The sequence below is a fragment of the Planococcus sp. PAMC 21323 genome (genome assembly GCF_000785555.1).
GTDB lineage: Bacteria > Bacillota > Bacilli > Bacillales_A > Planococcaceae > Planococcus.
The window spans coordinates 1,384,117-1,441,787 of record NZ_CP009129.1; the positions used below are offsets into that span (position 1 = coordinate 1,384,117).

The 57,671-nt window shown below is 39.1% G+C and carries 56 protein-coding genes (2 of these 56 only partly in view); 45 read left to right on the forward strand and 11 right to left on the reverse strand.

The genetic code is table 11. The features are described from left to right. From dxs to PLANO_RS07060, 6 genes are all read left to right on the forward strand, one after another. Window positions 1-549 carry the end of a 1-deoxy-D-xylulose-5-phosphate synthase gene (dxs, locus tag PLANO_RS07035; RefSeq protein ID WP_038705400.1) on the forward strand. It extends 1,356 nt beyond the left edge of the window, so only the last 549 of its 1,905 coding nucleotides appear in the window; the start codon falls outside the window, past its left edge; its stop codon occupies window positions 547-549. Beyond that, complete coding sequence (locus PLANO_RS07040; RefSeq protein ID WP_038703753.1) at window positions 546-1,367, forward strand: TlyA family RNA methyltransferase; 822 nt, start codon at window positions 546-548, stop codon at window positions 1,365-1,367. Before dxs ends, PLANO_RS07040 begins: the two co-directional genes overlap by 4 nt. Window positions 1,368-1,556: 189 nt before the next feature. Next, window positions 1,557-2,006, forward strand: coding sequence for a transcriptional regulator AhrC/ArgR (gene ahrC, locus PLANO_RS07045; protein ID WP_038703754.1), 450 nt, complete (start codon window positions 1,557-1,559; stop codon window positions 2,004-2,006). A gap of 17 nt (window positions 2,007-2,023) precedes the next feature. Then, window positions 2,024-3,721, forward strand: coding sequence for a DNA repair protein RecN (gene recN / locus PLANO_RS07050; RefSeq protein ID WP_038703755.1), 1,698 nt, complete (start codon window positions 2,024-2,026; stop codon window positions 3,719-3,721). A 57-nt stretch (window positions 3,722-3,778) separates the two neighbouring features. Beyond that, entirely contained in the window at window positions 3,779-4,549 is a 771-nt protein-coding gene (gene spo0A, locus PLANO_RS07055; RefSeq protein WP_038703756.1) for a sporulation transcription factor Spo0A, read from the forward strand. Between the two features lie 637 nt (window positions 4,550-5,186). Further along, window positions 5,187-5,921 carry a glycerophosphodiester phosphodiesterase gene (locus tag PLANO_RS07060; RefSeq protein ID WP_231554760.1) on the forward strand — a complete coding sequence of 245 codons (735 nt, stop codon included), beginning with the start codon at window positions 5,187-5,189 and terminating at the stop codon, window positions 5,919-5,921. Between the two features lie 10 nt (window positions 5,922-5,931). On the opposite strand, the gene PLANO_RS07065 is transcribed toward PLANO_RS07060, so the two are convergent. Continuing rightward, window positions 5,932-6,165: a DUF2627 domain-containing protein gene (locus PLANO_RS07065; RefSeq protein ID WP_038705401.1), complete on the reverse strand. Its 234-nt coding sequence runs from the start codon at window positions 6,163-6,165 to the stop codon at window positions 5,932-5,934. 125 nt (window positions 6,166-6,290) lie between these two features. Between PLANO_RS07065 and PLANO_RS07070 the strand changes: the two genes are divergently transcribed. The 13 genes from PLANO_RS07070 to PLANO_RS07130 all read left to right on the forward strand — a co-directional run bounded on the left by PLANO_RS07070 (window position 6,291) and on the right by PLANO_RS07130 (window position 23,360). Then, on the forward strand, window positions 6,291-8,336 hold the full coding sequence (locus PLANO_RS07070) for a sigma-54 interaction domain-containing protein (RefSeq protein ID WP_038703758.1): 2,046 nt from the start codon (window positions 6,291-6,293) through the stop codon (window positions 8,334-8,336). 132 nt (window positions 8,337-8,468) lie between these two features. After that, complete coding sequence (gene yqiS / locus PLANO_RS07075) at window positions 8,469-9,377, forward strand: phosphate butyryltransferase (protein ID WP_038703759.1); 909 nt, start codon at window positions 8,469-8,471, stop codon at window positions 9,375-9,377. Between the two features lie 25 nt (window positions 9,378-9,402). Next, window positions 9,403-10,497, forward strand: a complete 1,095-nt coding sequence (locus tag PLANO_RS07080; protein ID WP_038703760.1) for a Leu/Phe/Val dehydrogenase — start codon at window positions 9,403-9,405, stop codon at window positions 10,495-10,497. 166 nt (window positions 10,498-10,663) lie between these two features. Next, the gene (buk, locus tag PLANO_RS07085) at window positions 10,664-11,746 is read left to right on the forward strand and encodes a butyrate kinase (RefSeq protein WP_038703762.1); all 1,083 of its coding nucleotides are present in this window, start codon (window positions 10,664-10,666) and stop codon (window positions 11,744-11,746) included. A 30-nt stretch (window positions 11,747-11,776) separates the two neighbouring features. Further along, entirely contained in the window at window positions 11,777-13,204 is a 1,428-nt protein-coding gene (gene lpdA / locus PLANO_RS07090; protein ID WP_038703763.1) for a dihydrolipoyl dehydrogenase, read from the forward strand. Window positions 13,205-13,217: 13 nt separating this feature from the next. After that, entirely contained in the window at window positions 13,218-14,222 is a 1,005-nt protein-coding gene (locus tag PLANO_RS07095) for a thiamine pyrophosphate-dependent dehydrogenase E1 component subunit alpha (protein ID WP_038703765.1), read from the forward strand. Continuing rightward, window positions 14,222-15,205 carry an alpha-ketoacid dehydrogenase subunit beta gene (locus PLANO_RS07100; protein ID WP_038703766.1) on the forward strand — a complete coding sequence of 328 codons (984 nt, stop codon included), beginning with the start codon at window positions 14,222-14,224 and terminating at the stop codon, window positions 15,203-15,205. Before PLANO_RS07095 ends, PLANO_RS07100 begins: the two co-directional genes overlap by 1 nt. A gap of 288 nt (window positions 15,206-15,493) precedes the next feature. Next, entirely contained in the window at window positions 15,494-16,801 is a 1,308-nt protein-coding gene (locus tag PLANO_RS07105) for a dihydrolipoamide acetyltransferase family protein (protein WP_038703767.1), read from the forward strand. Window positions 16,802-16,898: 97 nt separating this feature from the next. Beyond that, window positions 16,899-18,593 carry a methylmalonyl-CoA mutase family protein gene (locus tag PLANO_RS07110; RefSeq protein WP_052124292.1) on the forward strand — a complete coding sequence of 565 codons (1,695 nt, stop codon included), beginning with the start codon at window positions 16,899-16,901 and terminating at the stop codon, window positions 18,591-18,593. After that, on the forward strand, window positions 18,593-20,740 hold the full coding sequence (gene scpA, locus PLANO_RS07115) for a methylmalonyl-CoA mutase (RefSeq protein WP_038703768.1): 2,148 nt from the start codon (window positions 18,593-18,595) through the stop codon (window positions 20,738-20,740). The genes PLANO_RS07110 and scpA overlap by 1 nt, the downstream gene beginning before the upstream one ends. Continuing rightward, window positions 20,740-21,807 (forward strand): methylmalonyl Co-A mutase-associated GTPase MeaB, encoded by a 1,068-nt coding sequence (gene meaB / locus PLANO_RS07120; RefSeq protein ID WP_038703769.1) that lies wholly within the window; start codon window positions 20,740-20,742, stop codon window positions 21,805-21,807. Before scpA ends, meaB begins: the two co-directional genes overlap by 1 nt. Before the next feature lie 65 nt (window positions 21,808-21,872). After that, on the forward strand, window positions 21,873-22,313 hold the full coding sequence (locus PLANO_RS07125; protein ID WP_038703770.1) for a BrxA/BrxB family bacilliredoxin: 441 nt from the start codon (window positions 21,873-21,875) through the stop codon (window positions 22,311-22,313). A gap of 54 nt (window positions 22,314-22,367) precedes the next feature. Then, window positions 22,368-23,360 (forward strand): aromatic acid exporter family protein, encoded by a 993-nt coding sequence (locus PLANO_RS07130; RefSeq protein WP_038703771.1) that lies wholly within the window; start codon window positions 22,368-22,370, stop codon window positions 23,358-23,360. A 132-nt stretch (window positions 23,361-23,492) separates the two neighbouring features. Here PLANO_RS07130 and prli42 read toward each other — a convergent pair whose 3' ends face one another. Then, window positions 23,493-23,588 (reverse strand): stressosome-associated protein Prli42, encoded by a 96-nt coding sequence (prli42, locus tag PLANO_RS15955; RefSeq protein ID WP_155800335.1) that lies wholly within the window; start codon window positions 23,586-23,588, stop codon window positions 23,493-23,495. Window positions 23,589-23,755: 167 nt separating this feature from the next. Here prli42 and mce point away from each other — a divergent pair, with 167 nt between their 5' ends. The 5 genes from mce (at window position 23,756) to rnz (ending at window position 29,144) form a co-directional block, all read left to right on the forward strand. Further along, window positions 23,756-24,154, forward strand: a complete 399-nt coding sequence (mce, locus tag PLANO_RS07135; RefSeq protein WP_038703773.1) for a methylmalonyl-CoA epimerase — start codon at window positions 23,756-23,758, stop codon at window positions 24,152-24,154. A 15-nt stretch (window positions 24,155-24,169) separates the two neighbouring features. Beyond that, a complete protein-coding gene (locus tag PLANO_RS07140) occupies window positions 24,170-25,711 on the forward strand; it encodes an acyl-CoA carboxylase subunit beta (protein WP_038703774.1) in 1,542 nt (513 codons plus the stop codon). 21 nt (window positions 25,712-25,732) lie between these two features. Beyond that, window positions 25,733-26,851: a M20/M25/M40 family metallo-hydrolase gene (locus tag PLANO_RS07145; protein WP_038703775.1), complete on the forward strand. Its 1,119-nt coding sequence runs from the start codon at window positions 25,733-25,735 to the stop codon at window positions 26,849-26,851. Between the two features lie 90 nt (window positions 26,852-26,941). After that, window positions 26,942-28,177 (forward strand): DNA polymerase IV, encoded by a 1,236-nt coding sequence (locus PLANO_RS07150; protein WP_038705403.1) that lies wholly within the window; start codon window positions 26,942-26,944, stop codon window positions 28,175-28,177. 7 nt (window positions 28,178-28,184) lie between these two features. Then, window positions 28,185-29,144 (forward strand): ribonuclease Z, encoded by a 960-nt coding sequence (rnz, locus tag PLANO_RS07155; RefSeq protein WP_038703776.1) that lies wholly within the window; start codon window positions 28,185-28,187, stop codon window positions 29,142-29,144. A gap of 388 nt (window positions 29,145-29,532) precedes the next feature. Here rnz and namA read toward each other — a convergent pair whose 3' ends face one another. Continuing rightward, complete coding sequence (gene namA / locus PLANO_RS07160) at window positions 29,533-30,549, reverse strand: NADPH dehydrogenase NamA (protein WP_038703777.1); 1,017 nt, start codon at window positions 30,547-30,549, stop codon at window positions 29,533-29,535. Window positions 30,550-30,597: 48 nt separating this feature from the next. Next, window positions 30,598-31,401, reverse strand: coding sequence for a pyrroline-5-carboxylate reductase (gene proC / locus PLANO_RS07165; RefSeq protein ID WP_081976681.1), 804 nt, complete (start codon window positions 31,399-31,401; stop codon window positions 30,598-30,600). 371 nt (window positions 31,402-31,772) lie between these two features. On the opposite strand from proC, the gene PLANO_RS07170 reads away from it, so the two are divergent. The 9 genes from PLANO_RS07170 to PLANO_RS07210 all read left to right on the forward strand — a co-directional run bounded on the left by PLANO_RS07170 (window position 31,773) and on the right by PLANO_RS07210 (window position 42,117). After that, the gene (locus PLANO_RS07170; protein WP_038703779.1) at window positions 31,773-32,720 is read left to right on the forward strand and encodes an MBL fold metallo-hydrolase; all 948 of its coding nucleotides are present in this window, start codon (window positions 31,773-31,775) and stop codon (window positions 32,718-32,720) included. Window positions 32,721-32,813: 93 nt separating this feature from the next. Further along, window positions 32,814-33,392, forward strand: coding sequence for a DUF3221 domain-containing protein (locus PLANO_RS07175; protein ID WP_038703780.1), 579 nt, complete (start codon window positions 32,814-32,816; stop codon window positions 33,390-33,392). Between the two features lie 412 nt (window positions 33,393-33,804). Then, window positions 33,805-35,040 carry an argininosuccinate synthase gene (locus tag PLANO_RS07180; RefSeq protein ID WP_197053134.1) on the forward strand — a complete coding sequence of 412 codons (1,236 nt, stop codon included), beginning with the start codon at window positions 33,805-33,807 and terminating at the stop codon, window positions 35,038-35,040. After that, window positions 35,037-36,410, forward strand: a complete 1,374-nt coding sequence (gene argH / locus PLANO_RS07185) for an argininosuccinate lyase (RefSeq protein ID WP_038703782.1) — start codon at window positions 35,037-35,039, stop codon at window positions 36,408-36,410. The genes PLANO_RS07180 and argH overlap by 4 nt, the downstream gene beginning before the upstream one ends. Window positions 36,411-36,691: 281 nt before the next feature. After that, window positions 36,692-38,446: an ABC transporter ATP-binding protein gene (locus tag PLANO_RS07190; RefSeq protein WP_038703783.1), complete on the forward strand. Its 1,755-nt coding sequence runs from the start codon at window positions 36,692-36,694 to the stop codon at window positions 38,444-38,446. Further along, a complete protein-coding gene (locus PLANO_RS07195) occupies window positions 38,446-40,230 on the forward strand; it encodes an ABC transporter ATP-binding protein (protein ID WP_038703784.1) in 1,785 nt (594 codons plus the stop codon). The genes PLANO_RS07190 and PLANO_RS07195 overlap by 1 nt, the downstream gene beginning before the upstream one ends. A 335-nt stretch (window positions 40,231-40,565) precedes the next feature. Continuing rightward, complete coding sequence (locus tag PLANO_RS07200; RefSeq protein ID WP_038705405.1) at window positions 40,566-41,276, forward strand: cytochrome c biogenesis CcdA family protein; 711 nt, start codon at window positions 40,566-40,568, stop codon at window positions 41,274-41,276. Window positions 41,277-41,300: 24 nt separating this feature from the next. Continuing rightward, complete coding sequence (locus PLANO_RS07205) at window positions 41,301-41,624, forward strand: thioredoxin family protein (RefSeq protein ID WP_038703786.1); 324 nt, start codon at window positions 41,301-41,303, stop codon at window positions 41,622-41,624. Then, window positions 41,617-42,117 carry a CcdC family protein gene (locus tag PLANO_RS07210; protein ID WP_038703788.1) on the forward strand — a complete coding sequence of 167 codons (501 nt, stop codon included), beginning with the start codon at window positions 41,617-41,619 and terminating at the stop codon, window positions 42,115-42,117. Before PLANO_RS07205 ends, PLANO_RS07210 begins: the two co-directional genes overlap by 8 nt. Window positions 42,118-42,130: 13 nt before the next feature. Here the strand turns inward: PLANO_RS07210 and PLANO_RS07215 are convergent, their stop codons facing one another. Further along, complete coding sequence (locus tag PLANO_RS07215) at window positions 42,131-42,565, reverse strand: DUF2621 family protein (protein WP_038703789.1); 435 nt, start codon at window positions 42,563-42,565, stop codon at window positions 42,131-42,133. Between the two features lie 120 nt (window positions 42,566-42,685). On the opposite strand from PLANO_RS07215, the gene PLANO_RS07220 reads away from it, so the two are divergent. The 4 genes from PLANO_RS07220 to PLANO_RS07230 all read left to right on the forward strand — a co-directional run bounded on the left by PLANO_RS07220 (window position 42,686) and on the right by PLANO_RS07230 (window position 44,069). Next, window positions 42,686-42,904 carry a DUF1659 domain-containing protein gene (locus tag PLANO_RS07220; RefSeq protein WP_038703790.1) on the forward strand — a complete coding sequence of 73 codons (219 nt, stop codon included), beginning with the start codon at window positions 42,686-42,688 and terminating at the stop codon, window positions 42,902-42,904. 23 nt (window positions 42,905-42,927) lie between these two features. Next, window positions 42,928-43,143, forward strand: a complete 216-nt coding sequence (locus tag PLANO_RS07225) for a DUF2922 domain-containing protein (protein ID WP_038703791.1) — start codon at window positions 42,928-42,930, stop codon at window positions 43,141-43,143. Window positions 43,144-43,288: 145 nt separating this feature from the next. Continuing rightward, complete coding sequence (locus PLANO_RS15825; protein WP_008430032.1) at window positions 43,289-43,417, forward strand: YvrJ family protein; 129 nt, start codon at window positions 43,289-43,291, stop codon at window positions 43,415-43,417. 94 nt (window positions 43,418-43,511) lie between these two features. Further along, window positions 43,512-44,069, forward strand: coding sequence for an SCO family protein (locus tag PLANO_RS07230; protein ID WP_038703793.1), 558 nt, complete (start codon window positions 43,512-43,514; stop codon window positions 44,067-44,069). 158 nt (window positions 44,070-44,227) lie between these two features. Here PLANO_RS07230 and mscL read toward each other — a convergent pair whose 3' ends face one another. Beyond that, complete coding sequence (gene mscL / locus PLANO_RS07235; RefSeq protein WP_038703794.1) at window positions 44,228-44,617, reverse strand: large conductance mechanosensitive channel protein MscL; 390 nt, start codon at window positions 44,615-44,617, stop codon at window positions 44,228-44,230. A gap of 152 nt (window positions 44,618-44,769) precedes the next feature. Between mscL and PLANO_RS07240 the strand changes: the two genes are divergently transcribed. Then, window positions 44,770-45,408 carry a lytic transglycosylase domain-containing protein gene (locus PLANO_RS07240; RefSeq protein WP_038703795.1) on the forward strand — a complete coding sequence of 213 codons (639 nt, stop codon included), beginning with the start codon at window positions 44,770-44,772 and terminating at the stop codon, window positions 45,406-45,408. A gap of 42 nt (window positions 45,409-45,450) precedes the next feature. Here PLANO_RS07240 and PLANO_RS07245 read toward each other — a convergent pair whose 3' ends face one another. The 3 genes from PLANO_RS07245 to PLANO_RS07255 form a co-directional block, all read right to left on the reverse strand. Beyond that, a complete protein-coding gene (locus PLANO_RS07245) occupies window positions 45,451-45,705 on the reverse strand; it encodes a GlsB/YeaQ/YmgE family stress response membrane protein (protein ID WP_038703796.1) in 255 nt (84 codons plus the stop codon). Between the two features lie 89 nt (window positions 45,706-45,794). Continuing rightward, window positions 45,795-46,337 (reverse strand): cysteine hydrolase family protein, encoded by a 543-nt coding sequence (locus tag PLANO_RS07250; protein ID WP_038703797.1) that lies wholly within the window; start codon window positions 46,335-46,337, stop codon window positions 45,795-45,797. Window positions 46,338-46,631: 294 nt separating this feature from the next. Continuing rightward, window positions 46,632-47,483, reverse strand: a complete 852-nt coding sequence (locus tag PLANO_RS07255) for a site-specific integrase (RefSeq protein WP_038703798.1) — start codon at window positions 47,481-47,483, stop codon at window positions 46,632-46,634. A gap of 208 nt (window positions 47,484-47,691) precedes the next feature. On the opposite strand from PLANO_RS07255, the gene PLANO_RS07260 reads away from it, so the two are divergent. From PLANO_RS07260 to PLANO_RS07275, 4 genes are all read left to right on the forward strand, one after another. Further along, on the forward strand, window positions 47,692-48,195 hold the full coding sequence (locus PLANO_RS07260) for a DinB family protein (protein WP_038703799.1): 504 nt from the start codon (window positions 47,692-47,694) through the stop codon (window positions 48,193-48,195). A gap of 129 nt (window positions 48,196-48,324) precedes the next feature. Beyond that, on the forward strand, window positions 48,325-51,039 hold the full coding sequence (gene acnA / locus PLANO_RS07265; RefSeq protein WP_038703801.1) for an aconitate hydratase AcnA: 2,715 nt from the start codon (window positions 48,325-48,327) through the stop codon (window positions 51,037-51,039). Between the two features lie 115 nt (window positions 51,040-51,154). Continuing rightward, entirely contained in the window at window positions 51,155-51,595 is a 441-nt protein-coding gene (locus PLANO_RS07270) for an acyl-CoA thioesterase (protein ID WP_038703803.1), read from the forward strand. After that, window positions 51,579-51,878, forward strand: coding sequence for a hypothetical protein (locus PLANO_RS07275; RefSeq protein ID WP_038703804.1), 300 nt, complete (start codon window positions 51,579-51,581; stop codon window positions 51,876-51,878). The genes PLANO_RS07270 and PLANO_RS07275 overlap by 17 nt, the downstream gene beginning before the upstream one ends. Before the next feature lie 221 nt (window positions 51,879-52,099). Here PLANO_RS07275 and PLANO_RS07280 read toward each other — a convergent pair whose 3' ends face one another. After that, a complete protein-coding gene (locus PLANO_RS07280; protein ID WP_038703806.1) occupies window positions 52,100-52,390 on the reverse strand; it encodes a HesB/YadR/YfhF family protein in 291 nt (96 codons plus the stop codon). Window positions 52,391-52,410: 20 nt separating this feature from the next. Next, window positions 52,411-53,004, reverse strand: a complete 594-nt coding sequence (gene plsY / locus PLANO_RS07285) for a glycerol-3-phosphate 1-O-acyltransferase PlsY (RefSeq protein ID WP_038703807.1) — start codon at window positions 53,002-53,004, stop codon at window positions 52,411-52,413. Between the two features lie 128 nt (window positions 53,005-53,132). On the opposite strand from plsY, the gene PLANO_RS07290 reads away from it, so the two are divergent. From PLANO_RS07290 to parC, 3 genes are all read left to right on the forward strand, one after another. Continuing rightward, window positions 53,133-53,546, forward strand: a complete 414-nt coding sequence (locus tag PLANO_RS07290; RefSeq protein WP_038705406.1) for a CoA-binding protein — start codon at window positions 53,133-53,135, stop codon at window positions 53,544-53,546. A gap of 118 nt (window positions 53,547-53,664) precedes the next feature. Then, complete coding sequence (gene parE / locus PLANO_RS07295; protein ID WP_038703808.1) at window positions 53,665-55,635, forward strand: DNA topoisomerase IV subunit B; 1,971 nt, start codon at window positions 53,665-53,667, stop codon at window positions 55,633-55,635. Continuing rightward, on the forward strand, window positions 55,632-57,671 hold the 5' portion of the coding sequence (gene parC / locus PLANO_RS07300) for a DNA topoisomerase IV subunit A (protein ID WP_038703809.1). Its footprint extends 387 nt past the window's final position; 2,040 of the gene's 2,427 nt are visible here — the first part of the coding sequence; its start codon is at window positions 55,632-55,634; its stop codon lies beyond the right edge, outside the window. Before parE ends, parC begins: the two co-directional genes overlap by 4 nt.

The window sequence follows — 57,671 nt, forward strand, 5'->3', positions numbered from 1 at the left end:
GAAGGACAACATATGGTTAAAACTGCGATTGATTATAATGGTGGACCAATTGCATTACGTTATCCAAGAGGAAACGGCTTAGGTGTGCCAATGGATGAAGAGCTCGAAGCTTTACCAATCGGTTCATGGGAAGTGTTGGTAAAAGGAACGGATGCAGTGATACTAACATTCGGAACAACTATTCCAATGGCGATAAAAGCTGCCGAACAATTGTTTGAACATGGCATTTCTGTTGAAGTAGTAAATGCACGATTTATTAAACCGATGGACGTAGAAATGCTTCACACGATCTTTAAGCGGGAGATTCCGGTCTTAACAATTGAGGAAGCTGTTCTTCAAGGCGGATTTGGTAGTGCGGTTCTTGAGTTTGCTCAAGAACAACAGTATCGTGGTGCGGTTATCGATCGTCTTGGAATTCCGGATCATTTTATCGAACATGGAGATGTTGCTGAGTTGATGGATGAAATCCATTTGAACAGCGATGAAGTGGTACGTGTTATTAAAGAGCGAGCACAATCCAAAAAGCAGGCAGGTACAACTAGTCTATGAACAAACCTAAAAAAGAACGTGTGGATGTCTTGCTAGTTGAGCGGGGCATCTGTGAAACACGTGAAAAGGCAAAGCGAGCGATTATGGCTGGTATTATTTATTCTGGATCTGAACGAATGAATAAACCGGGAGAAAAGATTTTAGAAGATGCAGCCTTGCACATGAAAGGCAACGATTTGAAGTATGTTAGCCGAGGGGGCTTAAAGTTAGAAAAAGCTTTAGAGACATTTGATTTATCAGTTGCTGATAAATTGATGCTCGATATTGGCTCTTCTACTGGAGGCTTTACTGATTGTGCACTTCAAAACGGCGCTAAACATTGCTATGCACTAGATGTTGGTTACAATCAATTGGCCTGGAAAATAAGACAAGATGAACGCGTGACTGTTATGGAACGAGTTAATTTCCGGCATTCAAAACCTGAAGATTTTGTACAAGGATTACCTGAATTTGCATCAATTGATGTCTCTTTTATTTCGTTGCGTATTATTTTCCCAGTTTTAAAACAAGTACTTGTAACAGGTGGCGATGTCATCGCGCTTGTGAAGCCTCAGTTTGAAGCGGGTAGAGAAAATGTAGGGAAAAAGGGCATTATTCGAGACCCGAAAATACATCGTGACGTATTGGTAAAGGTTGGGAAGTTCGCAGTTGACTCTGGATTTCACGTGAAAAATATGTCGTTTTCTCCAATCACTGGTGGAGAAGGCAATATTGAATTTTTATTCCATCTCCAGTCGAGTATGGAAGGTCAAGAAATTGAACCTATTTCAGAGTTATTAATTGATGAGACGGTAAAACGAGCGCATGAGATCTTGTAAACACATTCCACTAGGAGTGTGTTTTTTTTATCGTCATCCGGGAATACAAAAGTAGTAACTATAAATAAGAGTTTCCTCATTAATTTGTGAATATAGATACGTACGCATATAAGCTTTTCTTGTTTTATGCATGGAATAACTGTAGGATATAATATATATAGAATAATTATTCACTCAAGGGGGAGCACCATGAACAAAGGACAGCGTCATATTAAAATACGTGATTTAATTTCGAATCGTGAAATTGAAACTCAAGATGAACTTGTAGAACTACTGAAATCAGCTGGCTATGAAGTAACACAAGCTACTGTTTCACGAGATATAAAAGAATTGCATTTAGTGAAAGTGCCATTACAAGATGGCCGATATAAATACAGTTTGCCAGCGGATCAACGTTTTAATCCAATGCAAAAATTGCATAGAGCGTTAACAGATGCTTTTGTAAGCATTGACGGAGCTAGTCATTTTTTAGTAATGAAAACATTACCTGGTAATGCACATGCAATAGGCTCTTTAATCGACCATTTGGATTGGGAAGAAATTCTCGGAACAATTTGTGGGGATGATACATGTTTAATCATTTGCAGAGATACCGAGCATCGTGAAATTTTAAGACAACGTTTAATCGAAATGCTTTAAGAAGAGGTGAACGGTATATGCTTCGTGAATTAGATATACGCAATTTTGCCATAATTGATTCTTTAACCGTTAGTTTTTCTGAAGGATTAACGGTCTTAACAGGAGAAACTGGCGCAGGTAAATCAATTATCATTGATGCTGTCCATCTTTTAGCTGGTGGAAGAGGAAGCCAAGAGTTTATCCGACATGGTGCAAAAAAGGCTGAAATAGAAGGATTATTTTCTTTGGAAGACGAACAGCATCCAGTGTTCCGCAAATTAGAAGAGTTCGGCATCACAAAAAGTGATGGCGACATTTTGTTGCGTAGAGAATTAAACGATAAAGGTAAAAATGTTTGCCGTATAAATGGTAAACTTGTTACAATATCAATTTTACGCGAAGTGGGTGCATCGTTGATTGATATCCACGGCCAGCACGAAACGCAGGAATTGATGGACGAAAAACAACATTTGTACTTATTGGACCAATTTGCGGGCAAAAGTTTAGCAAAGTCCAAAGAAAGTTATAGTCATACATTTGATAAATACATGAAGTTAAAACGCGAGTTTTCATCCTATACTGAAAACGAACAACAAATTGCACAGCGAATTGACTTACTGACATTCCAACTGCAAGAAATTGAAGCAGCAGAATTGGTTAACGGAGAAGAAGAAGAACTGGTGCAAGAACGAAAAAAATTACAGAATTTCAATAAAATTTACGAATCAATTTCAGCGGCACACGAAGCGATTCAAGGCGAAAGTAAAGGTTTAGACTGGATCGGTTCTGCCATGTCAGAAATCGAGCATGCCGCGGCAGTAGACGAAACATTTACAGGAGCATCAGAAACTTTATCGGGCGCTTTTTATTTGATTCAAGACACCGGTACTGAGATAAAACGTATACTTGATGATATGGAATTTGATCCTGGTCGATTAAATGAAATTGAACAGCGCTTGGCCGTCATTCAATCGTTAAAAAGAAAGTATGGTTCTTCAGTTGAGGACATCTTGCTTTACCATGAAAAACAGACTGATGAACTGGATAAATTAGTTAACCGTGATCAACGTTTCCAACTGGATCAAGAAAAGCTAAAAGAAATGACTGAAGACTTGCGTGTTGAAGCGGACGAATTAACGATTTTACGAAAAAAAGCTGCAAAAAGTTTAGGTAAAGCTATTATGGAACAATTAAAAGAGTTGCATATGGCTAAGGCATCATTTGAAGTTAATTTTGCTGTTTTACCCAATGCTAGATTTGATCGTAATGGCCATGATGCAATCACGTTCTATATCTCAACGAATCTTGGTGAACCATTAAAGCCTTTAACTAAAGTAGCATCAGGTGGAGAGTTGTCACGAATGATGTTGGCATTGAAAACCATTTTCTCTAAGCATCAAGGAATTACGTCGATTATTTTTGATGAAGTGGATACAGGGGTAAGTGGACGTGTGGCACAAGCCATTGCAGAAAAAATTGCAGCTATTTCAGTTGATTCTCAAGTTTTATGTATTTCTCATTTGCCTCAAGTTGCGGCCATGGCCGATCAGCATTTGTTTATTGAGAAGAAAGTCGACAAACAACGAACTACTACTGCAGTAACAGAGCTTGACGGAACTGAGCGTACAGAAGAAATGAGTCGAATGCTGTCAGGAGCTGAAATCACCGACTTAACTTTACAGCACGCTAAAGAGTTGTTAACATTAGCGGCTGATCGTAAATTATTAATGAAATAATAGAAGTAGACTTATACAAAATCCTACTAGAGTCAGTCACCAAGGAGAGAGAGTCCAATGGAAAAAATAAAAATCGCAATTGCAGATGATAATCGCGAATTGGTCGGACTGATGAAAGATTATTTAAATTCACAACCCAATATGGAAGTTGTGAATGTTGCCTATAACGGCAAAACCTGCATTGAAATGTTAGAAAGTGAAGCTATTGATATTTTACTGCTAGATATCATCATGCCTTATTTAGATGGCATCGCCGTTTTGGATGCTATTAAGGAAAATGATGATTTGCATGGAATTGCCGTTATTATGCTCTCTGCATTCGGGCAAGAATCAATTATGAGTCAGGCTGCCGATAATGGCGCATCTTATTTTATTATGAAACCGTTCGAGAGTGATCGGTTAGTAGTGCAGATTAATCATATTATGAACAAGCAGAGCAAAATGCCGGACGAAATTGAACTTAAACCCACTAGAGAAGACATTATTAACAAAATGGTTAAAGATATCGGTATTCCACCTCATTTAAAAGGCTATAGTTATTTAAAAGAAGCCGTCTCACTGGTGTTAGAGCAACCGGAATATTTAAACAAAGTAACGAAAGAGCTTTATCCTGGGATTGCTACTAAGTTTGATACTACATCGTCCAGAGTTGAACGATCAATTCGACATGCTATTGAGCAGGCATGGAACCGCCATGAAACAGTTGATCATATATCAGAAATCTTTGGCTACAGTGTAGCGCATTTAGAATCCAAACCAACCAATTCAGAGTTTATCGCAATGGTAGCAGATAGTTTACAAATAGAAAAAAGAGAAAAATTACATTAAAATATAATCTTGATCTTTCTTTGACGCATATGTGCTGAAGAGAAGGATCGGGATTTTTTTATTTAATAATTAATCGATAAAATTATTTTACTTTTCAGAAATTTAATGATATTTTAAATTGAATTGAAGGTTTAAATAAAGCGGAAAAAAGGAAAAGGTTAAGACGCGGTTACCACCGAAGGAAATCTAGGAACACAATTTTGTGAAGAACAGCAAATTAAGTGAAATGAAAAGAGGCGATCGCAATTGCAATTAATTAGGCAAATTGATGACTACTTTTTAGGTAATGATGAAGGAACTGTCGTAGACCGTCTATATTTTTATGGTGTTTATTGTGTCAGCCTTCTTATTGCACTTTTCACAATGACGTCCATGTAGACAAAAAAATATAAATAGGTCACAATTCCAATGGGCTAAAGCTGCATTGGATTTTTTTTGGCCCAATGTTGTTCATATCTTACAATGTAACAACTTACATAAGGTGAACCACGAAATTTACAACAAAAACAAGCGCTAGCAATGAACCTGCTTTACTTTTAGTTTTGGGTTAAAAGTGATACCCTGTTAATGGAACTGGAAAGAGAGAGTCAGTAACATGATGGTTTACTGGTTCAGTATATTTCAGAAATGAAAGAGGATGATTTTATTGTCTGAAGTCAAAGTGTATGCACACCGAGGCGCTTCAGGATATGCACTGGAAAACACTTGGGAAGCTTTTATAAAAGCTTGCGAATTAGGTGTAGGTATTGAATTAGATGTACAAATTACAAAAGACGGTGTAGTGGTTGTTTATCATGATGAGAATTTAAAACGTTTGACTGGGATTAACGCAGACATAGACACACTTGATTACGAAGATATAAAAGACTTACGCGTAGGCAAAAGGTGGATGCGCAGAATCCAACATCATCAAATCCCTTTAGCTTATGAAGTATTTCAGTGGGCAAAGAAAAAAGAAATTCCATTAAATGTTGAGTTAAAAGGTTCATTTGCAAAAAATCCAAAAGGTCCTCAAATTCTTGCTGCGATGTTAGAAGGGATGAACGATGTTCATATATCATCTTTCGATCCGCAGTTGTTGAAGGAAATGAAGAACTTGATGCCTTCTACTGAAATGGCATGGATTATCAAAAAGAATAAGCAGCTTGCTTATTCTAAAGGCATGGACTGGGTGGATAGTATTCATCTTCATAAGCGATTGCTAAGTAAAGCTTTATGGCATGAACTATTTAATCTTGATAAACAAGTACGCATATATGGCATACTCGGTTCAGAATCGCTTACACAGCGATTAGAGCCTTTAATGGTTGGCATTATTACCGATTATCCAGACCGCGTTAAAAGAAAAATGGCACCACCCTTTGCTGGGTGATGCCATTTTTTTATTTCTGGAATCTTTTTGATACTGTACCTTTTTTGCGATCTCGATTCAATAGAAAGCCTGCAAAAAATCCAATGCCAAGAACGACAAAAATAGTACCAAGCGTAAACTGAAGCCAGAGAGCCGGATAAGGCTCTAACAATTTATTGAATAAAGTGTCACGCATCAACTTAATGCCATACGCCGCCATGATTCCAGGAATCAACAAAATGATAAATGCCACTAGACGACCCATATTTACACATCCTTCATCTACTATTGTTTCCAATTCGGTTAAAGTTGTCAAGAAAACCTTCCTGAGTTACGCTTAAAACAATGATGCAATTAGTTGCATAACCGCAGGAAAGAGGATGAAATAATATGCAAAACGTATTAATTGTCGGGGGTGGAGTTGGCGGGTCCGCCATTTTAAATACACTCTTGGAATCAGATTATTTACATGTGCGTGGTGTAGTTGATTTAACACTTGAAGCACCTGCGATAGTCTCTGCAAAATCTAATGGTATTTCTGTCGCAACCAACTACAAAGAATTTGACGAAAAAGATATTGATATTGTATTTAATGTTACAGGAAGTGCATTTCTCTACGAAGAGCTTAAAGAATACTTTCTGGATAAAACCGTGATTATTCCTGGTAGCCTTGCCAATGTATTGGTTAGACTTTTAGAAGAAAAAGAACATTTCATTAGTCGACTTAGCGAGGAAAGTCATCGAGAAAAAATAATCTTTAACTCAATTGAAGAAGGTATGATTGGCATTGATAAAACAAGTCATATTACGTTTATCAATAAAAGTGCAGCTAGAATGCTTGAAGTTGCAGTAGAAGAAACAATTGGTAAGCATATCCATGAATTTATTTCATTAAGTGAGCTGCCAAGAACTTACGAAACAGGACGTATAGAGTTAAATAAAGAACTGCAGCTAAGAAATGGATTAAGAATTGTGACTTCACGTTTTCCAATGATTGGCGATGGTGGAGTAATTATTGGAGCATTTGCAGTGTTCAAAGATATTACAGAAGTAGTGGCGTTAGCAGAAGAAATCACCGACTTAAAAGAAGTTCAAACGATGCTAGAAGCCATTATACAATCGAGTGATGATGCCATTTCGGTAGTAGATGAAAAAGGGAATGGATTACTGGTCAATCCGGCTTATACCCGAATTACAGGATTGCAAATGAAAGATGTAATTGGCCATCCCGCTTCAGCTGATATTTCTGAAGGGGAAAGTATGCACTTGAAAGCATTGCAAACTCGAAAACCGGTTCGAGGCGTCAACTTAAAAGTCGGACCCGCAAACCGTGAAGTTATTGTAAATGTGGCACCGATTATTGTCGACAACAAGTTAAAAGGGAGCGTCGGGGTAATTCATGATACAACAGAAATTAGAACGTTAATGAAAGAGTTAGACCGAGCGCGAAGCATTATTCGGACATTAGAATCCAAATATACGTTTGATGACATTATCGGTTTATCGTCAGAAATGCAATTGTCATTGCAACAAGCAAAACTGGCAGCGCAAACTTTGGTAACCGTTTTACTACGCGGTGAATCAGGAACGGGAAAAGAATTATTTGCCCATGCCATTCATAGCGCAAGTGAACGGAAATACAATAAGTTTGTGCGAGTCAACTGCGCTGCGCTTTCTGAAGAGTTGTTGGATCATGAACTTTTTGGCTATGAGGAAGGAACAATTCTAGGTAGTAGAATCGGTGAAAAACGTGGTTTATTTGAAGAAGCAAATAATGGCAGTATTTTTCTAGATGAGATTGGTGAATTGTCACCCATGCTTCAAAGTAAATTATTGCGTGTATTGCAAGAACATGAAACATTACGTATCGGTGGCAGTAAACCGATTCCTGTTAACGTGCGAGTTATCGCGTCAACAAATGCTAATATGGAAAAAGCGTTGCTCGAGGGTAAGTTCCGTGAAGATCTATATTATCGTTTAAATCGGATGCCGATTTTAATTCCTCCTTTGCGTAATCGGAAACAAGATATTCCGAGGATCACAGAGCGCTTGTTGTTAAAGCTAAATCAAGAATATGGTCGCAGTGTCGAATCGATATCGGACAAAGCGCTACAATATTTACGTGTTTACGACTGGCCAGGAAATGTTAGAGAGCTTGAAAATGTTCTGAGTCGTTCGATGATCTTTATGCAAATGAATGATCGAGTCTTAACAGAAGAGCATATTCCACTGAATATGCTGAGAGTTCCTGAAGCGAAAAATGAAGTGCTCATCCAATCTTCGATGCCTTTGCAAGAGCAATTGGATACGGTAGAGCGCGGGATACTGCATCATGCACTCAAACAAGCGGGAGGCAATAAATCGAAAACAGCAAAGCAATTAGAAATTTCATTAAGAACTTTATATTATAAATTAGAAAAATACGGATTAATGTGATGTTTTGCAATAAGTTGCATGGTTTTGCAATAAATTGCAATATTTCATAGTCTAAAATGAAAATAAAACGCTTTCATCCCTTATATATGGCGTTTCGTTCTGTTTTAATTAAGAAGAATGAGGTGAGCAACAATGGCCACATTAAAACAGTTAATTGAAAATATTCCGAGCGAAACAAAACATACTGTCGCAGTTGCAGCTGCAGCTGATTTGTTTGTACTTGAAGCAATTAGCATGGCTGTTGAACGGAAAATGGCGTATTTTCGGTTGTATGACGATGGTTCTGCAATGATCGAAATGCTGCGAAAACATTTTCCGGAAATGTTAGATCATCCAGATATTGAGCTCTGTCACGCTAGCAGTCAAGAATCTGCTGCTGTAGCAGCCGTGAAATCCGTATTCAATAAAGAATCAGATATCTTGATGAAAGGGCAACTCGCAACCGCTGTGCTACTAAAAGCCGTATTAAATAAAGATTACGGATTGCGGACAGGTATGATTATGTCGCAGGTAGCAGCATTCGAAGTAACTGGGTTTGATCGACTTATTTTCGTCACAGACGCTGGGATGAATATTAATCCTAACTTGTCTCAAAAAGTTCAAATTATCGAAAATGCTGTTAAAATTGCACGTTCAATCGGCATTGATAAACCGATTGTCGCACCTTTAGCAGGTGTAGAAGTGATTAATCCAAACATGCAAGCAACGCTTGACGCTGCAGCACTGACCACAATGAATCAACGAGGACAAATCAAAAATTGTATAGTTGATGGGCCATATGCTCTCGACAATGCAATTTCCATTGCGGCAGCCAAAAACAAACGAATAACAGGAGATAATGCCGGTAAAGCCGACATCCTGCTCGTTCCATCTATTGAATCAGGTAATATTTTGTACAAATCATTGGTCTTTTTTGCAAATGCCAAAGTAGGCAGTATTGTGACAGGTGCGAAAGCGCCAATCGTCTTGTCGTCTCGAGCTGACAGTGCAGAAAGTAAATTATATTCACTGGCTTTGGCCATTTATTCATCACTAAATTAGGAACTATCATTAGGGGGAATTAACAATGGAAATTTTCAAAAAAATGGAAGAACATGACTACGAACAATTAGTATTTTGCCAAGATAAAAGTTCAGGACTAAAAGCGATTATTTGTATCCATGACACTACCTTAGGGCCAGCACTTGGCGGGACGCGTATGTGGAATTATGCAACAGAAGAAGAAGCAATTGAAGATGCAATTCGTTTAGGCCGCGGAATGACTTATAAAAATGCTGCAGCTGGTCTTAACTTAGGTGGCGGTAAAACAGTTATTATCGGAGATCCACTAAAAGATAAAAACGAAGAAATGTTCCGTGCGTTTGGTCGTTTTATCCAAGGATTAAACGGTCGTTACATAACTGCTGAAGATGTTGGAACAACAGTTGCTGATATGGACCTTATCCACGAAGAAACGGATTACGTTACAGGTATCTCACCAGCATTTGGCTCTTCAGGTAATCCATCACCAGTAACTGCTTATGGCGCTTATATTGGTATGAAAGCCGCTGCTTTAGAAGCATTTGGCGATGATTCATTAGTAGGCAAAACTGTAGCAGTACAAGGCGTTGGGAACGTTGCTTACCCGCTTTGCGAATATCTTCATAAAGAAGGCGCAAAACTAATCGTTACAGATATTAATGAAGAAGCTGTAAACCGTGCAGTAAAAGCATTTGGCGCAACTGCTGTAGCACCAAATGATATTTATTCACAAGAAGCTGATATTTTCGCACCATGTGCAATGGGCGCTATCATTAATGACGACACAATTCCTCAACTGAAAGTTAAAGTTGTTGCAGGATCTGCTAACAACCAATTAAAAGAACAGCGTCATGGTGATGAATTAGAAGCTCGTGGAATTGTTTATGCACCTGACTTTGTTATTAACTCAGGCGGTGTTATCAACGTAGCTGATGAATTATACGGATACAATAACGAACGTGCGATGAAACGCGTTGAAACAATTTATGACAGCATTACAAAAATCTTTGCTATCGCTAAGCGCGATAATATCCCAAGCTACATCGCAGCAGATCGTATGGCTGAAGAGCGCATCGAACGCGTACGCAAATCAAGATCTCAATTTTTGAGAAATGAACATAATATTTTAAGCAGAAGATAAAAAGACCAATTCGCGCGTACGGAACCCTTTTCTGTGCCGCTTAAGCCGTACTCGGCGTGGCCTCCGCAAGAAGTCAGGCAAAGTACGCCTGGCTTCTTGTTTTGTCTAGTCGGTATGCAGGGTTTTATTACAACCTCAATTAATGAAGCGAAATGGAGGAAACGATGTGCAAAGACAATCTAATCGTATCCTAGTCATTAATCCGGCCTCCACTTCGACTAAAATTGGCGTTTTTGATAACGATATATTGATTATGGAAAAAACCATACTACATGCTTCGAATGAATTAAGTGCATTTTCGAGTATCGCGGATCAGCATTTATTTAGAAAAAACACCATTTTAGAATCTTTAGACAAAGAAGGAATGAACATTTCTAATTTGGCTGCAGTTTGCGGTAGAGGGGGCTTATTACGCCCGATTGAAGGTGGAACTTACGAAGTTAATGCTGACATGATTGAAGATTTACGAACAGGCTATTCTGGACAGCATGCTTCTAACTTAGGGGGCATTATTGCGCATGATATTGCAGACGCTTTGAATATCCCTGCTTTTATTGTAGACCCAGTTGTAGTGGATGAATTAAGTTCCACAGCACGTATATCAGGGTTTACATCTATTGAACGAAAATCTATTTTCCATGCACTCAATCAAAAAGCAGTAGCACGTCATTACGCCAAAAAAATCGGCCGATCATATGAAGAAGTAAACTTAATTGTTGCTCATATGGGGACTGGTGTCACTGTTGGTGTACACCAAAAAGGACGCGTTATCGATGTTAACAATGGTTTACATGGTGATGGTCCATTTAGTCTTGAGCGAGCTGGTACTGTACCTGCGGGCGATTTAGTTGAATTATGTTTTTCCGGTCAATATAACCGTCAGGAAATTTTGAGAAAACTAGTTAGGAATAGTGGGCTAGTTGCATATCTTGAAACAAAAGATGTCGTAAAAGTGGAAAAACAGATTTTAGCAGGAGACACAAAAGCGAAATTAATATATTATGCAATGGCTTATCAAATCGCTAAAGAAATTGGAGCTGCTAGTGCTGTTTTGAAAGGTCAAGTAGATGCCATTATTTTGACAGGCGGTTTGGCTCATGGAAGTAGCTTTGTAGAAGCAATATCGGAGCGGGTTAACTGGATTGCTGACATTGAAATTCGGCCAGGAGAAAATGAACTTCAAGCATTAGCAGAAGGTGCAACTAGAGTGTTAAACGGTGAAGAACGAGTAAAAACTTATTCGTTTTAAGCTTTGAATTGTATAAAGGAGGAAAAATCTATGGCTCAAAATTATGATGTTGTTATTTTAGGTGGCGGAACAGGCGGTTATGTGGCAGCGATTCGCTCAGCACAACTTGGTTTGAAAACGGCAATAGTGGAAAAAAATGAGCTTGGTGGTACGTGCTTACACAGAGGCTGTATTCCAAGTAAAGCATTGCTTCGTAGCGCTGAAGTATACTCAACAACAAAAAATCACGCAGCTGATTTTGGTGTTCAAACTGGTGACGTCACATTAGATTTTTCACGTGTCCAACAGCGCAAACAAGGAATTGTCGATCAATTGCATGCAGGTGTGCAAGGGTTGATGAAAAAAGGCAAAATTGATGTGTACGAAGGTATTGGAAGAATTCTTGGACCATCCATTTTCTCTCCTAACGCTGGAACCATTTCAGTAGAAATGAAGAATGGCGAAGAAAACGAAATGTTGATTCCAAGTAACGTAATTATTGCTACAGGATCGCGCCCGCGCACATTGCCAGGCTTAACTATTGACGGCGAATTTGTCATGACTTCTGATGAAGCCTTGAAAATGGAAACTTTGCCACAATCTATCTTGATTGTTGGTGGAGGAGTTATCGGTATCGAATGGGCATCAATGCTTAACGATTTCGGAGTTGACGTTACTGTAATTGAATATGCAGACCGCATTATTCCGACTGAAGACAAAGACATTTCTAAAGAAATGTTGAAACTTTTAAAGAAAAAAGGCATTAAATTTGCGACAAGTGCTAAAGTTATGGCAGATACATTAGAAACAGGCGAAAACGGCGTGACAATTCAAGCAGAAATCAATGGCAAAAACGAGAGTTTTTCTGCCGAGAAAATGCTAGTTTCTGTTGGACGTCAAGCAAATGTTGAAAATATTGGTATTGAAAACACAGACATTATTGTTGAGAAAGGCTTTATTCAAGTGAAAAAATCTTTCCAGACAAAAGAATCTCATATTTACGCAATTGGCGATGTGATTGGTGGTCTTCAATTAGCACATGTTGCTTCACACGAAGGCATCACGGCTATCGAACATATTAAAGGCAATAATCCACATGCTATCGATTATGATTTAGTATCACGCTGTATTTATTCGAATCCAGAAGCAGCGAGTGTTGGGATTACAGAAGAGCAGGCAAAAGAAAAAGGACACGATGTTAAAGTTGGTAAATTTTCTTTTAAAGCGATCGGTAAAGCATTAGTTTATGGTGAATCAGACGGTTTCGTTAAAATCATCGCAGATAAAGAAACAAACGATATACTTGGCGTGCATATGATTGGTCCACACGTAACAGATATGATTTCAGAAGCTGGCCTTGCGATGGTACTAGATGCAACACCATGGGAAATCGCTGAAACAATTCATCCGCACCCAACACTTTCAGAAGTAATGGGCGAAGCGGCATTGGCAGTTGACGGAAAAGCAATCCACAGTTAAAGGAGGAAATATAATGGCTACGAAACACGAAGAAGTTGGTTTAACAAATGAAGATGTTTTAAAAATGTATGAAACGATGCTAATGGCACGTCGCGTTGATGAACGCATGTGGTTATTAAACCGTGCAGGTAAAATTCCTTTCGTAATTTCTTGTCAAGGCCAAGAAGCGGCACAAGTTGGCGCGGCTTACGCACTTGATAACTCGAAAGATTATATCGCCCCTTACTACCGAGATATCGGTGTAGTTCTTCATTTTGGCATGACGCCAAAAGAATTGATGTTATCGGCTTTTGCTAAAGCAGAAGACCCGAACTCAGGTGGACGTCAAATGCCTGGTCATTTTGGTCAGAAAAGTAACCGCATTATTACAGGATCTTCACCTGTGACAACTCAATTGCCCCACGCAGTTGGCGTTGCATTAGCAGGGAAAATGAAGAAAAAAGATTTCATCACATTTACAACACTAGGTGAAGGTTCTTCTAACCAAGGTGACTTTCATGAAGGTATGAACTTTGCTGGTGTACATAAATTACCAGTTATTATTATGGTTGAAAACAATAAATACGCAATTTCGGTACCGGTTGAACGTCAACTAGCTTGTAAAAACGTTTCTGACCGTGCAATCGGTTATGGTATGCCAGGTGTAACAATCGATGGTAACGATCCAATTGAGGTATACAAGCACGTTAAAGAAGCAGCTGATCGTGCGCGTCGTGGCGAAGGTCCAAGTTTAATCGAAACCGTTTCTGAACGTATGACAGCTCACTCTTCTGATGATGACCACCGTCAATACCGTTCGGCAGATGAATTGGCAGCACAAAAATCAACAGATCCAATTTTGACATTTGGTGCTTATTTAAAAGAGAGCGGCATTATGAATGATGAATTGGAAAAAGAGATTAATGATCGCATTATGGTAATTGTTAACGAAGCAACTGACTATGCAGAAGAAGCACCATATGCAGAGCCGGAGCATGCGATGAAATATGTCTATGCCGAAGAAGGAGGAGACGAATAATGGCTATTATGTCTTATATCGATGCCATCACGCTTGCCATGAAAGAAGAAATGGAACGTGACGAAAACGTCTTTGTTCTCGGAGAAGACGTTGGTAAAAAGGGTGGAGTTTTTAAAGCAACTCAAGGTCTGTACGATCAATTCGGAGAAGACCGCGTATTAGATACACCGCTTGCGGAATCAGCAATCGCCGGTGTTGGAATTGGCGCAGCAATGTACGGTTTACGTCCAATTGCAGAAATGCAATTTGCGGATTTTATTATGCCTGCAGTTAACCAAATTATTTCAGAGGCTTCACGTATTCGTTACCGTTCAAATAATGATTGGAGCTGTCCAATCGTTTTCCGCGCACCATTTGGCGGCGGAGTTCACGGAGCACTTTATCATTCTCAGTCGGTAGAAGCGATTTTTGCGAACCAACCTGGATTGAAAATCGTGATTCCGTCTACTCCGTACGATGCAAAAGGTCTTTTGAAAGCGGCAATTCGCGATGATGATCCTGTCATGTTCTTTGAACATAAACGCGCATATCGCTTGATTAAAGGTGAGGTGCCAGAAGAAGATTACACAATTGAAATTGGTAAAGCAGATGTTAAACGCGAAGGTGATGACATTACTGTTATCACTTACGGTTTAGCAGTTCACTTTGCACTTCAAGCAGCAGAACGTTTAGCAGAAGATGGAATTTCTGCACATATTCTAGATTTGCGCACAATTTATCCATTGGATAAAGAAGGCATTATTGAAGCTGCGAAGAAAACAGGTAAAGTTCTTTTAGTTACAGAAGATAATAAAGAAGGAAGCATTATCGGAGAAGTAGCAGCGATTATCGCTGAAAACTGCTTATTCGATTTAGATGCCCCAATTAAACGTCTGGCAGGACCAGATATTCCAGCAATGGCATATGCACCAACGATGGAGAAATTCTTCATGATCAACCCAGACAAAGTAGAAAAAGCAATGAGAGAACTAGCAGAGTTTTAAAACGAAAAGTTGAACCGGCCGCACAGCTCCGACAGGCATAAGGCGCTTTGGCGAAGCGGCGTCTTTTTAGCCGCATAGCCAAAGTGACTTATGACCCGAGGAGTTGGCCGGTGAAACTAGACAAACGAAAAGTGTAAGCGCCCATGTAGATTCGACGGGCATAAGACACACTGGCGAAGCGGCGTTTTTTGCCGCACAGTCAGAGTGGCTTATGACCCTAGAATCTGGGAGCTGAAGGCTAGAAATAATAAAAACTAAAGCGAACGATTAAGTAAAGGAGGAAATCCCTTGGCTATAGAAAACATTAAAATGCCTCAGTTGGGCGAAAGTGTTACAGAAGGAACAATTGAAAAATGGCTTGTCCAGCCAGGCGACCACGTCAATAAATACGATCCATTAGCAGAAGTTAATACAGATAAAGTTACAGCGGAAGTTCCATCTTCTTTCACAGGAATCATTAAAGAATTGATTGCCTCAGAAGGTGAAACTTTAGCAGTAGGTGAAATTGTTTGTACAATTGAGACAGAAGGCGGAGGCGCTGCAGCTGTCGAAGAAACAAAACCTGCAAATGAAGAAAAACCAGCTGATAAAAAAGAAGAGTCAAAAACTTCTTCTACACCAGTGAAACCAACAGGTGCAAAAGGACGTTACTCACCAGCAGTTTTGCGTTTAGCTCAAGATAACGACATCGATTTAACGCAAGTGGAAGGCTCAGGAAACGAAGGCCGTATCACACGTAAAGATTTAATGAAGTTAATCGACAGTGGCAACGTTCCAAAAGCTGGAGATGCACCGGCAGCTCAAGCGGCACTAACGCAACAAGAACAACCAGTAGCTCAACAGTCAGCTCCTGCTGCACCAAAAGCTGCTTCAGCTCCTATAGAAAGCGCGCCTGGCGATATTGAAATTCCAGTCTCTGGTGTACGTAAAGCTATTGCAGCAAACATGCTGAAAAGTAAGCATGAAGCACCTCATGCATGGATGATGATTGAAGTAGACGTAACAAACTTGGTTCAGTACCGCGATTCGATTAAAGGTGAATTCAAGAAAAAAGAAGGCTTTAACATTACGTATTTTGCTTTCTTCGTAAAAGCGGTTTCTCAAGCTTTAAAAGAATTCCCGATGATGAACTCTATGTGGGCTGGAGATAAGATTATCCAGAAAAAAGATATCAATATTTCTATCGCTGTAGCTTCTGATAGTGCTTTATTTGTACCGGTTATCAAAAATTCTGATGAAAAATCAGTTAAAGGAATCGGGAAAGAAGTAAACGAATTAGCACTCAAAGCACGCTCTGGCAAATTGAAATCTGCTGATATGCAAGGTGGTACATTTACCGTTAATAACACGGGGTCATTTGGCTCTGTTCAGTCGATGGGAATTATCAATCATCCACAAGCTGCCATTATGCAAGTAGAGTCGATCGTCAAGCGTCCTGTGATTATGGACAACGGAATGATTGCTGCTCGGGATATGGTTAACCTTTGCTTATCACTAGATCACCGAGTTTTAGACGGTCTGGTTTGCGGACAATTCTTGGCACGTGTTAAAGAAATTTTAGAGAATATGTCTAAAGAAAATACATCTGTTTATTAAGAAAAGCTAGAGTCTTCGGACTCTAAGCTTTTTTTGCTTTAATGTCTGCGCTCAGTCGGGTAAAATGAAAGTAGATAGCCTTTAAGGAGGGAATAGTTTGACAATCGAATCGATGAAAAACACAAAATTTCCAACTCATACATATAGTGAATGGCAACAAGCTGCTGAAGGAGCGATCAAAGGAAAGTCTTTTGAAGAAACGTTGAAAACGCCTACAATTGAGGACGTCACACTTGAACCTTTGTATACCAAAGACATGCTCGATCAATTAGGAAGCTACGTACCCACTCAAGTAGCAGCTATACAATATGGCAAGCATCAACCCAGCTGGCTCGTGTCTCAAGAAGTAACAGCTGACACAGCAGAAGAGTATTTAATCTTAATGAAAGACGATCTTCTACGTGGAAATGAAACGATCGTTTATACAGGTTACCGTAAATTTGAATGGACAGACGAACAATTGAATGAATTGGCGGAGCTAATTGTTAACCACCCTCTTTACTTTAAATTATCGGGAGAAGACCAGGACATACTACGGGTTTTTGACTTTGTAGCGCCAGAAAAACTTTCACGATTACAAGGTGTGATTTTTTCCGAAGAGCCAGTGAAGGCACCGGAAAATGTACGTACTCAATTAGTCGATACGATTCCTATTCACCACGCTGGAGGAACAGCGGTACACGAATTAGGTGTTGCGCTTAGTATGTTGTCAGAACAAATGATAGATGCTGATTTTACTGAAAGTGCTAAAAATACGTGGATTCGTTTTGCAGTAGATACTCAATTTTTCCAAGAAATTGCTAAACTGCGCGCATTCCGTGTATTGTGGCAAGCTTTTTGTTCGGCTTACGGAGAAGAAACACCAACGGTTCCTATATTTACAGAGACTTCGGTTCGTTCTTATTCGAAGCTTGATCCTTATGTGAATTTATTACGCGCAGGAAATTCAACATTTGCCGCAGTTCTTGGTGGTACGGATGCACATACCGTACATCCGCACGACTTTTTAACTGAGCCTGATTTATCGAGCCGCCGTATCGCGCGCAATGTACAATTAGTGATTAAAGAAGAAACACATGTATCACATGTTATCGACCCTTCAGCAGGCTCTTACTTTATAGAAACGTTGACGAAACAGTATGTCGAAGCGGGATGGAATTATTTCTTGGAAATCGAAAAAGCTGGAGGTTATTCAGAAGTTATCAAATCCGGATGGCTGACTGATGACATTCAAGCAAAATGGGTTGAACGAGAAAAAAATGTGGCGACACGTAAACAATCTTTAATAGGGACCAATATTTATGCAAATCCTCAAGAAACGGTTAAAAATGTAAAAACGGGTGACAGTCATTTAGAGTATATGACAGCCAAACGATTGGCGACACCTTTCGAAAAACTACGTGCTCAAAGCAAAATGACAAACTTAAAGTCAGCAATTATTTTAGTCGAACCACTAAGAAATATTAAAGCTCAAGTCGATTTTGTTTCTGGATTTTTAGCAGTCGGTGGAATTGAAGCAACTGTAAGTGGACATTTGCGGACAGCTGAACAAATCAATCAATATATAGAAAATGAAAGTTTAGATTATGCGGTGCTTTGTGGGTCAAAAGAAGAGATTGCGAGTTTAGTTCTTAACTTGAATACTACAGCAAGCATTGATCTAGCTGGCAAATATCCAAAAGAGCAATTAGCTGAGTGGAAACAATATGGAGTGAACGATACAATCTATTCAGGTAAACATATTACATCTAAGCTTGCGAAAATTCTTGCCCTAGGAAAGGAGGCGCACTAATGGCTAAACCCGATTTTTCAAAAATCACACTCGATCAATTAGCGATTGCAGCCAAAACAGTAGAGCATCAAAGCGCTTTTACTACAAACGAAGGCATCGATATTAAACAAACATATACCAAAGATGATAGTGAATTTCTGGAAGAAAGTATGCCAGGTTTTGCGCCTAATTTACGTGGGCCATACCCAACGATGTACGTATCACGTCCTTGGACAGTTCGTCAGTATGCTGGATTTTCTACGGCAGAAGAAAGTAATGCTTTTTACCGTCGAAATTTAGCAATGGGTCAAAAAGGATTATCTGTAGCGTTTGATTTAGCAACACACCGTGGGTATGATTCGGATCATGAACGAGTAGTTGGTGACGTGGGGAAAGCTGGCGTAGCGATCGATAGTGTTGAAGATATGAAAATTCTATTTGATGGCATTCCATTAGATCAAATGTCTGTTTCGATGACAATGAACGGTGCGGTAGTACCGATTATGGCATTCTTTATCGTAGCAGCTGAAGAACAAGGCGTGTCACCGGATAAATTAGCAGGAACTATCCAAAACGATATTTTAAAAGAGTATATGGTACGCAATACATATATTTATCCACCAGCGATGTCGATGCAAATCATTGCAGATATTTTTAAATACACATCAAATCATATGCCGAAATTCAACTCGATTTCAATTTCTGGTTATCATATCCAAGAAGCAGGCGCAACAGCAGACCTTGAGTTAGCATATACGCTCGCAGATGGCCTAGAGTATGTACGCACGGGTCTCGCGGCAGGCATCGATATTGATCACTTTGCACCACGTCTGTCGTTCTTCTGGGGCATTGGCATGAACTATTTCATGGAAGTTGCCAAGATGCGTGCTGGACGTGAAATCTGGGCGAAAATGATGAAGACGTTCAATCCGAAAAACGATAAAGCATTAGCTTTACGGACACATTCACAAACATCGGGTTGGAGTTTAACTGAGCAAGATCCGTTTAATAACGTCACGCGTACATTGATAGAAGCAAATGCAGCAGCCATGGGTCATACGCAATCGCTTCATACTAATGCACTTGATGAAGCCATTGCGTTGCCGACTGACTTTTCTGCACGAATTGCACGTAATACTCAATTATTCCTTCAAGAAGAAACCATGATGACCAATGTCATTGACCCGTGGGGTGGTTCTTATTATGTTGAATCACTAACAAAAGAATTAGTGGAAAAAGCATGGGAGTTAATTGAAGAAGTTGAGGAACTTGGCGGTATGGCGAAAGCAATTGAGACAGGCTTACCAAAAATGCGTATCGAAGAAGCGGCAGCCAAAAAACAAGCGCAAATCGATTCGAATGAAGAAACAATTATTGGTGTAAACCGTTACCGTTTAGATCAAGAAGACCCAATTGATATTTTAAATATAGATAATACAATGGTTCGTAAAACACAAATTGAGCGATTAGATCGGATGAAAGAGAATCGCGATAGCGAAAAAGTGGCAGCCGCACTAAGTGCATTAACCCAAGCTGCACAAACTGGAGAAGAGAATATTTTAGCATGTGCTATAGAGGCAGCTAGGCAGCGAGCTTCTCTTGGTGAAATTTCTGATGCAATTGAAATAGCATCTGGAAGACATAAGGCGGTGATTCGTTCAGTGAGTGGTGTTTATAGTTCGAATTTTTCTAACCAACAGGAAATGGAAATCGTTAAAGAAATGACAGAAGACTTTATAGAAAACGAAGGTCGCCGTCCACGTATTTTGATCGCTAAAATGGGTCAAGATGGTCATGACCGCGGAGCGAAAGTTATTGCAACTGCATTTTCTGACTTAGGCTTTGATGTTGATATCGGACCATTGTTCCAAACTCCTTCAGAAACAGCGCAACAAGCAGTAGAAAATGATGTCCACGTCATAGGCGTGAGTTCACTAGCAGCAGGTCACATGACATTGGTACCAGACTTGAAAGCTGAACTCGCGAAAATTGGCCGTGAAGACATTTTAATCGTTGTTGGCGGTGTTATTCCAGCACAAGATTATGAGTTTTTACGTAATAATGGAGCGAGTGCTATTTTTGGTCCTGGTACAGTTATTCCGGTAGCTGCACAAAAAGTGATTGAAGAAATCTATGTGCAACTTGGATATGAGGAAGTGGCAGACTGATGAGCCGCGAAAAAAACTCCAGGCGTGTCATGGAAGGTGTTCATGAAGCGCATGACGGAATGAAGGCTTTGCCACGGAAAAAATTTAAAAAACCGAAAACGGATAAACTTGATATTCAAGAAATTGCGCAAGGTGTAAAGAGTGGATCCCGTTTATATCTTGGAAAAGCGATTACTTTACTAGAAAGTTCAAATCCTGAACATAAAAAGAATGGGCAAGAGTTATTAAATCAATTGCTCCCTCATACAGGAAATAGTTTGCGCCTAGGTATTACTGGTGTTCCTGGAGCGGGAAAAAGCACCTTTATCGAAACCTTTGGTGAAATGTTGACGAGTCTCGGACATCGTGTAGCGGTTTTAGCGATCGATCCAAGTTCTTCACTTACAGGTGGTAGTATACTAGGTGATAAAACACGTATGGAGCAGCTAGCCCGTAATCCGAAAGCTTTTATCCGGCCTTCTCCAACGGCTGGTACGCTTGGCGGTGTGCATAAAAAAACGCGGGAAACGATGTTGCTATGTGAAGCGGCAGGATACGATATTATTTTGGTGGAAACAGTGGGTGTCGGTCAAAGTGAAACCTTAGTGCGCGGCATGGTTGATATGTTCTTGTTGTTGGTTTTAACGGGAGCTGGAGACGAACTACAAGGGATGAAAAAAGGGATATTAGAATTAGCAGATGCAATTATTGTTCATAAAGCGGACGGTGAAAATGCCCGTTTGGCGAAAAAAACAGTTGCGGAATACAAACAAATGCTTCATTTCCTGCAACCTGCGACAGCGAGTTGGACAACTAAGCCAATTGCTGCTTCATCTATTGAAAGTACCGGCATACCAAATGTTTGGGAAATGATTCAAGAGTTTGAGACGGCTGTGAAAGACAGTGGGCACTGGAAAAAGCGTCGCCAAGAACAAACAAAAGATTGGTTCCGCTCGATGATCACAGATGAATTGCATAGCCGCTTTTTTGATGATGCGAACCGCAGAGAACTGGTTAAAATACTGGAAAAGCAAGTGCTAAATGATGAATTGACAGTATCTCAAGCGATTATGCGACTTTTTGAGTAGGCTTTTTTGCAAGTCCACTAAACACCTGCTATGATTAAGAAAGCAATAATAAGGAGTGGTATTTGATGAGTATGGATTTTAACTTCCTAATGAACGATATAGTAACTCAAGCACGCCAGGAATTGATTGAAGGTGGATATACACAGTTGGAAACATCTGAAGATGTAAGCGAAGCTTTTTCGAAAGAAGGAACAAGCCTTGTAATGATTAACTCTGTATGTGGATGTGCCGGCGGAATTGCCCGTCCGGCTGCATTGCATTCAATTCATTACGACAAACGCCCAGATAATTTGTTTACAGTTTTTGCTGGACAAGATAAAGAAGCGACAGCTCAAGCACGCGCAATTTTTGGTGACGATCACTTGCCATCATCGCCATCTTTCGTATTTTTAAAAGATGGGAAAATGGTTGATGAAATTGGCCGTCACGAAATTGAAGGTCATGATCCAATGTCTGTTATTACGCATATTCAAGCAATATTCGAACAGCATTGCGACGAAGTGTAAGAAAGAATGCCTCTTATGGAGGCATTTTTTTATGTCAATATTTGGAGGGAGACAATGAAACTGAAGTTAAAGCCATATTCGATTGGTTATCGCACAATGAAAACTGCGTTAGGTGTAGCCATTGCAATTTATTTGGCTCAATTGTTGCAACTTGATTATTACGTCTCTGCTGGTATTTTAACAATTCTTTGCATACAACCAACAAAGAAAAAATCAATTCGAGCGGCATTTTCTCGTTTTATCGCCAGTTTGATCGGCATTGTTTTCGCTCTCATTTTTTTTGAAGGAATAGCCTATCATCCAATCATTATAGGTGTACTCATTGTTCTATTTATTCCTGTATTGGTAACTTTACGGTTTCAAGACGGGTTTGTCTCGAGTTCAGTTATTTTAATGCATATTTATGATGCGAAAAATTTAAGTTTCGACTTATTGACCAATGAATTAGCTCTAATGGTGGTCGGTTTTGGTACAGCATTAGCAGTAAATATGTATATGCCGAGTATTGAGAAAAAGTTGGAAAACTATCGATATGAAATTGAAGATTTATATGCCTCGATTTTTCGTGAAATTGTCGTTTACTTACGTGAAAGAGAATCGTTATGGAGCGGCAAAGAGTTAGTGGATGCGAGGAGATTATTAGAGAAAGCCAAAGCATTGGCTTACCAAGACGTAGAAAATCACATCACTCGGCACGAAAATAAGTACTATCATTATTTCGAAATGCGCGAACAGCAGCTAGAAATTATAGAACGTATTTTACCGAAAATTACGGCTTTGCCAGTCATTGTAGATCAAACCGAATTGGTTGCTGATTTTTTAGAAGATTTATCCGAACATGTTCATTCAGGCAATACTGCTTACCGATACATCTCAAAGCTCGATAAAGTAAAAGAGAACTTTGCAGACTTGCCACTGCCAGACAGCCACGAAAAATTCCTATCAATGGCCGAGTTGTACCAAGTCATTCACGAAATGGAAACCTATTTAGAAATTAAACAATCCTATAAAGGATTTCATACAAAAAAAGCGGAAATGCCTGTTTAGCTTTGACAGGCTTAAGATAATCCAGCGGAGTGGCGTTTTTTTCTACGAAGTCGGGGAACTTATGCCCTGAGAAACTGGCTCCTACAAATTTAAAAAGGACATTCCGTTTTTTCGGAATGTCCTTTTTACTTATTACAGTACGAAGCTTAAGCCAAACATAAAGCTTGATAACAACATGATACCAATCATCGCATAAACAATAAACTTACGGAATGCAGCGTTTCTCATTAGTAATAAACTCCTTTATCAATCAAATCTATTGAGCAAATCATATCATAGATTCATTGAAAATTGAAGAGACACGCTATAGGTTTCCGAATATTCACTAACAGCTAGAGTTTTTGTCAGTGAATCTGTACAATAAGAGAGAAGTCAAAAAAGGAAGTGAAAATGGGATGAAAAAAGTAGATCATATCGGAATTGCTGTAAGGGATTTGAATGCTGTCCTTCCTTATTACACAGAGACACTTGGTCTCCCACTTATGAAAATTGAAGAGGTGGAATCTCAAAAAGTACGGGTAGCATTTATTGATGCGGGCAATATTAAGTTAGAATTGCTTGAACCAATGGCTGAAGAAAGCGCTATCTTCAAGTTTTTAGAGAAAAAAGGCGAAGGTATTCATCATATTGCATTCGGTGTTGAAGGCATCGAAGAGCGAATGGAAGAGCTCCGCGAAAAAGGTGTGCAGCTATTGAACGATCAACCAAAACCTGGAGCAGGCGGAGCGATGGTTGCCTTTTTGCATCCAAAATCGTCAAACGGAGTATTGTACGAACTTTGTGAAAAAGAGTGATTAGGAGTGGAAAAAATGGACATTTACGAAAGAATTAACGAGTTATATGATCGCAAACGTGAAATTGAACTTGGCGGTGGCGAAGAACGCATCAACAAGCAACATGAAAAAGGAAAACTAACAGCACGTGAGCGTATTGATTTATTACTTGATGAAGGATCATTTGTAGAGCTTAGTCCATTTGTAGAACATCGTACGACAGATTTCGGTATGGCAAAAGGTCCGGGTGAAGGAGTTGTCACAGGATACGGAAAAGTAAATGGCAGACCGATTTATTTGTTTTCTCAAGACTTTACAGTATTTGGTGGAGCTTTGGGTGAAATGCATGCGAAAAAAATCGCCAATGTTATGGATTTAGCAGCCCGCAACGGTGCACCGTTTATCGGCTTAAACGATTCAGGCGGCGCACGTATTCAAGAAGGTGTGTTATCTCTTGATGGTTATGGACAAATTTTCTACCGCAACTCGATTTATTCGGGCGTTATCCCTCAAATTTCAGTGATTATGGGACCTTCTGCAGGTGGAGCGGTTTATTCACCAGCAATTACAGATTTTGTCTTTATGGTCGACAAAACGAGCCAAATGTTTATTACAGGTCCGAAAGTAATTGAAACAGTAACTGGTGAAAAAATATCTTCTGAAGACCTGGGAGGATCAAGAGTACATACAGCAATTAGCGGGAATGCACATTTCCGTGGTGAGTCAGAACAAAAAGTGCTTGAAATGGTCCGACAATTAATCAGTTACTTGCCACAAAATAATACGGAAATGCCGCCTCGCCTTGAAGAAGGAGAAGAAGACGACTACCGCCCAGATTTAGCAGATGTTGTACCTTATGAAGCGATCCGTCCTTATGATGTTCGCAAAGTAGTTGACCAAGTCGTAGACAAAGATAGCTTTATGGAAGTGCAACCAGAATTTGCACGCAATATCGTCATCGGACTGGCACGGATTAAAGGCGAAACTGTAGGATTAGTTTGTAACCAACCAAAAGTGATGGCTGGAGGACTTGATATCGATTCATCTGATAAAGCAGCACGTTTTATTCGTTTCTGTGATTCGTTCAACATTCCATTAATTACATTTGAAGACGTTACTGGTTTCTTCCCTGGTATTAAACAAGAACACGGCGGGATTATTCGTCACGGGGCGAAGATCCTGTATGCTTATTCAGAAGCGACAGTTCCTAAAATGACAGTAATTTTAAGAAAAGCTTACGGGGGTGCTTATGTAGCGTTAAACTCTAAGTCAATTGGAGCTGATTTGGTTTATTCATGGCCAAATGCTGAAATCGCGGTTATGGGTCCAAACGGAGCAGCCAATATCATTTTTGCTCGTGAAATTGCCGCAAGTGAAAACCCAGAAGAAACGCGTGCAGCAAAAATTGAAGAATACCGCGTAAAATTTGCGAATCCATATGTTGCGGCTGCTCGAGGAATGGTCGATGACGTAATTGACCCACGCGAAACACGTATTAAATTAATTCAAGCATTAGAAATGATGCGCAATAAAAAAGATACACGACCTGCAAAAAAACACGGCAATATGCCACTGTGAGATATAGAAGGAGTGCTTGTAATGAATAACGAACGATTAATCAATGAATTTTTGGAACTGGTTCAAATCAACTCAGAAACAAAACACGAAGGACCAATTTCCGTTATCCTACAAACCAAATTAGAGGCGATGGGTTTTCATGTCGTAATTGACGAGTCCGCTGCTGTTACAGGTCATGGTGCTGGGAATATTATTGCTACTTTACGTGGAAGTTTAAGCGAAGTTCCGGCTATCTATTTTACAGTACACATGGATACTGTAACACCAGGTGTTGGCGTTAAACCTGAAATTCGTGACGGTTATGTCTATTCGGATGGAACGACAATTCTAGGGGCTGATGATAAAGCAGGTATCGCAGCTTTATTTGAAATGATTCGTGTGCTTCAAGAGCAAGAAATTCCACATGGCGATATTCAATTAGTTATCACTGCTGGAGAAGAAAGTGGTTTAGTTGGAGCGAAAGAATTAGACTCTTCACTTATGATTGCCAAATACGGTTATGCTGTAGATAGCGATGGCAAAGTAGGAGGAATTGTGACAGCTGCACCAAACCAAGCAAAACTGTGGACAACTATTTATGGCAAAACAGCTCATGCGGGTGTAGCACCTGAAAAAGGCATTTCAGCGATTAGCATTGCTGCCAAAGCCATTGCTAAAATGACGTTAGGACGTATTGATGAAGAAACAACTGCTAATATCGGTCATTTTGAAGGTGGCGGGGCGACGAATATTGTTTGTGACGAAGTTCGTATTTTGTCAGAAGCTCGTTCAATAAGTGAAGATAAGTTAGCAGCACAAACCATTCACATGGAATCGGTATTTGAACAAGTTGCTGAAAATCTGGGGGGACGTGCAGAAACAAAAGTCCAATTAATGTACCCAGGTTTCCATTTTGATGATATGGATCCAGTTGTGGAAATTGCACAAAAAGCTGCTGCGAAAATTGGACGTCCTTCTCCAATTTTGACGAGTGGTGGAGGCAGTGATGCCAACATATTTAATGGGTTTGGCATTCCGACTGTTAATCTTTGTGTAGGATACGAAGAAATCCATACTAAAAATGAACGTATGCCACTTGAAGAACTTGAAAAACTAACCGAATTATTAGTTGAAATCGTAAAAGAATCAACGCTTAACTAAATAATACAGTGATTATGGATAAGAGAGAACAGGATGTATGTTCTCTCTTTTTTTGATACACTAAAAGAAAAGGAAAAGAGAGAAAGCTCAATGGCCAGCAGAGTAATATTTCATATTGATATGAATAGTTTTTATGCTTCTGTTGAACAGTCGCATAATCCCGAACTAAAAGGAAAAGCGATTGCCATTGCGGGAAATCCAAAAGAACGAAAAGGAATCATCGTAACTTGTTCTTATGAAGCAAGAGCTCATGGCATTTATACAACAATGCAAGTACATGAAGCAAAACGAAAGTTACCGGAACTCTTATTGTTGCCACCAAACTTTGAACGTTACCGGGCAGCATCAAAAGCAATGTTTGAAATTTTACGTACATACACGGATATGGTAGAACCAGTTTCTATTGATGAGGGCTATGTTGACGTGACCAGTTTGACTGAAACGCGTCATGCTTTAGAAATAGCTGACGAAATTCAACAACGGTTGTTAGCGGAATTGGATTTACCGTGCTCAATCGGCATCGCACCGAACAAGTTTCTAGCGAAAACAGCATCTGACATGAAAAAACCGATGGGAATTACCGTCTTGCGTAAGCGAAGCATTCAGGCTTTGTTGTGGCCAAAGTCGGTTATTGAAATGCACGGCATTGGTGAAAGTACAGCGGCGCGCTTAAAAAGCATCAAAGTTGAAACCATTGGAGAGCTAGCAACTGCAAATGAAGGTTTAATTAAAGAGAAAATGGGGAAAAACGGTTTGCGTCTACGAGAACGAGCAAATGGAATCGACGACCGTCCGGTAGACCCAGATTCGATTTACGATACTAAAAGTGTTGGAACCTCAACAACTTTGCCGATAGATGAAACAGATGAACTGCGTTTAAAAGTGTTATTTCGTCAACTTAGTGAGAAAGTAGCTAACCGACTAGAAGCGAAAGAATTGGCCGGATCGACGGTAAGTATTCAAACGCGCAGTTCAGATTGGAAAAACAGAACACGCAGTGTCACATTAAGTAATACCGTTTGGAAGGTAGAAGATATTCAACGAACGGCATGGCAATTGTTTATTAAACACTGGAATGGGGAAGCGTTAAGACTAATTGGGGTGACGGTATCCAATGTGGCAAGTAAAGAGGCTATGACCGAACAATTATCCATCTTTAATTTTCAAGAACATGTAAAAGAAGAACCAATACTGGACTTAATGGCTAAACTTGAAAGTCGTTTCGGAAAAAGTGTTTTGACGCGTGGAACTAAAATTAAAAAAACCAATTACGATTCAAAGACAAGTTTCAGCAAAGACTTTTTAGATGATCACGAAAGAAAGTAGGGGAAACATGCAATTATTATTTCTTGGTACTGGAGCGGGAATGCCGTCTAAACAACGTAACACTTCTGCGCTAGTTCTAAAATTGCTTGAAGAACGGGGAACTGTGTGGTTGTTTGATTGCGGTGAAGCCACGCAACACCAAATTCTTCGTACAACAGTAAAGCCACGCAAAATCGAAAAAATCTTTATTACGCATATGCACGGAGATCATATTTTTGGCTTGCCAGGCTTACTGGGATCTCGTTCATTTCAAGCTGGAGATGAACCGCTTGAAATTTATGGACCTAAAGGAATTAAAGAATATATCCAAATGACGTTAACGCTTAGTAGAACGCATTTAACTTATCCAATTAGTTACCATGAATTGACTGAAGGAATGATTTTCGAAGATGAGCTAATGACAGTGGAAACGCGTCTTTTAGATCACGTGATTCCTTCGTATGGTTTTCGAATAACCCAAAAGCCATTACCACCCAAGCTGCTTATTAATAAAGCGTTGTCTCTTGGTGTACCTAAAGGTCCGTTGTTAGCGAAGTTAAAAACAGGTAAAGATATTGAACTTTCGGAAGGACAGTGGGTACGGAGTATCGACGTCACAGAACCCGAACAACCTGGATTTGTCGTTACCATTTTAGGAGACACTCGTTATTGCGAAGCAGCGGTCGAATTGGGACGTAAAGCAAATGTATTAGTTCACGAAGCTACGTTTGATGGCACTGCTAAAAAGATGGCATCAGAATATGGTCATGCTACTGTATACGAAGCAGCTCGCACTGCCCGATTAGCAGAAGCTGACACTTTGATTATGAATCATATAAGTGCACGGTTCTTACCTGAAGATGAAAAACATTTGTTAAAACAAATGAAAGAGTATCATCCACGTGGATATATTGCGCATGATTTTGCCGAATTTGAATGGCAACAACAAGAAAAAATAATTAGGAAAAAACAGGGAAGTCATCAGTAATAGATGGCTTTTTTTGGTTAATGTTTAAATTATTTTTGGAAAATATAGAACATATGTTCTTTTTGTGATAAAATAAAGATACAGCTGTATGAGGGCGGTTTGGCCATTCCCAATGAAAGGGGGTGGTAACATGACCATTACTGAATCATTCGGTCTCGTTTTTACGAGTATCGGGCTAACGATTAGCGCTATGACACTAGTTGTATCAATGATTTTGGTCATTAACAAAAAAAAATAACCGTCCCATGTGGCGTGGAATGACGGTTATTTTTAAAGCCTGTATTCCAGCCAACCGCTCTCGAAGCGGCGTACAGCTGGCCGAATGCGAAAGCATTCGGTTTTTTGCGTTACCTTAAGTATACTAAATCTGAAGCATTTTGCAACTGCCTTATAACCAACCGCGCTTATACGGCTCTGGAGCTATGATATCAACGTTTAGCTCTTTTGCTGCGGTATAAGCCCAGTAAGGGTCACGAAGCAGTTCGCGGGCTAGAAAGACCATATCCGCACGTTCATTTTGGAGAATTTCTTCAGCATGTAATGGGCTGGTGATTAAACCAACTGCACCTGTTGCAATAGGTGTCTCTTTTTTAATGGTCTCAGCAAAAGGTACTTGGTAGCCGGGAAATACAGGGATGCGAGCAGGAACGACAGCACCTGAGCTAACATCAATCAAGTCGACACCTTGTTGTTTCATCCATTGACACATTTCTACATATTGATCGGCAGTCATACCGCCTTCGCTATAATCGTGAGCGGAGATTCGAACAAATAATGGGCCATCCCAAACTTCATTTACTGCATCGATCACTTTACCCAATAAGCGGTAGCGATTTGCTGCGCTGCCACCATATTCATCTGTCCGGTTATTCGTTAAAGGAGATAAGAATTGGTTGATTAAATAACCATGTGCACCATGCAGTTCAATAACATCGAATCCCGCTTTTTTAGCACGAATAGCACCAAGTTTAAAAGCCTGTATGGTGTCTTCAATATCAGTAATAGACATTTCTTTCGGTAATTTATAATTATCATCAAAAGCAAGAGCACTTGCTGAATAGATGTCACCATCAACTGTTGCTTTTCTGCCGGCATGAGCCAATTGAATGCCTGTTTTGGCTCCGCTTTGTTTCATTAACCGAACAATTTCAGCTTGACCTTCAATATGAGCATCATCCCAAATTCCAAGATCTCTCGATGAAATGCGTCCTTGTGGTTGAACAGCTGTCGCTTCGGTAATAATTAGACCAACACCACCCACTGCACGTGTAGGGTAGTGAATGCGGTGCCAGTCGGTTACTTGTCCGTCTTCTTGGTCGCTTTGATACATACACATAGGTGCCATCACAATGCGGTTTTTAAAAACAATTTCTTTGATTGTATATGGTTCGAACAACTTCGCCATAAACTGACCTCCTTCTAGTAGATACAACTATCAAGTATATAGAAAGGCTTACTTAAATTCTTTTCCGAGCTCTTTAGATCTTTCAGAAGCTTGTGTAACACATTGGCCAACAATATCTTTAAAGTTGTTTTCTGCCAATGAATCAAGACCTGCTGCTGTGGTACCATTTGGGCTTGTCACTTTTACGCGCAATTCAGCGAAATCTTCTTGCTGCAACATTTCTGCGGCGCCAGCAAAGGTTTGTCGTACTAGTTTTTTAGCGTCTGCATTCGACAGACCATTTGCTATACCCGCTTCAGTCATTGCTTCCGCGAAATAATAGATATAAGCGGGACCACTTCCTGCAATGCCTGTAACAGCGTGTAATTGTTCTTCTTCAACAACTGTTACGCCACCAATTGAAGACAATAGTTTACGCAGTTCATGCTGCTGTTCGAGTGAAACATGCTTACTCCACGCCACACCTGTCGCAGATTTACCGATTTTTGCAGAAGTATTTGGCATTGCTCGTGCAACTGGGAAATCACCCACGTGTTTTTGGATGGTTTCGATTGAAACACCTGCAGCGACCGACAAAATTACGGTGTTGCCAGTCAGTTTTTCTTTAATGCCGCTAAGTGCAGCTTCTACATCTTTTGGCTTCATCGCCAGTAAGATGAAATTTGCGTCTTTTAATTCGGTCTTATCTTGGCAGACGATATTCACGCCGTATTCGTCACTTAAAAACTCCAGCCGATCTTGGTCCGATTTGTTCATCACCGAAATTTCTTCTGGTTTCATAATTCGCTTATTAATCCAGCCGTGAATCATTGATTCGGCCATTGATCCGGCTCCTACACATACAATTTTCATATCCATCACTCTCTTTCCTCAAATTAAAAAGCGCATTCGTCCCTGTTATACAAGGACGAAAACGCTTTGTTTCCGCGGTACCACCTAAGTTTGCCATTAAGACACCACTCGATATCCATAACGCGGACAGACGGCCGTGTTTTCACGGCAGCTCAAAAGCAGGTTCAACAAAGGAGAGGGGGTGTGCATTTCAGCTAAAGCGACACTCTCTTTACACCTTCACTTTGTGTACTAATCTTTATCTTCGCTCACATATGTTATTGAATTATAGAGGATAAAGCAGGACTTTGTCAAATGACATCAAGAAGTGACGGCTTGTTATTTTCCATGTATGATAGATGAATAGTGATTCATTTTAAGGAGCTGATAGGATGACTTTACATAAGATTATTATTCCAACACCTTTTGCTGTAGGAGACGTAAATTCATATTTGATAAAAGGAGACATGCTGACATTAATCGACGCGGGTCCAAAAACGCCCGAAGCATGGCTCGCAATCAAAGCAGGGTTAAAAGAGTTTGGTGCAGAGCCGAAAGATGTCGAACAAGTTGTATTAACGCATCATCATCCAGATCACTCGGGTTGGGTCGATGGATTTGAAAATGCAAAACTATATGGACATCCATATAACGATCCGTGGCTGCGTCGTGATCAAGATTTTTTTACTTATCATGATGCATTTTATCTAGAGCGTTTAAAAGAAGAAGGAGTTCCAGGTGATTTGCAGTTTTGGGTTAAAAAAATGAAACGTCCGCTAAACTTGATGGGTAACCGCACACTTGATAGGACGATTAATGAAGGAGATACTTTACCAGGACATTCTGATTGGCAAGTTCTTGAAACATTAGGACATGCTCAAAGTCATTTGTCCTTCTGGAATAAAAAGACCGGCGAAATGATTGGTGGCGACCATGTAATTGCAAAAGTCTCATCTAATCCACTTATTGAACCGCCATTAAATCCGGAAGATGGTCGGCCTAAATCACTGCTTCAATACAATGCGTCACTTAGTCGCTTGCTAACAATGCCTATAGATGTGATATATAGTGGGCACGGAGAAGAAGTGTATAATGTTAATGAATTAATCACTTCTCGTTTAGCGAAACAACATCAGCGAGCTATGAAAGCGCATGATTTAATTGGTGATGGAGAACGAACAGTTTATGAACTGAACAAAGACTTGTTTTCACATGCTTATGAAAAAGAGTTAGGCTTAACTTTATCTGAAACGATTGGCCAAATCGATTACTTAATAGAACGTAAATTACTTACAGAGCGAATGGGTGACGATGGCATCTTCTACTATAGTAAGGTATAAGTAAGGTTGACAATTGCAACTAGTGGTTACAACAAGTAAAATTAAAAAGGGACTATTTACACCACGACTATACAAGAAAAGGATTGGGTAGCTTTGAAAAAATGGGGATTATTTTTAGCGAGTGTCTTACTGCTTGCAGCATGTTCGAATGAAGAAACTGAACCAGCTGAACAAGATAAAACAGCAGAGACGAAAGAAACAGAGAAAGCAGAAATGGCAGTCGATCAGAAGAGTATGACTGAAGAAGGATTTATTACACAAGTGAGTGGGGAAAGCATACTTATTAACAATATATTCTTTAATATTCCAGAAGACGTTAAAGTCCAACTTAGCGACGGCGCTGAAACAACTAAAGGCGTTGTCCGAGATATCCGCACAGGTATGAAAGTCAGACTGGACTATAATGGTCCGCTTGCTGAATCGTTTCCTATGCAAGGAGAAGCTGACACAATTACTATTTTAATAGATGAAGAATCTGTTAAACAAGCTGATGCGCTTGAAGCGTTTATCAACGGAGAACAATTATCACGTTTGATCATGATGGGACAACCAATTGTTCGTGATAATGAAATTGGCTTTTTATTCAGCAATATGGAAACTGGCGAAATGTCTGAAGTACGAATCGACCTAGATACACACGAGTACACAATTGGTGGAGAAAAAAGCGAATAAAAAATAAAAGCAGTTGTTGCTGTTTCAGATTTTAGATAAAGTCTAATTAAAATGTATAGTTGTGTATAACCATTCCGGCCACTACGCTTTCCATGGGTTAGCTTCAGCCTCCTCGTTACGGGGTCTTCAGCTCTCGCTGTCCCATAGGATTCTCCGTGGCCTCAACGGTTGCTAGCATGTAACTCTAATCAGATAAAGTAACCGACTAGTCTATTCATCAAGCAACTTAATAAAAGGATCCGTAATAGTCATTCTTTAACTAACATAAGAATTCTTTTATCTAAAACCTGTAGCAGCTTCGGCTGTTTTTTTTGTGAAAAAAAATAGTCGTATCTCTTGCGCTTGTTAAATATCCGTGATATTATGTGTATATTCATTTCAAACATTGCATAAAAATACATTGGAGGTTTTCATATTGAATAAAAAGATTGTACTCGCATACTCAGGTGGATTAGATACATCGGTGGCCATCCCGTGGCTAAAAGAAGAAGGCTACGACGTTGTCGCTGTTTGCCTGGATATCGGGGAAGGAAAAGATCTAGATTTTATTAAACAAAAAGCGCTTCAAGTTGGAGCAGTTGAAAGTTATATGATCGATGCAAGAGACGAATTTGCGGATGAATATGCATTAATCTCAATGCAAGCTCATACATTATACGAAGGTAAATATCCATTAGTATCTGCACTTTCTCGTCCGTTAATTTCGAAAAAACTAGTTGAAATCGCGGAAGCTACAGGATCAAGTGCAGTTGCTCACGGCTGTACAGGAAAAGGCAATGACCAAGTCCGTTTCGAAGTTTCAATCAAATCATTAAATCCAAATCTTGAAGTTGTCGCTCCAGTAAGACAATGGGGATGGTCGCGTGATGAAGAAATCGCTTATGCAAAATTGCATAATATTCCAATCCCGGTAAACTTGGATAGCCCGTTTTCAATTGATCAAAACTTATGGGGACGTGCTAACGAATGTGGCGTATTGGAAAACCCTTGGACAACGCCACCAGAAGAAGCTTATGATATTACAAACTCTGTTGAAACGACACCGGATACAGCGGATATTGTTGAAATTGAATTTGTTAACGGTGTACCGACTCAATTAAATGGCGTTTCGTACTCATTCTCTAAATTGATTTTGGAGTTAAATGAAATTGCTGGAAAACATGGTGTCGGAAGAATTGATCATATTGAAAATCGTTTAGTCGGGATTAAATCTCGTGAAGTTTATGAAGCTCCAGCAGCAATGACGTTAATTGCTGCACATAAAGAGCTTGAAGATATTACATTGGTCAAAGAAATGGCACATTTCAAACCAGTCATCGAGAAGAAATTGACTGAGTTGATTTATGAAGGTTTATGGTTCTCTCCGCTACGTGTCGCGCTTGAAGCATTCTTAAAAGAAACGCAAGTTTACGTCAATGGAACAGTACGTGTGAAATTGTTTAAAGGTCATGCGATTATTGAAGGACGTAAGTCAGCAAATTCACTTTATAACGAGCAATTGGCTACTTATTCAACAGATGACACTTTCAACCACGCGTCTGCAGTTGGCTTTATCGAACTATGGGGTCTTCCGACAGTGGTTAATGCAAAAGTCAATAAAAAAGAAGTAGCGGTTCCTGAAGACTTGAAAGAGAAGGTGAAAGCATGACCAAACTGTGGGGCGGCCGTTTTCAAAAATCGGCCGAACAGTGGGTCGATGAATTTGGTGCTTCTATCTCTTATGACCAAAAGTTGGTAATGGAGGATCTGGAAGGCAGCACAGCACATGTGAAAATGCTGGCTGCTTGCCAGATTCTTTCTAAAGAAGATGCGGATCTGATTTTATCCGGACTTGCAACGCTTAAACAAAAAGCGCAAGCTGGCGAATTGGAATATAGCGTATCAAATGAAGACATCCACTTAAATTTAGAAAAACATTTAATCGATGAAATTGGTCCTGTTGGTGGTAAATTGCATACGGCAAGAAGCAGGAACGACCAAGTAGCAACCGATATGCATTTGTATTTAAAAAATCGTGTTGGAGAAATTATCGAAGCTGTTACGGCTTTCCAAGATGCAATTGTTACACAAGCAGAAGCGCATGTAGAAACGATTGTCCCTGGCTATACACATCTTCAGCGTGCACAGCCAATCTCTTTTGGTCATCATTTGATGACGTATTTCTGGATGTTGCAGCGCGACAAAGAGCGGTTAACAGAATCGATGAAGCGCATCGATATTTCACCGCTCGGAGCGGGTGCGATGTCAGGTACAACTTTCCCGATTGACCGTGAAATGTCAGCAGAGCTTCTCGGTTTTTCAAGCGTTTATCAAAATAGTTTAGATGCTGTCAGTGATCGTGATTTTATTCTTGAATTTTTGAGTAATTCATCGATGTTGATGATGCATATGTCTCGTTTTGCCGAAGAAATTATTCTTTGGTCGAGCGAGGAGTTCCGTTTTATTGAATTAGATGATACGTTCTCTACAGGATCAAGTATCATGCCGCAGAAGAAAAATCCCGATATGGCGGAATTGATCCGTGGCAAAACTGGACGTGTTTATGGCAACCTTTTTGGTTTATTAACCACTTTAAAAGGTCTTCCTCTTGCTTATAATAAAGACATGCAAGAAGACAAAGAAGGTATGTTTGATACGGTTCACACGTTAATGGGTTCATTGCCAATTTTTGAAGGAATGATTCGTACCATGACCGTTCGGACGGATTCTATGGAAAAAGCGGTGCATTCGGATTTCTCAAATGCTACAGAATTAGCGGATTATTTGGCTGCTAAAGGAATGCCATTCCGTGAAGCGCATGATGTAACAGGGAAATTAGTTTTTACATGTATCCAACGCGGTTACTTCTTGAAAGACTTGCCGCTCGCTGATCTTCAGCAAGCGAGTCTTCTTATTGAGGAAGACATTTACAACACCTTAATGCCAAAAACAGCAGTAGAGCGTAGAAACTCACTGGGAGGCACAGGTTTTGAACAAGTACATCATCAATTGGGACTTGCCAAGCAACTTATCGGGTAATAAGTCCATTCCCTATAAAGCCGTCAGCGATTGGTACTCGCGAGCGGTTAAAAAGCCGATTTTCCTCTTCCCCTATGGAAAATCGGCTTTTTTTGTGTTTTAGCGTAATTTTTAGAGAAATCTCACTGAAGAAAAACTGAATTCAGGCTTATTTCATAAATCGGAGCAATGTCTTTCCGAACGTTCACAAAATTTGCTAAAATAATAAAGCTTATAAAAAATTTAACAACACATTAAAGTAATCAACTAGAAAATATGAACCGGCAAGGGGAAAGATAATAATGCGTATATTTTGGGAGTTGGGCTGGTTTTTTAAAGAACGTAAAAAGCAATACATTTTAGGAGTTCTGTTATTAATGGTGGTGGCATTTTTAGGTATTTTACCACCGCGCATTATTGGATTTATCGTTGATCGCATTAGCCAAGGAACGTTAACATCTGAATACTTACTCAAATGGTTAAGTATTTTAGCAGCTTCTGCTTTTGCTATGTATGTTCTACGCTATACGTGGAGGTTGCAAATATTTGGATCTTCGATTTTATTGGCTAGAAATTTACGTCAACAACTGTTTCGTCATTTTACACAAATGTCTCCAGCCTTTTATCAAAAACGTCGTGTGGGCGACTTGATGGCACATGCGACTAATGATTTGCAGGCAGTACAGCAAACAGCTGGTGCAGGAGTATTAACACTTGTCGATTCCATTGCAACGGGTGGCTTTGTTATTGCGGCTATGGCCATTACAATTGATTGGAAATTGACGTTAATTGTCTTGTTGCCAATGCCCTTGATGGCTTATTTAACCAATTACTATGGAAAACTAATGCACGAGCGTTTTCACGGTGCGCAACAAGCTTTCTCAGGGCTCAATGATAAAACGCAAGAAAGTATATCTGGCATGAAAGTCATCAAAACATTTGGACAAGAGCAGCAAGATATTGATGATTTTAAAAATTTATCAGCGCGTGTTGTGGATGAAAATATTCGTGTAGCGCGTGTCGACTCTTTATTTGATCCTACGATTTCCGCTATTATCGGTGTTTGTTATTTTCTAACGATCGGCTTTGGTTCTTATTTTGTGACACAGGGCGATATGACAATTGGTGATTTAGTCGCTTTTACTGCGTATCTGGGTTTGTTGGTTTGGCCGATGTTAGCATTTGGTTGGCTTTTCAATATAGTAGAACGAGGCAGAGCTTCTTATGATCGCATCCGTCAGTTACTCGCAGAGCCAATTGAAATTGATGATCGTGAAAATGCCATTGATGAAGACCCAACAGGTGATGTCGTTTTTTCTTTAGAACAATTTAAATTTACTGGCGATGACCGAGCTGCGCTTCGAAACATCTACTTTACAGTGAAACAAGGAGAAACACTTGGGATTGTTGGCAAAACTGGTTCTGGAAAATCAGCTATTCTACGATTATTATTACGTGAGTTTGACGATTATAAAGGTTCTATCTTATTTGGAAATTATTCGATTGATGCTTATAAAAAGCAGCGTCTTAGACAAGCTATTGGTTATGTTCCACAAGACCATTTCTTGTTTTCAACTAGCATTGCTGGGAATATCGCATTTGCACGCCCTGACGCGATACTTAAGGAAGTTGAGAATGCAGCGAGGTTAGCACATATACACGAAGATATTGAAAACTTCACAGAAGGATATAGTACCGTAGTTGGAGAACGCGGTGTATCTTTATCAGGTGGTCAAAAACAACGGATCTCAATTGCTCGTGCATTAATGACAGAACCTGAGTTGCTTATACTAGATGATTCTTTATCAGCAGTAGATGCTAAAACAGAAGAATCTATTTTAAAATCATTAAAAGCTACGCGAGTAGATAAAACGACCATTATTACATCGCACCGATTAAGTGCAATTCAGCATGCGCATCAAATTTTAGTGATGGATAAAGGTACGATTAAAGAGATAGGTTCGCATGATGAATTGATGAAGAAAAAAGAAACTTATTATGAAATGTATGAGCTGCAGCAATTAGAAGCGCTCGTCGAACAAGGAGGCGAGTCATAATGCTGATTAAAGAAACTGAAAAAAAGCAGGAATTGACTGGACGAGACCAATGGATCGTCTTTAAGCGTCTGTTAAAATATTTGTTGCCTCATAAAAAAATGTTATTGCTAGCAATGGGTCTATTATTACTAACGGTTCTAGGTGATGTGCTCGGACCTTATTTGATCAAAGTGTTTATTGATGAATATTTAACACAAGGTAATTTTCCGACAGGTCCTGTAGTTGGTTTAGCATTAGGTTATTTATTTATCCAAACATCCAATGTGATTATTAGTTATTTTCAGCTATTAAAATTTCAAGAAGCGGCTTTAAAAATCATCCAGCAATTACGAATTGATGTATTCGCTAAAGTTCACGGGCTAGGCATGCGTTATTTTGATAAAACTCCTGCTGGGGGCATCGTGTCACGTGTTACCAATGACACCGAGGCAATTAAAGAAATGTTTGTTACAGTATTAATTGGTTTTATTCAAAGTGCTTTTTTAGTTGTAGGTGTTTATATTGCAATGTTTTTACTAAACGCCCAATTAGCTTTCTTTTCACTGGTGTTATTGCCAACATTAGGATGGATTATCTATCTATACCGTAAATACAGCTCGGTATTTTACCAAGATTTACGTGAGCGACTAGGGCAATTAAATGCTAAGTTATCGGAATCTGTACAAGGCATGGGTATGATTCAAGCATTTGGTCAAGAAAATCGTTTGAAGGATGAGTTTAATGCGATTAATGATAGACATTTTCAAGCAGCTAAACGCAATATAAAAGTAGATGCATTATTATTGCGTCCAGCTGTAAACTTAGTTTATACCATGGCAATTATACTTATAATGAGCTATTTCGGAGTTTCATCCTTTTCTAACACCATTGAAGTTGGTGTGATTTATGCATTTGTAACGTATATTGACCGATTTTTTGAACCAATCAATCAAGTAATGCAAAGGTTGTCGATTTTCCAACAAGCCATTGTTGCAGCATCACGTGTCTTTTTATTGCTTGATGAACAAGAAAAAATACCTGCTCAACTAGGAACATCTGCAAAGATTAACGAAGGTAAAATTGAATTTCGGAATGTGAGTTTTTCTTACGACGGACAAACCGACGTTTTAAAAAATATCTCTTTCACGGCAATGCCTGGTCAAACAGTAGCATTAGTTGGTCATACAGGTAGTGGTAAAAGCTCAATCATCAATCTACTCATGCGCTTTTACGAATTTGAAAAAGGTGAGATATTGATTGATGGCGTATCTTTAAAAGATTATGAAACCGCTGAATTGCGTCAAAAATTAGGGTTAGTATTGCAGGATCCTTTCTTGTTTTATGGAACAATTGCAAGTAATATTCGGCTTTATGATCAATCGATTACGGATTCGGACGTTCGTAAAGCGGCTAAATTTGTTCAAGCTGACCGCTTTATCGAAGAATTACCAAATACGTATCAACAAAAAGTGACCGAGAGGGGCTCGACATTTTCAAGCGGACAACGTCAATTAGTCGCATTTGCTAGAACAATTGCAACTGACCCGAAAATTTTGGTGCTTGATGAAGCCACCGCAAATATTGATACCGAAACAGAAATGGCAATTCAAGAAAGTCTAGAACGCATGCGTCTTGGTCGAACAACGATCGCCATTGCCCATAGACTTAGTACGATTCAAGATGCAGAACTGATACTTGTATTGCGACAAGGGGAAATTGTTGAGCGAGGAACACATCAACAATTGCTGCAACAGCGAGGTTTATATCATAAAATGTATTTATTGCAAAACGGCATAGTAGAGTAGATACAAGCTTTTAAAACTGTAGTCAATTCGATCAATTCGATGTGACTACAGTTTTTTAGTGGGGTAAAATTGCTCTTAGTAGCGCAATGATTAGTATTCCTTCGCAAATTTGTCATAAATAAAGAGATAAAGTTTGTTTTAAACTTACAATGTAGTAAATTACAAAAGGATTTATTGTGAAAAACCAAGTACGTTTACAACAAAAATTCAACAAGTAAGATTAGTGTCCAATAAGTGAGTTGCTATATTTGTCCACAAAGATTTCACAGGCGTAAGAGCAGTGTTTAGGTGGATTATTTGTTAAGATGAAAAGAACACAGGAAGGAGAATTACCAGTGACATCTGATATTAATTTATTCTTAGCTTTTGGCGCAGGCTTTTTGAGTTTTATTTCTCCATGTACATTGCCTTTGTATCCTGCATTTTTATCTTATATCACAGGCATGACGATGGATGAAATTAAAAATGATAAAAAAGTTATGCAACGCAGAGGTATGTTTCATACGTTATTTTTCTTGTTAGGTTTTTCAACGATTTTCATAGCACTTGGTTTTAGTACATCGTTCTTTTATGAATGGTTTATCCGTTATGATGAATTGATTCGTCAAGTTGGCGCCATTTTTATTGTGTTATTTGGGCTTATGATTATTGGTGTTTTCTCACCAAAATTCCTTATGCAAGATCGCAAATTTTCATTTAAAAATCGTCCATCAGGATTTCTTGGGACATTCGTAATTGGACTGGCTTTTGCAGCTGGTTGGACACCATGTACGGGACCGATAACAGCAGCTATTTATGCACTTGCTGCGACTAATCCTGGGTCAGGTGTTTGGTATATGATAGCTTATGTACTAGGATTTGCAATTCCATTCTTTGTCTTGTCATTCTTTGTAACACGTATGGGCTGGTTGCGTAAACACAATCAAAAGATCATGAAAGTTGGCGGATATGTTATGATTGCTATCGGGATCTTACTATTCTTTGATGGTCTAACGTATTTAATCCGTGTTTTGAGTCCATTCTTTGGTGATTTCCAAGGATTTTAAATTGATAATAAGTAGGTGGAAAAGATGGAATCTATTGCTAAAATAGAAGAATTTCAGTCTGCAGCTGACTCGAAAAAGTCTTTTTTACTTTTTGTGAAAACAGACAATTGCTCAGTTTGTGAAGGGTTACGCCCTCAGGTTGAAGCGTTAGAAGACGACTACAAACTTCCTTTTTATTTAGTCAACGCTGCAAAAGTGCCAGAACTGGCAGGGCAATTGATGCTATTTACAGCACCGGTTGTTATTTTGTATCGACATGGTAAAGAAGTTCAACGTTTCGCACGATTCGTTCCAATGGAAGAACTACGACGTAGATTAGATGAGTTAGAGGCGAATTTAGATGCTTGATCAAATTCCGACAGAAGTCTATTTAATCGTTACAACGGCTGGTGCATTTTTAATGGGATTGATTGCAATGGTTGTCCGCTCGAAAGCAGCTAAAAAGCCTGCATCCGTTAAAAAAATTATTTTACCTCCATTTTTTATGTCTACTGGTGCTTTTATGTTTATTTTTCCTTTTTTTCGAGTAGCACCTATGCAAATTTTAGAGGCACTGGCCGTCGGTATTGTTTTTTCGACTATACTGATATGGACTTCGAAATTTGAAGTTCGCGATGGTGATATTTACTTAAAAAAATCGAAAGCTTTTGTCTTTATTTTATTCGGTTTGTTATTAGTTCGTGTAATTGGGAAAGTCGTCTTGAGTTCAAGTATTGATATTGGTGAACTAGGCGGCATGTTCTGGATATTGGCGTTCGGCATGCTTTGGCCGTGGCGAATTTCAATGCTTTGGCAATATAAAAAAATCGAAAAAAAAATGAAAAGCGCTATTCCCATTTAAGGGAGTAGCGCTTTTATCGTTCAAAATATTGTTCGTATGGAGTGACATCGATTTTCATCTCTGCCAATTTTTTTCGTAAAAACTTATGATCCCGTTTAGGAGTAGCTAAAATATAGCCGCGAATAATGTGTTCAAGCTTCATTTTCTTTACTTTTTCTTCAAGTAATACTTGACCAATTCTACCAGCAATTTTTTGTTTAGCTACAGGTCGGAATAAATCTGGGACAGGTTGAACCAATTCGTTCAACATTGCTTTTTCTTTATCGCCCCATAAATGAATGGTTTTATCTACGTAATATTCTTCCCAGTTCAAATCTGAAAGGCCGTCCTCTTTTGGCATGGACTTCAGAAACTTTCTGAACATAAAATATCCACCGATGGCAAAAAGCCCTACTAATACGACTACCCAAAATAGGATAAACACTAAAAACCAGCCATTCAGTTCCATATTGTTTCACCTCGTCTTTTCCATTACTTCTATTATAGAAGGGTTTGAAAAGAAATTCATTAAAAATGTATCTCTTTTTTCTAACTGTGTCTATATAGCGAATGAAAGGAGGTGGTAAACATGGCCTTTAGCGATTTTAAGAACGCAAGCATTCGTTGCACGTACGACAATGGATTAGATGCAAACGGTAAAACGAAAAGAAAGTTTAAATCGTATCACAATGTAAAAGAAACAGCAGCGGCAGAAGGTATTTTCGAAACAGCAGCTATTTTAACAAATTTCGGATCCAAAACATTATTGGATGTTGAAAAACAATCTGCAGTCACAATTTATCAATAATTAATATGAAGGGGGAATAGAGAATGGCTAAAACTTTAGAGTTAATCTTCACAACGACTGCAGGAAAAGATGTCACGTTATCAGTAGATGAGCCACGTGCTGATGTGACAGATGCCGAATTGATTGCAGGTATGCAAGCAATTATCACGCATAATGTGTTTGAAGTAGAAGGTTCACCACTTGGCACTGTTAAAGGCGCACGAGTTGTCGAACGAAATATTGTGGAGTACCAAGTATAAGTTAGAAGCTCTCCTGATTCGGGAGAGCTTTTTTCGATAGAGAACTATGAGGCTAAAAGTCTTACGGCACATGTCGGAGATAAACGGCTGCTTTAGCTTCTTTTATTGAGTAGCTTCAGATTTTTTAGTAACGGAGGTGAGATTTATGGCTGAGTGGATGCAATGGGTTCAGGAGCTCGGATTTCCTATATTTGTGTCATTTTATTTGATGCACCGTGTGGAGACGAAACTGGTCGCCATTCATGAAGCACTACTTACATTGAAATTATCTTAACTTCACAAAATCGTGACAATGGTGGTATTCCATGTATTGTACTGATTCTACACTTTCGCTATGATTAAAGAGATAGAAGAGTGGAGGCAATATTATGAGATTTATTTCTTTGTCCGCATTATTAAGTTTAGTACTATTGTTGTCCGCATGTGGCAGTTCGGCAATAGACGATTTTTCGTATAGTGACCAACACGGAGAACCGGTATCATTGGAAGATTTAAAAGGTACGCCTTGGCTAGCTACTTTTGTTTTTACCAATTGTAATACGGTTTGTCCGCCAATGACGTTTAATTTGAGTGAAATCCAAGAAGAATTGGAAGCTGAAGGCTTGACTGATTATAAAATTATAGCGTTTAGCGTGGATCCGGTTGTTGATACACCAGAAACCCTACAAAACTATTTAGCGCAATACTCGGTGCCAGATGAGTCGAAATGGCATCTGTTGACGGGGTATACACAGGAAGAAATTGCCGGATTTGCAAAAGATAATTTCAAATCTTTCGTACGTAATGATCCCGAAAGTGATCAAGTTATACATGGAACGAATTTTTATTTAGTAGACCAAGAAGGCGTTGTTGTGAATAATTATGACGGTTACGATAGTGTACCTGTTGAAGATATTAAAAATGATATGCGTGAGTTACTAGAATAAAAGAGAAGGATTTGAATAATAATTAGACTATAGATTTACTCGGTTAATTCGAGAAATCTATGGTCTTTTTTATCGACAAAATGTTAGAGGTGTTTATTAGTTAATGTCAAAATAAAAGAGATTTCGGAATGTTCATTCCGAAATCTCTTGCTAGCTAATTATAATCCCGTTTTATTTTTACTTAACAAGTCTTTAATTTCTAGCAAAATTTCTTGTGTTTTATCGAGTACTTCTGGTTCTGCTTCTGCAGGTACGTCTTTTTTACGCTTCATTTTCGTGAAGAGACGGATTACCATGAAGATCGAGAACGCAATGATGAAAAAGTCAATAATAGACTGGATAAATAAACCATAATTCAAGACTACATCATTGAATTTGTAACTCCAATCTTCTACGCTAACTCCACCAACAAGTATTCCGACAACCGGCATAATAATGTCTTCTACTAAAGAAGATACTACTTTCCCGAAAGCGGCACCAATTACTACAGCTACAGCTAAGTCAAGAACGTTACCTTTCAACGCAAATTTCTTAAAATCTTCCCACATATAATTCACCTCCTTTTGATATTATTATAATACCAAAAAATAAAAATTACACTTGTAAATTATATATTGCAAATATTTTACAATCAACTTAAGAAAAGTAATCTCGAAGCTGGTGTGCTACACTAAAGCAAATGATTAATAGGTGTGAAAAAATGAAAAATAAAAAGTTACCAATTAGGTGGAAACGGAAAATAGGGTGTTTAATTCTTTTTGTACCGGCAGCGATCGTTGTAGCGACGATTACTATTTTGATTGCTTCGCTAGTTAATTCCGATTCAGTATTTAAATCGATTAAAGACGCACCCAATCACTTGATTGAATTAAAAGTACCAGAAGAAAATATTCCATTATACAAAAAAGCAGCTGATGTTTACAATATTCCTTGGACATTGTTGGCGGCACATCACCGAATTGAAACGAGATTTTCAACAATGGATCCTTTACTATCGCCTGTAGGTGCAGAAGGGCATCTACAATTCATGCCTTGTACGTTTGTGGGATGGAGTCATCCAAGCTGCTCTGGTAAAGGGCAGGGAGATATAAGCGAAGAAGACAAAGTAAATGTTGAGGTGATTGCCTATTATGGAGGTTATGGTGTGGATGGAAATGGAGACGGAATTGCAGATCCATACAATCTAGAAGATTCTCTTTATAGCGCAGCAAATTACTTATCACAAAATGGTGCATCTGAGGGTGAGTTAGAACGCGCTATTTTTCAGTATAATCATAGTGAGAAATATGTAGCGGATGTTCTACATTATTATCACTTGTACGAAAAAGAATATAATTGACAAAAAAAGAGTGGACCAAGGTCCACTCTTTTTGTATATTTTTTATGATTTTTTTCTCATTGATCCCATGATCAAGCTAAGAACGAATACAAGAATCAATGCACCGATTAATGCAGGGATAATAGCTACGTCCCAGATTACTGGACCGAAATCTCCTAAAATCATTCCACCTAACCAAGCACCAACGATACCTGCGATAATGTTACCAATAATGCCGCCTGGAATATCTTTACCTAAAATCATTCCTGCGATCCAACCGATGATACCACCCATAATTAAATACAAAATAATACCCATTTTTTCCAGCTCCTTTTAATGTGATGTATAAGTGCTACACTCTAGATATAACCTTATTCATTACATTTGAAACCTAAAAAATAAAAAAACTATAAAACTTCTGCACCTAAGGTTGCAGTAAAGTGTCGCAGCGCCCATTCATGGCCTATTTGGTCAAAGCTAGCAACACCATCTTTATGAACAATAGTATTAAATCCTTTGTTGAAAGCATCGACTGCGGTATGTAACACGCAAATATCTGTGCAGACCCCAACAATATGAACTTCTTCAATATTTCGCTCACGCAATATTAACTCCAAATTCGTACCAGCAAATGAACTGTATCGTGTTTTATCCATCCAAATAATGTCGTCACGATTAGCTTCATAAATAGCTGCCAGTCGTCCATATAACTCGCGCCCGGCGGTTCCTATTATGTTGTGTGGAGGGAATAGCTTTGTTTCAGGATGAAAAGAATCATCTTTTTCGTGTAAATCAACGGGCATAACAACTAATTCTCCGTCATTAAGAAACTCTTCAGTCAATTGACAAATTTTTTCTTCAATAGCCTGCCCCGGTTTTCCACAAGTTAATGCACCATCATCTGCTACAAAATCCACCGTATAATCAACAACTAGTAATGCTTTTTTCATGCCGTTCACTCCTTTGTCTTTTTATTAATTATAAGCATAAATCAAAAAAGTTGAAAATAACATTGCTTGCTAAATGCTTTATTTTTCAGTATAATCAGACTATTAAAGAAAGAAGGGGTGATCCTGATGCAATATGAAAATGCAGAAAAACTAAACAAACAAGGTATGATTTTCGTTTTATTCCATACATTACTCATTTTTAATTTTGCTTTGGATTTTGGTTTTTTCTTATGACCGGATTCATAAAACAGCCTATCCCAAACTCATTGGGATAGGCTGTTTTTATGTTTTCTATTATCTTTTTAAACGAGTTAAAGAATCTTTTAACATTCTCGATGCAGAGTCGAGTGAAACACCCAAAGTTTCTTGAATTTCTTCCAGGTTTTTATGTTCAACTGAATACAAATAATGGACATAAGCAAAGCGAATATCCCCTGAGCGCATTGGCATACCAACAAATGACGATAAAGCCTCCGTATAATCGGATAACGAACCCATTTGAAACATTGTATATTCATTTTTAACTTTAGATGACAATAAGTAAGGTGTACTGCGGAATACGGCACGCTCAATTGCATCAAGCATAACTGGAATTTCTTTATCAGTGAACTCCATTCGGCATTGATAGCCATCTTTTTTATCGACTGATAAAACGAGCTTACCGTCTCGATCGTCAAAGTTGTCTACATCAATCGCTACCATATCACGAAGGCGCAGTCCACGTAAGTAAAGTATATAAAGAATCTTAGCATTTAATGACAACCGATCAGCTTCAAGAACAGCGTCTTTCTTTTTTAACAAATCTTCGTAATTTAAATGAATATCAGCCGGTGTCAAATCAAGTTTTTTACTAAATTTGAATTTAGGCATAAAATCATTTGGGATGCGACCAATTTGCCACATATAATCAAACCATCTTCTAATATAAATAAGTTTGCGATTTAAAGTACTGTCTTTTATACCCGCCATATGTTGGTCCATTAAAAACTGTTGAATATCTGAAGGACGAATATCATGTGGTTCTACAGGTCTTTTGTAAGTATGTCTAAGAAAAGCGAAGAGCGAGCGGATCAATTGGACTTCATGAACAACGGTGTTCGGGCTAATGCCATTGTCCAGTCTAAATTTCTCGTAACCATAAGGCATTATGCGTCACCTCTTCTTAATGGATTTCCTTAAATTATACCATTAAATCAGGTAAATAGAACGTATTTTCGCTTGTCAATAGGGATAGAGGAGAGTTTTTAAGGGTTTCCATTGAAAATATAACCAAACTAGTCGAATGTATTTAATTTTTATAAAATAGGGTATGTTAATAGAGTAGACAAATCGACAAAATGAAGGTGGAAAAAAGATGTTTAATGAAGACAATGCTATGATAAGAAATCAAGTTCTTCAAGCGGTAGAGGGATTAACGGATGAACAGTTCAACTTGAAACCTTCAGAAACAGAATGGTCACCGATGCAAATTTTAGATCATCTTCAGTTGATGGAAAAAATCGTTGCAAAGGGGGTTTCTCAAGAACTACAAAAAGAGGAAAGTAAAAAAGCGATAAAAAAACCAATTGGATTAACTATTAGTCGCTCGTTTAAAGTAAAAGCTCCGAAGCATGTCACACCAACAAGTGAATTTGTCACGCTCGAAGATATGAAAGTACGTCTAAACGTCTCGCATAATTTATTGTATGAAGTGTTTAATCAAGCAGATGAGGATCAGTTAAAACAAAAGTCAATGGATCACCCGGTGTTTGGTAAAGTACCTCTAGTTCAGTGGTTTCCTTTCGTAGGTTTACATGAAAAACGTCATTTTAAGCAATTACAAGAGACCTTAAGAAAAATCGATGATGTAACAAAATAGTCATTCGAAAAACTTATCACATTCTATAATTTTAATGTAATTTACTTATGCGGTAGCATTCGGTATGATAGAAGAGGAGAGAAGCGCTGGTTAAGGGCTTTTCAGAAGATTTAAAGGAGGAACTAAAAAATGGCAAAGAGCAGTTTGCACAACAGCCGCACTTCTTTTGAGCTAAATGACAAAACGTATAACTATTATCGTTTAGCTGCATTAGAAGAAGCAGGTATCGCTAAAGTATCACGCCTACCTTATTCGATTAAAGTTCTATTGGAATCTGTATTGCGTCAGCATGACGGATATGTCATCAAAGACGAGCACGTTGAAGAATTAGCAAAATGGGGCAAAGATGCTAACAAAGAAGCAGAAGTTCCATTTAAACCTTCACGCGTTATCTTGCAAGATTTCACAGGAGTACCAGTAGTAGTAGATTTAGCTGCACTTCGTTCAGCTATGGCTGAAATGGGTGGAGACCCGGACAAAATCAATCCTGAAATTCCAGTTGATCTTGTAATTGATCACTCGGTACAAGTTGATAACTATGGTACACAAGATGCACTTCGCATCAACATGGAGCTTGAATTTGAGCGCAACGCTGAACGTTACCAGTTCCTTAGCTGGGCTCAAAAAGCATACGACAACTACCGTGCAGTTCCACCAGCAACTGGTATCGTACACCAAGTAAACCTTGAATACTTGGCAAACGTTGTTCATGCTGTAGAAAACTCAGACGGCACATTCGAAACTTTCCCTGATACATTGTTTGGTACAGATTCTCATACTACAATGATCAACGGAATCGGTGTTCTTGGATGGGGCGTTGGTGGTATTGAAGCTGAAGCAGGAATGCTTGGACAACCTTCATACTTCCCAATTCCAGAAGTTATTGGCGTAAAAATGACGGGTGAACTTCCAAATGGTGCAACTGCTACCGATTTGGCATTAAAAGTTACTCAAACATTACGTAAAAAAGGCGTAGTTGGTAAATTTGTTGAGTTCTTCGGCCCTGGCGTTACCACATTGCCACTTGCTGACCGCGCAACGATTGCCAATATGGCTCCAGAATACGGCGCTACTTGCGGTTTCTTCCCAGTTGATGAAGAAGCACTTGATTACATGCGTTTAACTGCACGTGACGAAGAGCAAATTGCTGTAACGAAAAAATACTTACAAGCAAATGACATGTTCTTTACTGTAGATAACGAAGATCCAATCTACACAGACTTAGTGGAAATTGATCTTTCTGAAATCGAACCAAACCTTGCAGGACCTAAACGTCCACAAGATTTGATTCCTTTATCTCAGATGAAAACTGAGTTTAACAAAGCTGTAACAGGCGAAGAAGGACCACATGGTTTTGCGCTTGATGAAGCAGAAATTGCTAAAACAGCAACGGTTAACTTTAAAGACGGTAGATCTGTTGAGATGAAGACTGGTGCATTAGCAATTGCAGCGATCACATCTTGTACAAACACTTCTAACCCATACGTAATGCTTGGTGCTGGATTAGTAGCGAAAAAAGCAGTAGAAAAAGGTTTAACTCCACCTGCATACGTGAAAACTTCATTAGCGCCAGGATCTAAAGTTGTTACTGGTTACTTGAACGATTCTGGTTTATTGGATTACATGAACCAAATCGGCTTTAACTTAGTAGGATATGGCTGTACGACATGTATCGGTAACTCAGGACCATTGCTTCCAGAAATCGAAGAAGCAATTCTTGATAACGATTTACTAGTATCGTCTGTCTTGTCTGGTAACCGTAACTTTGAAGGACGTATTCACCCTCTAGTTAAAGCAAACTACTTGGCATCTCCAATGCTAGTTGTTGCTTATGCACTTGCTGGTACTGTGGATATCGACTTTGCAGTAGATCCTATCGGTAAAGACAAAGAAGGTAAAGATGTCTTCTTCAAAGACATCTGGCCAACAACTGAAGAAATCAAGAAAACAGTTAAAGATACTGTTACTCCTGAATTGTTCCGTAAAGAATACGAGCACGTATTTAACGAGAACGAAGCATGGAATGCAATTGAAACAAATGACGATTCTTTGTATGAGTTTGATTCGACATCAACTTATATCCAGAACCCGCCATTCTTTGAAGGTCTTTCTAAAGAGCCAGCACCAATCCAAGCGTTATCTGACCTTCGTGTAGTTGCAAAATTCGCAGATTCTATCACGACTGACCACATCTCTCCAGCAGGTGCGATTGGTAAAGATACACCAGCAGGCCTATATCTTCGTGAAAACGGCGTTGAGCCTCGTAACTTTAACTCTTACGGATCTCGTCGTGGTAACCATGAAGTTATGATGCGCGGAACATTCGCTAACATTCGTATCCGTAACCAAGTAGCACCAGATACAACTGGTGGGTACACAACTTACTGGCCAACGGGCGAAACTATGGCGATTTACGATGCAGCTATGAAGTATCAGGAACAAGGCACTGGACTTGTAGTCTTGACTGGTAAAGACTACGGCATGGGCTCTTCTCGTGACTGGGCAGCTAAAGGAACATTCCTTTTAGGCATTAAAACAGTTATCGCAGAAAGCTATGAGCGTATTCACCGCTCTAACTTAGTGATGATGGGTGTTTTACCATTACAATTCGTTAATGGTGAAAGTGCAGATTCTCTAGGGTTGACTGGACGCGAAACAATTAGCGTTAACTTAACTGATGACGTGAAACCACGCGACGTTTTAACTGTGACAGCTACTGCTGAAGACGGTAAAGTTACTGAGTTCCAAGTACTAGCTCGTTTTGATTCTGAAGTAGAAGTAGATTACTTCCGTCACGGCGGTATCTTACAGATGGTGCTACGTAACAAATTACTAGAAGTATAAGATCGACATCAAAAGGCTGTTGGGGAAACCCAGCAGCCTTTTTTATAATTTCACGAAACAGATGCCATACATTCAAAAAGTGTTTTCTTGTATACTAGTTATGAGGTGAAGAAATATGTACATCAGTGAAAAAGAAATTGAAATTCGTTATGCAGAAACAGATCAAATGGGCGTTGTATATCACGCCAATTACATCATATGGCTAGAAATCGGACGGACAAAATTGATTGAAGATATAGGGTTCACCTATGCGGGGATGGAGAAAGATGGCTATATCTCACCCGTACTGGATATTTCCATTCAATACAAAGCTGCTCTTCGTTACGGTCAAAAAGCGTTTGTTCGGACCTGGGTAGAAGAACACGGTCGTTTGCGGACAAAATACGGCTATGAAATTGTTCATGAAGATGGAACAATTGCCGCGACTGCTTTATCCGAGCATGTTGTTGTAAAGAAAGAATCTTTTCGGCCAGTATCCATCCAAAAAGTCTTCCCCGAATGGCATAAAAAATACGAAGAAATTAAAAAGCAGGTGCCTGATGGCGTTCGGAATTAAAAGAGATGAACTCGAACGTTGGAAAAAAGGTGTCGATAGCGGCGACATCTCCTTTTTAACGCATTATTGGGTAGACGACCGCTTTCCTGGTTGTAATACGGTCACAAAAGTAGGGTGCTGTGACTTAGATAAGCTTGAAAATTGGGGCAAGCAGTATGGATTGCAGCGTGAATGGATGGATTTACGTGGTAATTATCCGCATTTCGATTTGTTTGGTGAACGTCAGCGCACAATTTTGCAACATGAAGGCTATTTAGAACAATTGAATAAACTGGAAAAATAAGAGTATGAGTTATTCATTTTCAGTGTGTAGCCAAAAATATGTTGGAATCGATTGATTCCAACATATTTTTTATGTATCAATACATCACAGTTACTACATAGAAAATACTACTTTAAAAGAAACTAAAAACACAAGGCATTACAATGTTTTTAAACAAAAAAGACTATAGCTAACTCGATTTAATCAAGTTTAGCTATAGTCTGACGTAACTTATTCATATTTTATTTTGTGTATGAATAATCAAGTTCGTGTAAGTCATCGTTAACACTGACATCAAGATTGTGACCGTCAAAATACCAAGCATCGCGTTGTTCAACAAAGTAGGTTACATTATCTTGCTCTACTTTAGCCGCAATTTCATTTGGCTGATCTTTAGTAACACCGAGTGAAAAACCGGGCTGCAGCTTGCTTGAACCGCCATAACGGACGAAAAAGCGTACTGCTTCTCCAGATGCTACCTCCATTTCTTTCTTAAACCAATCGAGAGCGTCATTGCTAATGTTAATTTGCATATTACACGTCCTTCCACTGGTTACATCCAGCTGATTTTTGGTTCAGTGCCTGCTCGTATTCGGGCAATATTGCCGCGGTGACGGAAAATAATGAATAGCGCCAATAGATAAATCACCGCCATAAACAAATAATCTGCAGAAAAAATGGCGTAAATAGTAATATAAATGATGAATACGAGAGCTAAAATAATTGATGCTAATGATACCATTTTTGTGATTTTTAATGCAATTAAAAACACGGCTACTGCCATAATAAACAATGGCCATTGATAAGCAATTAAGATACCGCCAGAAGTAGCAACTGCTTTACCACCTTTAAACTTTGCAAATATCGGAAAAATATGTCCGATTACTGCCAACACTCCGAATACTAATGGATGGATATCGGTAGCCATAAAAAGCGGGATTGATGTAGCAGCTGTTCCTTTAAGAATATCCAGTATAGTTACCACGATCCCGGCTTTTTTTCCGAGCGTACGGAACGTGTTGGTAGCTCCTAAATTGCCACTTCCTTGTGTACGAATATCAGTTTTGTAGAATAGTTTTCCAACCCATAAGGCAGAAGGAATCGAGCCAAGTAAGTAAGCTAGTAGTAGGGGAAGCAGTATAGTCATGATGAACTCCTTTACACAACCTTATTTTGTAGTATTAGTTTACCATGACTGAAGTTCTTTAAACAATAGTCGACAGATTATTCAACAGACAGAGCAAAATCGTGTATGATAGAATAAAAGGACAGGTGATCATTTTGGAAAATCCTAGTCGAAACGAAATTAAAAACGTACTTGATCATGCAAAAACAATAGCGGTGGTCGGGCTTAGTCCAAACCCTAGCCGAACATCTTATATCGTATCAGAGGCTATGCAACGTGCAGGCTATCGGATCATTCCGGTAAATCCGTTAGCCGATACGGTATTAGGTGAGAAAAGTTATGGACGATTGAGTGATATAACAGAAAAAGTAGATATCGTTAACGTTTTTCGGCGCAGTGAATTTCTAGAAGACATTGCAAATGAATTTATAAAAATTGACTGTCCAGTGTTTTGGACACAATTAAATGTAGTAGATGAAAACGTATTTAAGCGGTTGACTGATGCAGGGTATACAGTCATCATGGATCGTTGCATCAAAGTAGAATACGCCATTCTGAAATAGGCAGTACCGCTAAAGGGCGCTTAGCGCTCTTTTTCTATGAAGTTTGACAGATGGTCTAGAAATAGCATACGATTAAGATAGAGAGAAACGCGAACAAACGTTTGTTGGAGGGAATTAAATGGCTAAAATTCAAAATACGGCATACAACGAAGAAGCAATTCAAGTACTCGAAGGCTTAGATGCCGTTAGAAAACGTCCGGGTATGTATATTGGTTCGACAGACACTCGTGGACTTCACCATCTAGTCTATGAAATTGTCGATAACTCGGTCGATGAAGCGCTTGCAGGACACGGAGATAAAATTTCTGTAACAATCCACGAAGATAACAGCATCAGTGTTCGAGATTTTGGTCGAGGTATGCCTACAGGGATGCACCGCAGTGGGAAACCTACACCAGAAGTTATATTAACAGTGCTTCATGCTGGAGGAAAATTTGGTCAAGGCGGCTATAAAACAAGTGGTGGGCTTCACGGTGTGGGCGCATCAGTAGTTAATGCTTTGTCCAGTTTTTTAGAAGTGACTATTTATCGCGATGGCAAAAAGTACCGTCAACGCTTTGAAAATGGTGGGAAACCGGTTACTACCTTAGAAGAAATTGGTTCGACAAAAGAAACAGGTACGATGATTCATTTTTTACCTGATGAGTCTATTTTTTCTGTTGCAAAATACAATTATGAAACCCTTTCTGAACGGTTGCGCGAATCTGCATTCTTGTTAAAAGGATTAAAAATTGAGCTCTTTGATCAACGAACAGAAGCGAAAGATGTTTTTCATTACGAAACAGGGATTGAAGCTTTTGTTTCTTACTTGAACGAAGAAAAAGATGTGCTTCATCCAGTTGCCTATATCGAAGGGCAACAAGATGAGATGGAAATCGAATTTTCCTTCCAGTTTAATGATGGGTATTCTGAGACCATTTTATCGTTTGTAAACAATGTTCGTACACGTGATGGTGGAACACATGAAACCGGTGCAAAAGCAGCCATGACACGCGTTTTCAATGATTACGCTCGAAAAATTAACTTGCTAAAAGACAAAGATAAAAACTTAGAAGGCTCTGATATTCGTGAAGGATTAGCAGCGATTATATCAGTACGTATTCCTGAAGCTTTACTGCAGTTTGAAGGACAGACAAAAAGTAAATTAGGAACAAGTGAAGCACGTAGTATCGTAGATTCAGTTGTTTCTCAAAAATTAATGTACTTTTTAGAAGAAAATGCAGATTTAAGTGCTTCGTTAGTTCGAAAAGCCATTCGTGCAGCACAAGCTCGTTTAGCTGCACGTAAAGCTAGAGAAGATGCACGAAACGGTAAAAAACGCAAAAAATCAGATGCTTTATTGTCTGGTAAATTGACACCTGCGCAATCTCGTAATGCGAAGAAAAACGAGCTATACCTAGTAGAGGGTGACTCTGCCGGCGGTTCTGCAAAACAAGGACGCGACAGAACATTCCAAGCAATTTTGCCACTGCGTGGTAAAGTTGTTAACACTGAAAAAGCAAAACTCGAAGAAATTATGAAAAATGAAGAGATCTCAACGATTATCCATGCTATTGGTGGTGGGGTTTCTTCTGACTTTTCGATCGATGACATTGCCTATAACAAAATTATTATCATGACCGATGCCGATACTGATGGGGCGCATATTCAGGTGCTGCTCTTAACGTTCTTTTTCCGTTATATGAAGCCATTGATTGAGGCTGGGAAAATTTTTATCGCGCTTCCTCCACTGTATAAAGTGTCTAGAGGCGTTGGTAAAAAAGAAGTTATCGATTACGCTTGGACAGAATCTGACCTGGATGCCTCGATTAAAAAAGTTGGAAAAGGCTATACACTCCAGCGCTACAAGGGTTTAGGAGAGATGAACGCAGATCAGTTATGGGAAACAACGATGAACCCAGAAACTCGCACATTAATCCGTGTTACGATTGAAGATAGTGCACGCGCAGAACGTGGCATCACAACATTAATGGGCGACAAAGTAGAACCACGTCGTCGTTGGATTGAAAACAATGTCGATTTTGGACTTGAAGAAGATAGTAATATTCTTGAAAATGATTTGATTCACGCTGAGGAGGAACTGGTATGACACAAGCCGAAAGATTTCAAGATTTGCCATTAGAAGAAGTAATTGGCGATCGATTTGGCCGTTACAGTAAATACATTATCCAAGACCGGGCACTTCCAGATGCTCGTGACGGATTAAAACCTGTTCAGCGCCGAATTTTATATGCGATGTACCATGAAGGCAATACCAATGATAAGGCGTTTCGTAAATCAGCCAAAACTGTTGGTAACGTAATCGGTAACTATCATCCACACGGAGATAGCTCTGTTTATGAAGCAATGGTTCGATTGAGTCAAGATTGGAAAATCCGACATATGCTTGTTGAAATGCATGGGAATAACGGTTCGATGGATGGGGACTCGCCTGCTGCGATGCGTTATACGGAAGCACGCCTTTCTGCGATTTCTTCAGAATTGTTACGTGACATAGATAAACGGACAGTGGATTTTATCCCAAACTTTGATGATTCGGATATGGAACCAACTGTTTTACCTGCACGTTTTCCAAACCTTTTAGTAAACGGATCAACCGGTATTTCTGCCGGTTACGCCACAGATATTCCGCCACATGCGCTTCATGAAGTTCTTGATGCTGTTTTAATGCGTATGGATAACCCACAAGCGACAGTTGCTGAGTTGATGACCGTCATTAAAGGGCCAGATTTCCCAACAGGTGGCATTATTCAAGGTGTAGATGGTATCAAAAAAGCGTATGAAACCGGAAAAGGCAAGATTATCGTGCGCTCGAAAGCCGAGATCGAGCCATTAAAAGGCGGAAAAGAACAAATCGTCATTACAGAAATACCTTTTGAAGTCAACAAAGCCAATATGATAAAAAAAATAGATGATCACCGCTTTGACCGTAAGCTTGAAGGTATTTCTGAAGTACGAGATGAGTCGGATCGAACAGGGTTACGCATTGTTATTGAATTGAAAAAAGATGTGCAAGCTCAAGGAATTTTAAGCTATTTGTATAAAAATACCGATTTACAAGTTAGCTATAACTTTAATATGGTGGCAATTTACAAGCGTCGTCCGACAATGATGACCTTGCAAACAATGTTGGATGCCTATATCGAACACCAAAAAGAAGTAATTACAAAACGCTCTGAATTTGATTTGCAAAAAGCTAGTGATCGCATGCACATTGTTGAAGGCTTGATGAAAGCATTATCGATTCTTGATAAAGTTATTAAAACCATCCGTTCGTCTACTGATAAACGTGATGCGAAAAATAACTTAATCTCTGAATTTGATTTTTCAGAAGCACAAGCTGAAGCAATTGTTTCTTTACAACTGTATCGATTGACCAACACAGATATTACCGATTTGCAAAAAGAAGAAGAAAATCTTAAAAAGACGATAGCTGAACTAACGGGAATTTTAACCAGCTCAACGAAGTTAAAAAATGTCATTAAAAAAGAATTGGCCAACATCCGCAAACAATTTGCAGAACCGCGTCGATCGGTTATTGAAGAAAAAATAGAAGAAATTACGATTACACGCGAAATCATGATTCCAAGTGAAGAAGTAGTTGTGACTGTAACTAAAGAGGGATATGTAAAACGAACAAGCACAAGATCATATGCTGCTTCAAATGGCAAAGACTTTGCCATGAAAGATACCGATCATTTATTATTCGAAGGCAATTTGAATACGCAACATACCATTTTGATCTTTACTACTGCAGGAAATTTCGTTTTCCAGCCGATCAATGAATTGCCTGATATTAAATGGAAAGACCTCGGACAGCATTTATCAAGTATTATTCAATTAGATGCAAACGAATCAGTACTTGCTGTTTATCCTTTTGAAAACTTTGATGCAGATGCTAGTATTTTGACTGTTTCTAAATTAGGGCAAGTCAAACGGTCTGCACTAAAAGATTATCAAATTCAACGTTATTCACGTACTGTGAAAACAATGAAATTGAAATCTGGAGACGCTATGATTTACGCGGGATTGGTGACGACTGAAACTGAGCTATTCATAGGTACAAAACAAGCTTATGGTGTACGCTTCCCACTTGAAGAAGTTCCACTTACTGGACTCCGAACA

Excerpts from the sequence above, each read along its gene's own strand:
- namA (WP_038703777.1), bottom strand. The coding sequence starts at position 30,549 with ATGGCGAAGTTGTTCGAACCATATACAATCAAAGAAATTGTTTTTAAA.
- PLANO_RS07080 (WP_038703760.1), top strand. The coding sequence starts at position 9,403 with ATGGAAATTTTCAAAAAAATGGAAGAACATGACTACGAACAATTAGTA.
- PLANO_RS07205 (WP_038703786.1), top strand. The coding sequence starts at position 41,301 with ATGGAATCTATTGCTAAAATAGAAGAATTTCAGTCTGCAGCTGACTCG.
- PLANO_RS07280 (WP_038703806.1), bottom strand. The coding sequence starts at position 52,390 with ATGCAAATTAACATTAGCAATGACGCTCTCGATTGGTTTAAGAAAGAA.
- recN (WP_038703755.1), top strand. The coding sequence starts at position 2,024 with ATGCTTCGTGAATTAGATATACGCAATTTTGCCATAATTGATTCTTTA.
- PLANO_RS07060 (WP_231554760.1), top strand. The coding sequence starts at position 5,187 with ATGATTTTATTGTCTGAAGTCAAAGTGTATGCACACCGAGGCGCTTCA.
- spo0A (WP_038703756.1), top strand. The coding sequence starts at position 3,779 with ATGGAAAAAATAAAAATCGCAATTGCAGATGATAATCGCGAATTGGTC.
- PLANO_RS07210 (WP_038703788.1), top strand. The coding sequence starts at position 41,617 with ATGCTTGATCAAATTCCGACAGAAGTCTATTTAATCGTTACAACGGCT.
- PLANO_RS07250 (WP_038703797.1), bottom strand. The coding sequence starts at position 46,337 with ATGAAAAAAGCATTACTAGTTGTTGATTATACGGTGGATTTTGTAGCA.
- yqiS (WP_038703759.1), top strand. The coding sequence starts at position 8,469 with ATGGCCACATTAAAACAGTTAATTGAAAATATTCCGAGCGAAACAAAA.
- meaB (WP_038703769.1), top strand. The coding sequence starts at position 20,740 with ATGAGCCGCGAAAAAAACTCCAGGCGTGTCATGGAAGGTGTTCATGAA.
- prli42 (WP_155800335.1), bottom strand. The coding sequence starts at position 23,588 with ATGAGAAACGCTGCATTCCGTAAGTTTATTGTTTATGCGATGATTGGT.
- PLANO_RS07245 (WP_038703796.1), bottom strand. The coding sequence starts at position 45,705 with ATGGGTATTATTTTGTATTTAATTATGGGTGGTATCATCGGTTGGATC.
- mce (WP_038703773.1), top strand. The coding sequence starts at position 23,756 with ATGAAAAAAGTAGATCATATCGGAATTGCTGTAAGGGATTTGAATGCT.
- PLANO_RS07230 (WP_038703793.1), top strand. The coding sequence starts at position 43,512 with ATGAGATTTATTTCTTTGTCCGCATTATTAAGTTTAGTACTATTGTTG.
- PLANO_RS07065 (WP_038705401.1), bottom strand. The coding sequence starts at position 6,165 with ATGGGTCGTCTAGTGGCATTTATCATTTTGTTGATTCCTGGAATCATG.
- argH (WP_038703782.1), top strand. The coding sequence starts at position 35,037 with ATGACCAAACTGTGGGGCGGCCGTTTTCAAAAATCGGCCGAACAGTGG.
- lpdA (WP_038703763.1), top strand. The coding sequence starts at position 11,777 with ATGGCTCAAAATTATGATGTTGTTATTTTAGGTGGCGGAACAGGCGGT.
- PLANO_RS07170 (WP_038703779.1), top strand. The coding sequence starts at position 31,773 with ATGACTTTACATAAGATTATTATTCCAACACCTTTTGCTGTAGGAGAC.
- PLANO_RS07040 (WP_038703753.1), top strand. The coding sequence starts at position 546 with ATGAACAAACCTAAAAAAGAACGTGTGGATGTCTTGCTAGTTGAGCGG.
- PLANO_RS07255 (WP_038703798.1), bottom strand. The coding sequence starts at position 47,483 with ATGCCTTATGGTTACGAGAAATTTAGACTGGACAATGGCATTAGCCCG.
- PLANO_RS07150 (WP_038705403.1), top strand. The coding sequence starts at position 26,942 with ATGGCCAGCAGAGTAATATTTCATATTGATATGAATAGTTTTTATGCT.
- PLANO_RS07070 (WP_038703758.1), top strand. The coding sequence starts at position 6,291 with ATGCAAAACGTATTAATTGTCGGGGGTGGAGTTGGCGGGTCCGCCATT.
- PLANO_RS07195 (WP_038703784.1), top strand. The coding sequence starts at position 38,446 with ATGCTGATTAAAGAAACTGAAAAAAAGCAGGAATTGACTGGACGAGAC.
- acnA (WP_038703801.1), top strand. The coding sequence starts at position 48,325 with ATGGCAAAGAGCAGTTTGCACAACAGCCGCACTTCTTTTGAGCTAAAT.
- PLANO_RS07140 (WP_038703774.1), top strand. The coding sequence starts at position 24,170 with ATGGACATTTACGAAAGAATTAACGAGTTATATGATCGCAAACGTGAA.
- PLANO_RS07260 (WP_038703799.1), top strand. The coding sequence starts at position 47,692 with ATGTTTAATGAAGACAATGCTATGATAAGAAATCAAGTTCTTCAAGCG.
- PLANO_RS07190 (WP_038703783.1), top strand. The coding sequence starts at position 36,692 with ATGCGTATATTTTGGGAGTTGGGCTGGTTTTTTAAAGAACGTAAAAAG.
- PLANO_RS07225 (WP_038703791.1), top strand. The coding sequence starts at position 42,928 with ATGGCTAAAACTTTAGAGTTAATCTTCACAACGACTGCAGGAAAAGAT.
- PLANO_RS07130 (WP_038703771.1), top strand. The coding sequence starts at position 22,368 with ATGAAACTGAAGTTAAAGCCATATTCGATTGGTTATCGCACAATGAAA.
- PLANO_RS07215 (WP_038703789.1), bottom strand. The coding sequence starts at position 42,565 with ATGGAACTGAATGGCTGGTTTTTAGTGTTTATCCTATTTTGGGTAGTC.
- PLANO_RS07145 (WP_038703775.1), top strand. The coding sequence starts at position 25,733 with ATGAATAACGAACGATTAATCAATGAATTTTTGGAACTGGTTCAAATC.
- ahrC (WP_038703754.1), top strand. The coding sequence starts at position 1,557 with ATGAACAAAGGACAGCGTCATATTAAAATACGTGATTTAATTTCGAAT.
- plsY (WP_038703807.1), bottom strand. The coding sequence starts at position 53,004 with ATGACTATACTGCTTCCCCTACTACTAGCTTACTTACTTGGCTCGATT.
- PLANO_RS07095 (WP_038703765.1), top strand. The coding sequence starts at position 13,218 with ATGGCTACGAAACACGAAGAAGTTGGTTTAACAAATGAAGATGTTTTA.
- PLANO_RS07125 (WP_038703770.1), top strand. The coding sequence starts at position 21,873 with ATGAGTATGGATTTTAACTTCCTAATGAACGATATAGTAACTCAAGCA.
- scpA (WP_038703768.1), top strand. The coding sequence starts at position 18,593 with ATGGCTAAACCCGATTTTTCAAAAATCACACTCGATCAATTAGCGATT.
- PLANO_RS07275 (WP_038703804.1), top strand. The coding sequence starts at position 51,579 with ATGGCGTTCGGAATTAAAAGAGATGAACTCGAACGTTGGAAAAAAGGT.
- PLANO_RS07100 (WP_038703766.1), top strand. The coding sequence starts at position 14,222 with ATGGCTATTATGTCTTATATCGATGCCATCACGCTTGCCATGAAAGAA.
- proC (WP_081976681.1), bottom strand. The coding sequence starts at position 31,401 with ATGAAAATTGTATGTGTAGGAGCCGGATCAATGGCCGAATCAATGATT.
- PLANO_RS07270 (WP_038703803.1), top strand. The coding sequence starts at position 51,155 with ATGTACATCAGTGAAAAAGAAATTGAAATTCGTTATGCAGAAACAGAT.
- mscL (WP_038703794.1), bottom strand. The coding sequence starts at position 44,617 with ATGTGGGAAGATTTTAAGAAATTTGCGTTGAAAGGTAACGTTCTTGAC.
- PLANO_RS07220 (WP_038703790.1), top strand. The coding sequence starts at position 42,686 with ATGGCCTTTAGCGATTTTAAGAACGCAAGCATTCGTTGCACGTACGAC.
- PLANO_RS15825 (WP_008430032.1), top strand. The coding sequence starts at position 43,289 with ATGGCTGAGTGGATGCAATGGGTTCAGGAGCTCGGATTTCCTATATTT.
- PLANO_RS07240 (WP_038703795.1), top strand. The coding sequence starts at position 44,770 with ATGAAAAATAAAAAGTTACCAATTAGGTGGAAACGGAAAATAGGGTGT.
- parE (WP_038703808.1), top strand. The coding sequence starts at position 53,665 with ATGGCTAAAATTCAAAATACGGCATACAACGAAGAAGCAATTCAAGTA.
- rnz (WP_038703776.1), top strand. The coding sequence starts at position 28,185 with ATGCAATTATTATTTCTTGGTACTGGAGCGGGAATGCCGTCTAAACAA.